The sequence below is a fragment of the Pseudomonas sp. P4_B3 genome (genome assembly GCF_056402295.1).
In genome coordinates this window covers 57,672-114,418 of sequence record NZ_JBFUHR010000017.1, presented here as the reverse complement: position 1 = coordinate 114,418, position 56,747 = coordinate 57,672, and the positions used below count along the sequence as shown (strand labels likewise).

Annotated in this window: 51 protein-coding genes and 4 pseudogenes (2 of these 55 cut by a window edge); 30 read left to right on the top strand and 25 right to left on the bottom strand. The window is 56.4% G+C overall.

Features of this window, described 5'->3' with window-relative positions:
- Positions 1–93, top strand: partial view of a response regulator gene (locus AC1DWG_RS20195; protein WP_223458099.1) — the 3' portion only. Its footprint begins 285 nt before the window's first position; 93 of the gene's 378 nt are visible here — the last part of the coding sequence; the start codon falls outside the window, past its left edge; the stop codon is at positions 91–93.
- Between the two features lie 4 nt (positions 94–97).
- Here AC1DWG_RS20195 and AC1DWG_RS20190 read toward each other — a convergent pair whose 3' ends face one another.
- Positions 98–220: a hypothetical protein gene (locus AC1DWG_RS20190; protein WP_477756357.1), complete on the bottom strand. Its 123-nt coding sequence runs from the start codon at positions 218–220 to the stop codon at positions 98–100.
- A gap of 45 nt (positions 221–265) precedes the next feature.
- On the bottom strand, positions 266–1,321 hold the full coding sequence (locus AC1DWG_RS20185) for a tetratricopeptide repeat protein (RefSeq protein ID WP_477761954.1): 1,056 nt from the start codon (positions 1,319–1,321) through the stop codon (positions 266–268).
- Positions 1,322–1,506: 185 nt separating this feature from the next.
- On the opposite strand from AC1DWG_RS20185, the gene AC1DWG_RS20180 reads away from it, so the two are divergent.
- Genes AC1DWG_RS20180 through AC1DWG_RS20170 form a run of 3 tightly spaced genes read left to right on the top strand, consistent with a single transcriptional unit; the run spans position 1,507 to position 4,802 of the window.
- The gene (locus tag AC1DWG_RS20180) at positions 1,507–3,642 is read left to right on the top strand and encodes an FUSC family protein (protein WP_477788261.1); all 2,136 of its coding nucleotides are present in this window, start codon (positions 1,507–1,509) and stop codon (positions 3,640–3,642) included.
- Positions 3,632–3,832, top strand: coding sequence for a DUF1656 domain-containing protein (locus AC1DWG_RS20175; protein WP_108217534.1), 201 nt, complete (start codon positions 3,632–3,634; stop codon positions 3,830–3,832). Before AC1DWG_RS20180 ends, AC1DWG_RS20175 begins: the two co-directional genes overlap by 11 nt.
- Before the next feature lie 4 nt (positions 3,833–3,836).
- Positions 3,837–4,802, top strand: coding sequence for an HlyD family secretion protein (locus tag AC1DWG_RS20170; protein WP_477761952.1), 966 nt, complete (start codon positions 3,837–3,839; stop codon positions 4,800–4,802).
- Between the two features lie 201 nt (positions 4,803–5,003).
- Here AC1DWG_RS20170 and AC1DWG_RS20165 read toward each other — a convergent pair whose 3' ends face one another.
- From AC1DWG_RS20165 to mexE, 3 genes are read right to left on the bottom strand one after another with little or no spacing between them, the layout of a single operon-like run.
- Entirely contained in the window at positions 5,004–6,425 is a 1,422-nt protein-coding gene (locus AC1DWG_RS20165; protein WP_477761951.1) for an efflux transporter outer membrane subunit, read from the bottom strand.
- The gene (locus AC1DWG_RS20160) at positions 6,425–9,604 is read right to left on the bottom strand and encodes an efflux RND transporter permease subunit (protein WP_477761950.1); all 3,180 of its coding nucleotides are present in this window, start codon (positions 9,602–9,604) and stop codon (positions 6,425–6,427) included. The genes AC1DWG_RS20165 and AC1DWG_RS20160 overlap by 1 nt, the downstream gene beginning before the upstream one ends.
- Before the next feature lie 11 nt (positions 9,605–9,615).
- Positions 9,616–10,869, bottom strand: coding sequence for a multidrug efflux RND transporter periplasmic adaptor subunit MexE (gene mexE / locus AC1DWG_RS20155; RefSeq protein WP_477760215.1), 1,254 nt, complete (start codon positions 10,867–10,869; stop codon positions 9,616–9,618).
- 450 nt (positions 10,870–11,319) lie between these two features.
- Here mexE and AC1DWG_RS20150 point away from each other — a divergent pair, with 450 nt between their 5' ends.
- Positions 11,320–12,270, top strand: coding sequence for a S66 peptidase family protein (locus AC1DWG_RS20150; RefSeq protein WP_477788260.1), 951 nt, complete (start codon positions 11,320–11,322; stop codon positions 12,268–12,270).
- A 288-nt stretch (positions 12,271–12,558) separates the two neighbouring features.
- Here AC1DWG_RS20150 and AC1DWG_RS20145 read toward each other — a convergent pair whose 3' ends face one another.
- Together AC1DWG_RS20145 and AC1DWG_RS20140 are read right to left on the bottom strand one after the other, a co-directional pair.
- On the bottom strand, positions 12,559–12,819 hold the full coding sequence (locus AC1DWG_RS20145; RefSeq protein ID WP_030132074.1) for a DUF6429 family protein: 261 nt from the start codon (positions 12,817–12,819) through the stop codon (positions 12,559–12,561).
- A gap of 49 nt (positions 12,820–12,868) precedes the next feature.
- Positions 12,869–13,286: pseudogene (locus AC1DWG_RS20140) on the bottom strand (transposase domain-containing protein); the annotation flags it as partial.
- A gap of 389 nt (positions 13,287–13,675) precedes the next feature.
- On the opposite strand from AC1DWG_RS20140, the gene AC1DWG_RS20135 reads away from it, so the two are divergent.
- Positions 13,676–13,993 (top strand): helix-turn-helix transcriptional regulator, encoded by a 318-nt coding sequence (locus AC1DWG_RS20135; RefSeq protein WP_477788259.1) that lies wholly within the window; start codon positions 13,676–13,678, stop codon positions 13,991–13,993.
- Positions 13,986–15,245, top strand: a complete 1,260-nt coding sequence (locus AC1DWG_RS20130; RefSeq protein ID WP_477788258.1) for a type II toxin-antitoxin system HipA family toxin — start codon at positions 13,986–13,988, stop codon at positions 15,243–15,245. The genes AC1DWG_RS20135 and AC1DWG_RS20130 overlap by 8 nt, the downstream gene beginning before the upstream one ends.
- A 292-nt stretch (positions 15,246–15,537) precedes the next feature.
- On the opposite strand, the gene AC1DWG_RS20125 is transcribed toward AC1DWG_RS20130, so the two are convergent.
- The gene (locus AC1DWG_RS20125; RefSeq protein ID WP_477788273.1) at positions 15,538–15,840 is read right to left on the bottom strand and encodes a helix-turn-helix domain-containing protein; all 303 of its coding nucleotides are present in this window, start codon (positions 15,838–15,840) and stop codon (positions 15,538–15,540) included.
- A 28-nt stretch (positions 15,841–15,868) separates the two neighbouring features.
- On the opposite strand from AC1DWG_RS20125, the gene AC1DWG_RS20120 reads away from it, so the two are divergent.
- Both AC1DWG_RS20120 and AC1DWG_RS20115 read left to right on the top strand, forming a co-directional pair.
- Positions 15,869–16,009 carry a hypothetical protein gene (locus tag AC1DWG_RS20120; protein ID WP_477761948.1) on the top strand — a complete coding sequence of 47 codons (141 nt, stop codon included), beginning with the start codon at positions 15,869–15,871 and terminating at the stop codon, positions 16,007–16,009.
- A gap of 54 nt (positions 16,010–16,063) precedes the next feature.
- Positions 16,064–16,555, top strand: coding sequence for an SDR family NAD(P)-dependent oxidoreductase (locus AC1DWG_RS20115; protein WP_477788257.1), 492 nt, complete (start codon positions 16,064–16,066; stop codon positions 16,553–16,555).
- Between the two features lie 46 nt (positions 16,556–16,601).
- Here the strand turns inward: AC1DWG_RS20115 and AC1DWG_RS20110 are convergent, their stop codons facing one another.
- The 9 genes from AC1DWG_RS20110 to AC1DWG_RS20070 all read right to left on the bottom strand — a co-directional run bounded on the left by AC1DWG_RS20110 (position 16,602) and on the right by AC1DWG_RS20070 (position 26,648).
- The gene (locus AC1DWG_RS20110) at positions 16,602–17,309 is read right to left on the bottom strand and encodes a dimethylsulfonioproprionate lyase family protein (protein ID WP_477788256.1); all 708 of its coding nucleotides are present in this window, start codon (positions 17,307–17,309) and stop codon (positions 16,602–16,604) included.
- Between the two features lie 73 nt (positions 17,310–17,382).
- Positions 17,383–18,708 (bottom strand): NAD(P)/FAD-dependent oxidoreductase, encoded by a 1,326-nt coding sequence (locus tag AC1DWG_RS20105; RefSeq protein ID WP_477761945.1) that lies wholly within the window; start codon positions 18,706–18,708, stop codon positions 17,383–17,385.
- A gap of 14 nt (positions 18,709–18,722) precedes the next feature.
- Positions 18,723–19,616: a dihydrodipicolinate synthase family protein gene (locus AC1DWG_RS20100; protein ID WP_477756924.1), complete on the bottom strand. Its 894-nt coding sequence runs from the start codon at positions 19,614–19,616 to the stop codon at positions 18,723–18,725.
- A 96-nt stretch (positions 19,617–19,712) separates the two neighbouring features.
- Positions 19,713–20,864: an MFS transporter gene (locus AC1DWG_RS20095; RefSeq protein ID WP_477788255.1), complete on the bottom strand. Its 1,152-nt coding sequence runs from the start codon at positions 20,862–20,864 to the stop codon at positions 19,713–19,715.
- Positions 20,865–20,961: 97 nt separating this feature from the next.
- Positions 20,962–21,996 carry a GlxA family transcriptional regulator gene (locus AC1DWG_RS20090; RefSeq protein WP_477788254.1) on the bottom strand — a complete coding sequence of 345 codons (1,035 nt, stop codon included), beginning with the start codon at positions 21,994–21,996 and terminating at the stop codon, positions 20,962–20,964.
- Positions 21,997–22,044: 48 nt separating this feature from the next.
- Complete coding sequence (locus AC1DWG_RS20085; protein WP_477760212.1) at positions 22,045–23,394, bottom strand: MmgE/PrpD family protein; 1,350 nt, start codon at positions 23,392–23,394, stop codon at positions 22,045–22,047.
- Positions 23,395–23,480: 86 nt separating this feature from the next.
- Entirely contained in the window at positions 23,481–24,479 is a 999-nt protein-coding gene (gene proX / locus AC1DWG_RS20080) for a glycine betaine/L-proline ABC transporter substrate-binding protein ProX (RefSeq protein WP_477788272.1), read from the bottom strand.
- Between the two features lie 114 nt (positions 24,480–24,593).
- On the bottom strand, positions 24,594–25,562 hold the full coding sequence (gene proW, locus AC1DWG_RS20075) for a glycine betaine/L-proline ABC transporter permease ProW (protein WP_477761943.1): 969 nt from the start codon (positions 25,560–25,562) through the stop codon (positions 24,594–24,596).
- Between the two features lie 48 nt (positions 25,563–25,610).
- Positions 25,611–26,648, bottom strand: coding sequence for a quaternary amine ABC transporter ATP-binding protein (locus tag AC1DWG_RS20070; protein ID WP_477760210.1), 1,038 nt, complete (start codon positions 26,646–26,648; stop codon positions 25,611–25,613).
- A gap of 450 nt (positions 26,649–27,098) precedes the next feature.
- Here AC1DWG_RS20070 and AC1DWG_RS20065 point away from each other — a divergent pair, with 450 nt between their 5' ends.
- Positions 27,099–28,052 carry a LysR family transcriptional regulator gene (locus AC1DWG_RS20065; RefSeq protein ID WP_477761942.1) on the top strand — a complete coding sequence of 318 codons (954 nt, stop codon included), beginning with the start codon at positions 27,099–27,101 and terminating at the stop codon, positions 28,050–28,052.
- 114 nt (positions 28,053–28,166) lie between these two features.
- On the opposite strand, the gene AC1DWG_RS20060 is transcribed toward AC1DWG_RS20065, so the two are convergent.
- Positions 28,167–29,402 (bottom strand): aromatic ring-hydroxylating oxygenase subunit alpha, encoded by a 1,236-nt coding sequence (locus tag AC1DWG_RS20060; protein WP_477756084.1) that lies wholly within the window; start codon positions 29,400–29,402, stop codon positions 28,167–28,169.
- Between the two features lie 607 nt (positions 29,403–30,009).
- Between AC1DWG_RS20060 and AC1DWG_RS20055 the strand changes: the two are divergent.
- From AC1DWG_RS20055 to AC1DWG_RS20005, 11 genes and pseudogenes are all read left to right on the top strand, one after another.
- Positions 30,010–30,153: pseudogene (locus AC1DWG_RS20055) on the top strand (GntR family transcriptional regulator); the annotation flags it as partial.
- Entirely contained in the window at positions 30,150–31,061 is a 912-nt protein-coding gene (locus AC1DWG_RS20050) for a dihydrodipicolinate synthase family protein (protein ID WP_477761940.1), read from the top strand. The pseudogene AC1DWG_RS20055 and the gene AC1DWG_RS20050, both read left to right, overlap by 4 nt.
- Positions 31,054–32,571 carry an aldehyde dehydrogenase gene (locus AC1DWG_RS20045; protein WP_477788253.1) on the top strand — a complete coding sequence of 506 codons (1,518 nt, stop codon included), beginning with the start codon at positions 31,054–31,056 and terminating at the stop codon, positions 32,569–32,571. Before AC1DWG_RS20050 ends, AC1DWG_RS20045 begins: the two co-directional genes overlap by 8 nt.
- Positions 32,568–33,914 (top strand): NAD(P)/FAD-dependent oxidoreductase, encoded by a 1,347-nt coding sequence (locus AC1DWG_RS20040; protein ID WP_477761938.1) that lies wholly within the window; start codon positions 32,568–32,570, stop codon positions 33,912–33,914. The genes AC1DWG_RS20045 and AC1DWG_RS20040 overlap by 4 nt, the downstream gene beginning before the upstream one ends.
- A 67-nt stretch (positions 33,915–33,981) precedes the next feature.
- A complete protein-coding gene (locus tag AC1DWG_RS20035) occupies positions 33,982–34,833 on the top strand; it encodes a glycine betaine ABC transporter substrate-binding protein (RefSeq protein WP_477788252.1) in 852 nt (283 codons plus the stop codon).
- Positions 34,834–34,908: 75 nt separating this feature from the next.
- Positions 34,909–36,027 carry a quaternary amine ABC transporter ATP-binding protein gene (locus AC1DWG_RS20030; RefSeq protein WP_477788251.1) on the top strand — a complete coding sequence of 373 codons (1,119 nt, stop codon included), beginning with the start codon at positions 34,909–34,911 and terminating at the stop codon, positions 36,025–36,027.
- The gene (locus AC1DWG_RS20025) at positions 36,024–36,872 is read left to right on the top strand and encodes an ABC transporter permease (protein ID WP_477761936.1); all 849 of its coding nucleotides are present in this window, start codon (positions 36,024–36,026) and stop codon (positions 36,870–36,872) included. Before AC1DWG_RS20030 ends, AC1DWG_RS20025 begins: the two co-directional genes overlap by 4 nt.
- Positions 36,869–37,717, top strand: a complete 849-nt coding sequence (locus tag AC1DWG_RS20020; RefSeq protein WP_477761935.1) for an ABC transporter permease — start codon at positions 36,869–36,871, stop codon at positions 37,715–37,717. Before AC1DWG_RS20025 ends, AC1DWG_RS20020 begins: the two co-directional genes overlap by 4 nt.
- A 12-nt stretch (positions 37,718–37,729) precedes the next feature.
- Positions 37,730–38,728 (top strand): 4-hydroxyproline epimerase, encoded by a 999-nt coding sequence (locus AC1DWG_RS20015; protein ID WP_477761934.1) that lies wholly within the window; start codon positions 37,730–37,732, stop codon positions 38,726–38,728.
- Positions 38,729–38,832: 104 nt separating this feature from the next.
- On the top strand, positions 38,833–39,846 hold the full coding sequence (locus AC1DWG_RS20010; RefSeq protein WP_477755857.1) for a GlxA family transcriptional regulator: 1,014 nt from the start codon (positions 38,833–38,835) through the stop codon (positions 39,844–39,846).
- Positions 39,847–39,948: 102 nt separating this feature from the next.
- Positions 39,949–40,878 (top strand): DMT family transporter, encoded by a 930-nt coding sequence (locus AC1DWG_RS20005; protein WP_477761932.1) that lies wholly within the window; start codon positions 39,949–39,951, stop codon positions 40,876–40,878.
- 102 nt (positions 40,879–40,980) lie between these two features.
- On the opposite strand, the gene fdhA is transcribed toward AC1DWG_RS20005, so the two are convergent.
- Positions 40,981–42,180 (bottom strand): formaldehyde dehydrogenase, glutathione-independent, encoded by a 1,200-nt coding sequence (fdhA, locus tag AC1DWG_RS20000; RefSeq protein ID WP_477755859.1) that lies wholly within the window; start codon positions 42,178–42,180, stop codon positions 40,981–40,983.
- A gap of 466 nt (positions 42,181–42,646) precedes the next feature.
- Here fdhA and AC1DWG_RS19995 point away from each other — a divergent pair, with 466 nt between their 5' ends.
- On the top strand, positions 42,647–43,426 hold the full coding sequence (locus AC1DWG_RS19995) for an SDR family NAD(P)-dependent oxidoreductase (RefSeq protein WP_477788250.1): 780 nt from the start codon (positions 42,647–42,649) through the stop codon (positions 43,424–43,426).
- A 77-nt stretch (positions 43,427–43,503) separates the two neighbouring features.
- Here the strand turns inward: AC1DWG_RS19995 and AC1DWG_RS19990 are convergent, their stop codons facing one another.
- Both AC1DWG_RS19990 and AC1DWG_RS19985 read right to left on the bottom strand, forming a co-directional pair.
- Positions 43,504–44,259 (bottom strand): SDR family NAD(P)-dependent oxidoreductase, encoded by a 756-nt coding sequence (locus AC1DWG_RS19990; protein WP_477760202.1) that lies wholly within the window; start codon positions 44,257–44,259, stop codon positions 43,504–43,506.
- A 12-nt stretch (positions 44,260–44,271) separates the two neighbouring features.
- Entirely contained in the window at positions 44,272–45,039 is a 768-nt protein-coding gene (locus tag AC1DWG_RS19985) for an SDR family NAD(P)-dependent oxidoreductase (RefSeq protein WP_477788249.1), read from the bottom strand.
- Between the two features lie 357 nt (positions 45,040–45,396).
- Between AC1DWG_RS19985 and AC1DWG_RS19980 the strand changes: the two genes are divergently transcribed.
- Together AC1DWG_RS19980 and AC1DWG_RS19975 are read left to right on the top strand one after the other, a co-directional pair.
- Positions 45,397–46,104: a TetR/AcrR family transcriptional regulator gene (locus tag AC1DWG_RS19980; RefSeq protein ID WP_108217575.1), complete on the top strand. Its 708-nt coding sequence runs from the start codon at positions 45,397–45,399 to the stop codon at positions 46,102–46,104.
- A complete protein-coding gene (locus tag AC1DWG_RS19975; protein WP_477761927.1) occupies positions 46,094–46,879 on the top strand; it encodes a pyrroline-5-carboxylate reductase family protein in 786 nt (261 codons plus the stop codon). The genes AC1DWG_RS19980 and AC1DWG_RS19975 overlap by 11 nt, the downstream gene beginning before the upstream one ends.
- A 40-nt stretch (positions 46,880–46,919) precedes the next feature.
- Here AC1DWG_RS19975 and AC1DWG_RS19970 read toward each other — a convergent pair whose 3' ends face one another.
- Genes AC1DWG_RS19970 through AC1DWG_RS19960 form a run of 3 tightly spaced genes read right to left on the bottom strand, consistent with a single transcriptional unit; the run spans position 46,920 to position 50,584 of the window.
- Positions 46,920–47,303, bottom strand: coding sequence for a VOC family protein (locus tag AC1DWG_RS19970; protein WP_477788248.1), 384 nt, complete (start codon positions 47,301–47,303; stop codon positions 46,920–46,922).
- Between the two features lie 60 nt (positions 47,304–47,363).
- The gene (locus AC1DWG_RS19965) at positions 47,364–48,488 is read right to left on the bottom strand and encodes an S-(hydroxymethyl)glutathione dehydrogenase/class III alcohol dehydrogenase (RefSeq protein ID WP_477788247.1); all 1,125 of its coding nucleotides are present in this window, start codon (positions 48,486–48,488) and stop codon (positions 47,364–47,366) included.
- A 59-nt stretch (positions 48,489–48,547) separates the two neighbouring features.
- The gene (locus AC1DWG_RS19960) at positions 48,548–50,584 is read right to left on the bottom strand and encodes an oxidoreductase (RefSeq protein ID WP_477761925.1); all 2,037 of its coding nucleotides are present in this window, start codon (positions 50,582–50,584) and stop codon (positions 48,548–48,550) included.
- A gap of 288 nt (positions 50,585–50,872) precedes the next feature.
- Between AC1DWG_RS19960 and AC1DWG_RS19955 the strand changes: the two genes are divergently transcribed.
- The gene (locus AC1DWG_RS19955; RefSeq protein WP_477761924.1) at positions 50,873–51,772 is read left to right on the top strand and encodes a glycine betaine ABC transporter substrate-binding protein; all 900 of its coding nucleotides are present in this window, start codon (positions 50,873–50,875) and stop codon (positions 51,770–51,772) included.
- Between the two features lie 237 nt (positions 51,773–52,009).
- Positions 52,010–52,999 (top strand): isopenicillin N synthase family dioxygenase, encoded by a 990-nt coding sequence (locus AC1DWG_RS19950; RefSeq protein WP_477788246.1) that lies wholly within the window; start codon positions 52,010–52,012, stop codon positions 52,997–52,999.
- 108 nt (positions 53,000–53,107) lie between these two features.
- On the opposite strand, the pseudogene AC1DWG_RS19945 reads toward AC1DWG_RS19950, so the two are convergent.
- A pseudogene (locus tag AC1DWG_RS19945) lies at positions 53,108–53,245 on the bottom strand (MFS transporter); the annotation flags it as partial.
- A gap of 18 nt (positions 53,246–53,263) precedes the next feature.
- On the opposite strand from AC1DWG_RS19945, the pseudogene AC1DWG_RS19940 reads away from it, so the two are divergent.
- The 4 genes and pseudogenes from AC1DWG_RS19940 to AC1DWG_RS19925 form a co-directional block, all read left to right on the top strand.
- Positions 53,264–53,575, top strand: a pseudogene (locus AC1DWG_RS19940) (helix-turn-helix domain-containing protein); the annotation flags it as partial.
- Between the two features lie 730 nt (positions 53,576–54,305).
- Positions 54,306–54,818, top strand: a complete 513-nt coding sequence (gene fae / locus AC1DWG_RS19935; RefSeq protein ID WP_477788245.1) for a formaldehyde-activating enzyme — start codon at positions 54,306–54,308, stop codon at positions 54,816–54,818.
- Positions 54,819–54,828: 10 nt separating this feature from the next.
- The gene (locus AC1DWG_RS19930) at positions 54,829–55,863 is read left to right on the top strand and encodes an aldo/keto reductase (RefSeq protein ID WP_477788244.1); all 1,035 of its coding nucleotides are present in this window, start codon (positions 54,829–54,831) and stop codon (positions 55,861–55,863) included.
- Positions 55,860–56,747, top strand: the 5' portion of a protein-coding gene (locus tag AC1DWG_RS19925; protein WP_477788243.1) for an NAD-dependent succinate-semialdehyde dehydrogenase. Its footprint extends 546 nt past the window's final position; 888 of the gene's 1,434 nt are visible here — the first part of the coding sequence; it begins with the start codon at positions 55,860–55,862; its stop codon lies off the right edge, out of view. Before AC1DWG_RS19930 ends, AC1DWG_RS19925 begins: the two co-directional genes overlap by 4 nt.

Below are 56,747 nucleotides of genomic sequence, written 5' to 3'. Positions count from 1 at the left end.
ACCGACAGCCCGATCACCCGCACGGCGCCGATCCTGGACAAACCTTTCGATCTGGATAAATTGCAGGAACTGATGCAAGACATGCTTTCATAAGCATTCAGGCGCTGATCATCTCCCGCACCTTCGCCGTCAACAGATCAAAGGTAAAGGGCTTGGTGATCATCTGCATGCCCGGATCGAGAAACCCGCCGCGCACTGCCGCAACGGGCTGCCTTTTCACTTGACCCTGGGCCGGGACGACGGTTCAACGAAATTTCAGGCGGGGTCAAAGCCCTTGTTGCAACGCCGGATCATCGGGGTTCATCTGTTCGAGTTGGGCCAACAGGATCTGCACGTTTTGCAGTTGCCCGCTTTCCTTCCAGTAACTGATCAGCAGCACCCGTGCCTTGCGATCGTTCGGATGGCGCTGAACGATTTCCTGCAACTGTTTCTGCGCCGCGTCGAGCTCTTGCTCACTGTGCAATGTGGTGGCCAGGTCGTAGCGGTAATCCCGGTTATTGGGCTCGAGTTCAACGGCTTTGGACAGGCCGAGCAGGGCGAATTCGCTTTGCTCGTGATGCAGCAGCCAGAGCCCCAGGGCATGTTGCAGGTAGGCCGAATCGGGTTGTGCCTGGAGTTGCCTGGCCAACAACTGCCGGGCGGCGTCGTTTTGGCCCTGTTTATCCAGCACTTCGATTTGCAGCACCAGCGCCGGCAGGTTGTCCGGTGCCAGGCGCAGGGTGTTGTCCAGCGCCTGTTGCGCTTCCTTGAGCTCGGCGTTGTGCAGGTGCAGCCGGGCCAGTTGGTATTGGTTATCGGCGCTTTGCGGCTCGCTCTTGAGCACTTGCTCCCAGGCATCGATGGCTTGCTCCAGCGGCCCGAAATACAAGCCGAGTTCATCCGGAGACAAACCCAGCAGCGCGTTGATTGCGGCCAGCCGCACGCTTTGTTCGCTGTCATCGAGCAATGGCCCCAGCAGCAGACTGCGCTGGCCGCTCGGTACCAGGCCGCTGATACTCCTGATCGCAGCGATACGGACCTCGGGCGACTCGTTCTGCAGGTCGGCATCCGCCAGTTTCAGGGCCACCGAGCTTGGATAGTTGGGCAGCTCGGCATGCAACCAGACACGACGCTTGGGGGACAGGTCCGGACGGCCCAATTGCTGATAGAGCACCCGTGCGGCACCGGGTTGACCACCCCGGGTAGCCGCCAGTGCTTCGCTGTAGCCATGTTGTATGGCTTCGGGAACCACCGGGGCGGTATTGCGCAGAGAAACCCACGCTAGGCCGATGACGAGCAGGGCAAAGAGGCTGATAAACAGATAGCGGCGGGACTTGGGCATGCAGGAATCCGGAAGCTGGCGAGCTTTTGCAAAGGTCGCCAGCTTCGGTCAGGCCAGGCTTTGAGTCAAACCTTGACGACGCTCACTGGCGATTCAATGGGCCTGCAAGCGGTGTCGACAGCAAAACCTGTCGAGGCCCCGCAGCAGTGACTACGCTTGCTGGAGGTGTCTCGACGAGTGTTCCCATGCAAGCGTTGTTGCAGTACTTCAAGGCCATGCTCAACCCCGGCCCCGGGGTGTTGCTGTTTGCCCTGCGAACCATCGCGGCCGGTTTGTTGACACTGTATCTGGCGTTTTTGTTCGATCTGGACCAACCCAAGTGGTCGATCATGGCCGTGGTCATCATCAGCCAGCCACTGGGCGGCATGGTGCTGGCGCGCAGTTTTGGCCAAGTCATCGGTACCACCATGGGGGCGGTCGTGGCGGTGGCAATCATGGCGATATTTGCGCAGGCACCGTTGCCGTTCATCACCACCCTGGCCCTGTGGCTGGCGCTGTGCACCGCCGGTGGCACGCTGTTGCGCTACACCAGCTCCGGGGCATTCGTGCTCAGTGGCTACACTGCCGTGGTCATCGCATTGCTGGCGATTCCCGATCAGGACGGCACCTTTTTGCTGGCGGTGACCCGCCTCACCGAAACCTTGCTGGCGGTTGCCTGCGTGTGCGTGGTCAGCCTGCTTACCGCCAGGCCGGAAGCCGTGGCACGGGACTATTTCGCGAAGATCGATCAAATCACCCGGTTGCTGGCCACCCATGCCAGCGCCGTCATCCGCACCGAAGAGAGCGAAGCGGATTTCCAGCACCGACAAATGCAGCTGTTGGGGCAGATCAGCGGCCTGGAGGGTGTGCGCCGGCACATGTATTACGATGCCCCGCGCTTGCGCAGTGCCAACGGCCTGGTGCAACTGTTGGGCAATCAATTGGTGTTGTTGACCGCGCGGTTGACCGCCTTGCGCCACCAGCGGTTGTTGTTGACCGAGCGCTGGGAGGGCGAGTTGCCTGAAGAAATTCAACGGCTGCGCGCCGAAGAACTGGCCTTTCTCGATGAACTGGCGCGGCAGGGGCGTTCGCTGTCCAGTGAAAAGCGCCATCATTTCACGTCGCTGCAACAACGCTTTGATGAGCTGGCCTACAGGGCCGAACAATTGACTGAGCCGCTGCCGGCCACCTTGCGCTCGCTGGCCTGGTCGTTGCGCTGGGAGCAAGCACGCCTTCTGCAGCAACTTGAGCAGATTCTGGAGTTGAGTGATGCCATCCAGAGCGGGCGACCCGCCAGCAGCGTGTTTCGCGGGCGGGAAAACCCGCTGCACCTGGACTTCACCCTGGCGACCATGAATGCCGTCCGGGCCTTTTCCGCGCTGTTGATCGCCGGCCTGATCTGGATCGAAACCGGTTGGGACGGTGCGCGAGGCGCGATGGTGCTGGTGGGCATCCTGTGTTCGCTGATGTCGACGTTTCCCCGGCCGCTGCTGGCCGTTCAAAGCTATGCGCGGGGGTTCGGGCTGGCGCTGGTGGCCTCGGCACTGCTTCAGTTCATGTTTGTGCCGATGATCAGCAATTTCGAGATGCTTGCCTTGTTGCTGGCGCCCTTGCTCTACGCCGTTGCGGTGGGCCTGGCCAGTCCCGCCACTACAGGTACCGGCATTGGCCTGGGGCTCACGACTTTTCTGTTGCTCGGCCCGTTGAACGTGGGGATTGGCCAGAACACCGCGATCCAGTGGTTCGAGTTTGCCGGCGCTTATACCTGCGCGACCGTGCTGGCGTTGAGTGTGTATGCGTTGATCTTTCCGTTCATGCCGGATTTGCGCATGCGGCGGCTCCACAAAGAGAGCTGCGAGCAGGTGTACGCCTTGTTGAAAACCTCGGCGACCGATGAGCAGCAGTTTGCGTTCGAGAGCCGTATGGTCGATCGCCTGACCATGATGCTGGGGCTGCTGCCGGCGACCCGGGAGCCACAATCGCGTGAGCGGTTCCAGGTCAGCCTGGCCTGCATGGCACTGGGTATTGCCTTGAATCAGCTCAGGCAGCAGGGGCAGAACAACGCACTGCTGAGTCCGGATCTGCAAAGTCGCCTGTTCTCGACAGTGCGGGAAACGGGGAGGCTGGTCGCCGGTCGGCCCGGGGTCGAAGTGGCGCTGGTGCTGGATAGCCTCCACACCCTGGGCGACGAACTGGATGCCCTGCATACCGATGTTCATGAGCACTTGTGGTCGGTGTTCCGTATGCGCGTGTCGCTGTTGATCGTGGTGTCGTTCGTCGAGCGTTATCGCGGCTACTTTCAACCCACAGGCCTTGAAGGAGACCCTGTCCTTGCCCATTGATCTGGAAGTGGGTGGTGCCTACCTGCCCCCGATTGCTCAGGCGCTGCTGCTGGGCGTGCCGATTTTCCTGCTGCTGGACTGGACGTTGCGGCGTCTCGGTGTGCTGCAGTTTGTCTGGCACGAAGCGTTGTTCGAAGGCGCGCTATACGTCTGCGTCTGCGCCACATTGATCCTGGTGATGGGAGCCTGATGCCTTGAAGAACATCCTTTCCCGACTCACGACGCTGGCGGTGGTACTGCTGGCCGTTATCCTGGGTTGGTTCGCCTGGGAACATTACACCCGCGCCCCCTGGACCCGGGATGCCCGGGTGCGTGCCGATGTGGTGACCTTATCCGCCGACGTTTCGGGGCGAATCGTCGGCCTGACCGTGCAGGACAACCAGCATGTGAACAAAGGCCAGGCGTTGCTGGAGATCGATCCGGCGCGTTACATCCTGGCGGTGGAGCATGCCAAACGTGCCGTTGAGGTGGCGAAGGCCTCGCTCGGGCAGGCCCAGGCGACCATTACCGCCAGCGAAGCGTTGCTCAAACAACGTCAGAGCGAAGAGCAACGGCGGCGTACGCTCAAGGATCGTTCGGCGATTTCCGGCGAAGAGTGGGAAAAAGCCAACACCGACGTGTCGGTGGCCCAGGCTGACTTGCTGCGTAATCAGGCCAACCTGGTGTTGGCCCAGGCTAACGTGCAACTGGCCATCGCGGCCTTGACCCAGTCCGAGCTCGATTTGCAGCGTACCCACGTCGTCTCCCCGGTGACTGGATATGTCACCAATCTGCTGACCCGGGAGGGCGACTACGCCTCGGCCGGCGGTCCATTGCTGGCGTTGGTGGACAGCGATTCGTTCTATGTCAGCGGTTACTTTGAAGAAACCAAGTTGCCGCGGATCGGGGAGGGCGACCGGGTCAAGATCGAGTTGATGAGTGGCGAGACGTTCGGCGGCAAAGTGCAGAGCATCGCCTTTGCCATTGCCGACCGGGAAAACCTGCCCGGTGGCCGCCTGCTGGCGAATATCAACCCCAGTTACACCTGGATCAAGCTGGCGCAACGGGTGCCGGTGCGGATCGAGATCGATGCCGACTATGCCGGTAAAAACAACCTGAGGGCGGGGACTACTGCCACGGTCACCGTTCAGGAAAACCAAAAATCTGAGGATCACCGCTAACCCGGTAGGAGCTGGCTTGCCAGCGAAAGCATTGTGTCAGCCAACATGAAAAGTGACCGATACACCGCATTCGCTGGCAAGCCAGCTCCTACAGGGGGGATGGGTAAGTCCTGGGCAAAAAAAGCCCCGCGACCGAATGAGACGCAGGGCAAGGAAATTGGTTGGCTGCGGCCAACCAAAGGAGCGCATTAAAACATCGGGTCAGTTGCTGGCGACCGTCTCCGGCTGCCAGCCACCGCCAAGGGCCTTGTAGATCGCGACGATGCCGCGATACAGGTCGACTTCAGCCTGGGCCTGGGTGTCTTCGGCGGCCAGGCGTTCCCGTTGGGCGTCGAGCAGCACAAGGAAATCGGCCGAGCCTTCGCGGTAGCGGATCTCCGCCAGGTCGGCGGCCGAGCGGCTGGACTCGCTCTGGCGAATCAGCGAGATCAGGCGTTGCTGGCGTTTGCCGTAGTCGCTGAAGGCGTTTTCCGATTCTTCCAGGGCCAGCAACACGTGTTGCTCATAGGTCGCCAGGGCGCCTTCGGCATCGGCGTCGGCGCCGCGCAACCGGGCCTTCACACTGCCCAGGTCAAACGCCGCCCAGGTGATGCTCGGGCCGAGCGCCCAAGCGTTGGCTGCCGAGGAGCCGATCTGTGAACCGCGCCCGGCGGTAAAACCGAGGAAGCCGCTGAGGCTGACCCGCGGGAACAGGTCAGCCTTGGCCACGCCGATACGTGCCGTGGCCGACGCCAATTGGCGTTCGGCACTGCGAATGTCCGGACGGCGTTGCAGCAGCTCACCCGGATCACCGATCGGCAATGCCTTGGCGATCGCCGGCAGGTCTTTCGGGCTCATGTCCACGGTCAGCTTGTCCGGACGTTCACCCAGCAGGGTGGCGATACGGTTTTTCTGCCGAACCTGTTCGGCCTGCAGTTGCGGCACGCTGGCCTCGACTGACGCGAGTCGCGCATCGGCACGCTCCACGTCGAGCTGATCACCGACGCCGGCATCACGCAGGCTGACGGTGATCTTGCGCGACTCCTGCTGGTTCTGCAGGTTGGCCAGGGCTATTTTCTCCCGCAGTTGCGCCCCGCGCAGTTGGCCGTAGGAATCCACCAGTTCGGCAATCATGGTGACTTGCAGTTGGTACAGATCGGCCTCGAACGCCTGTTGTTCGGCGTTGGCCGACTCCAGGTTGCGCTGGATGCGGCCGAACAGATCGATCTCCCACGCCATATCCAGGCCCAGGTCGTAGCGTTCGCTGTTGACCCGGTCGGTGGTCTGGCCGGGAATCTGGCCTTTGCCCAAATCACTGCTGACGCGGCTGGTGATGGTCGGCATGGCATCGTTGCTGACGTCATCGCGGATCGCCCGTGCGGCTTTCCAGCGGGCGAAGGCGACGCGCAGATCGCGGTTGCCTTGCAGGGATTGCGTCACCAACTGGTTGAGGGTCGGGTCTTCGAACTGCTGCCACCAGATGCCTTCGAAACGCGAGCGGTCAAAGTTCTTCTGGCCGGCGGCGCCATCGGTGGCGGTCGTGATATTGGCCGCCTCGGTGGTTGGCGTCTTGTAGTCCGGGCCGACGGCACAGGCACTCAGGGCCAGTACCAGCAGGCTCGGCAGGAAGGCTTTCAAACTCATCAATGCGACTCCAGCTTCAGGGCGGCCTTGGCGGCTTTGCGCGCTTGGCCGCGCTCGACAAAGTTACGAATCAGTACGTAAAACACTGGCGTCAGCAACAGGCCGAAGAAGGTTACCCCAAGCATCCCGGAGAACACCGCTACACCCATGGCGTGACGCATTTCGGCACCGGCACCGCTGGAGAACACCAGCGGCACGACGCCCATGATGAACGCGAAGGAGGTCATCAGGATCGGCCGCAGACGCAGACGGCAAGCTTCCAGAACCGCCGCCAGCGGGTTTAGGCCTTCGAGCTGTTTGTCCTTGGCGAACTCGACGATCAGGATCGCGTTCTTGCAGGCCAGGCCCACCAGTACGATCAGGCCGATCTGGGTGAAGATGTTGTTGTCACCGCCGGAGGCGATCACCCCGGTGATGGCCGACAGCAGAGTCATCGGTACGATCAGGATCACCGCCAGTGGCAGGCTCCAGCTTTCGTACTGAGCCGCCAGTACCAGGAACGCCAGCAGCACACAGAGCGGGAACACGAACAGCGCGGTGTTGCCGGACAGGATCTGCTGGTAGGTCAGGTCGGTCCATTCGTAGGTCATGCCGTTCGGCAGTTCTTCCTTGAGCAGTTTCTCGATGGCTTTTTCGGCCTGGCCGGAGCTGTAGCCGGGGGCTGCCGCACCGTTGATTTCAGCGGTGATGAAGCCGTTGTAGTGCATCACGCGGTCGGGACCCGAGGTGTCGCTGACCTTGATGAAGGTCGCCAGCGGGATCATCTCGCCCTTGTTGTTGCGCACTTTCAGCTGGCCGATCTGGTCGGATTCGAGGCGGAACTGTTGTTCGGCCTGAACGTTGACCTGATAGGTGCGCCCGAAGCGGTTGAAGTCGTTGGCATACAGCGAACCCAGGTAAATCTGCAGGGTGTCGAAGATGTCGCTGACGGCCACGCCGTGGGTCTTGGCTTTTTCCCGGTCGATGGCAGCATCGACCTGTGGCACGTTCACCGTGTAGCTGGTGAACAGGCCGGCCAGTTCCGGCACGCTGTGGCTCTTGTTGATGATGTTCATGGTTTCCTTGTACAGCTCTTCGTAGCCCAGGTTGCCCCGGTCTTCGATTTGCAGGCGGAAACCACCGATAGTGCCCAGGCCTTGTACCGGCGGCGGCGGGAAGATCGCCATGTAGGCTTCCTGGATGTTCGCGTACTGGCCGTTCAAGGCACCGGCAATCGCACCGGCGGACATGCTCGGGTCTTTACGTTCGTCGAACGGTTTCAGGGTCACGAACACGATGCCGGCGTTCGGGCTGTTAGTGAAACCGTTGATCGACAAGCCAGGGAAGGCCACCGCGCTTTCCACGCCCGGCTGTTTCAGGGCGAGGTCGGACATGCGCTTGATCACGTCTTCGGTACGGTCCAGGCTCGAGGCATCCGGCAGTTGCGCGAACGCCACCAGGTATTGCTTGTCCTGGCCGGGGACGAAACCGGTCGGGGTGCTGGAGAAACCGAAGAAGGTCAGGACCATCAGGCCGGCGTACAGCAGCAGGGCGATACCGCTTGAGCGGATCACACGGGCAACGGTGCCGACATAACCATGGCTGGCTTTCTCGAAGAAGCGGTTGAACGGACGGAACAACCAGCCACCGAAAATCTTGTCCAGCACCTTGGAGAAACGGTCTTTCGGCGCGTCGTGACCCTTGAGCAATACCGCGGCCAGAGCAGGCGACAGGGTCAGGGAGTTGAAGGCCGAAATCACCGTGGAAATCGCAATGGTCAGGGCGAACTGCTTGTAGAACTGGCCAGTCAAACCGGAGATGAACGCCGCCGGAACAAACACCGCACACAGCACCAGCGCCGTGGCAATGATCGGGCCGGTCACTTCACGCATGGCGCGTTTGGTGGCTTCAACCGGAGTCAATCCGAGTTCGATGTTCCGTTCGACGTTCTCCACCACCACGATGGCGTCGTCCACCACGATGCCGATCGCCAATACCAGGCCGAACAGCGACAAGGCGTTGAGCGAGAAGCCGAACAGGTGCATCACGGCAAAGGTACCGATCAGCGATACCGGCACAGCGACCAATGGAATGATCGAAGCACGCCAGGTCTGCAGGAACAGGATCACCACCAGCACCACGAGGATCAGCGCTTCGAAGAGGGTGTGAACCACCGCCTCGATGGAGCCGCGCACGAAGATCGTCGGGTCATAGACGATGCTGAAGTCCATGCCTTCAGGGAAGCTCTTCTTCAGTTCGGCCATTTTGGCCCGGACTTCATTGGAGATTTCGATAGCGTTGGAACCAGGACGCTGGAAGATCGGGATCGCCACTGCCGGCTGGTTGTTCAGCAGCGAACGCAAGGCGTATTGGCTCGAACCCAGTTCGACGCGAGCGATGTCCTTCAGACGAGTGATTTCACCGTTGTCGCCAGAGCGAATGATGATGTTCTCGAACTCTTCCTCACTGACCAGACGGCCCTGTGTGTTGACCGACAGCTGGAATGCCGTGGCATTCGGTGCTGGCGGCGCACCCAGCGCACCGGCCGCCACTTGACGGTTCTGTTCGCGAATTGCCGTGACCACATCGGTCGCGGTCAGGTTGCGCGAAGCGGTCTTGTTCGGGTCCAGCCATACACGCAGCGAGTAATCGCCCATGCCGAACAACTGCACATCACCGACACCGCCCAGGCGCGCCAGCTCATCCTTGATGTTGAGCAGAGCGTAGTTGGACAGGTACAGCATGTCGTAGCGTTTGTCCGGCGAGGTCAAGTGCACCACCATCGTCAGGTCGGGCGACGCCTTGTCCACGGTGATACCGATGCGCGTCACTTCCTCGGGGAGTTTCGGCTCGGTGCGGGTCACGCGGTTCTGCACCTGCACCTGGGCGTTGTCCAGGTCGGTACCCAGGGCAAAGGTGATGGTCAGGGTGATCTTGCCGTCAGCGGTGGATTGCGAGGACATGTACAGCATGTTCTCGACGCCGGTGATGGCTTGTTCCAGCGGCGCGGCCACGGTTTCGCCGATGACTTTCGGGTTGGCACCCGGGAAGTTGGCGCGGACCACCACGGTCGGCGGCACCACTTCCGGGTATTCGCTGATCGGCAACTGGAACAGCGAGATCGCACCGGCGATCAGGATCAGCAGCGACAGCACCGCTGCGAAGATCGGCCGCGAAATGAAGAATTGGGAAAAATTCATCTTGGAATCCCTTAACCGCGTGGGGTCGTGGCAGCCAGTTTCACAACCGTACCCGGCGCAACCTTGGCAGGTGCGACTTGAGGCAGGTTACTGGCTTCCAGCGCTTGGCGTTGTTGTGCGAGAGCCGCGAGGGTTTGTTCGCTGGCCATCGGAATCACCTCAGGGGTGACCGGTGAGCCAGGGCGCACCCGTTGCAGGCCCTTGACGATGATGGTGTCGTCCTTGTTCAGACCGTTGCGCACGATGCGCAGACCTTCGATCTTCGGACCCAGTTCCACCGCGCGGTAGGCGGTCTTGTTGTCGGCATCCATCACCAGCACGAACTTCTTGCCCAGGTCGGTGCCGACCGCCTCATCGTTGATCAGCATGGCGCTGTACGTACCGCTGCCCACCAGTTTCAGGCGTGCATACAGGCCCGGGGTGTAGCTGCCATCGCTGTTGTCGAACACGGCGCGGCCACGGATGGTGCCGGTTTTCGGGTTGACCTGGTTGTCGACGAAGTTCATCACGCCCTGGTGTGGGTTGCCGTCCTCGTTGGACAGGCCCATATAAACCGGGGTGGTGGCGCCGCGCTTGCCCTGGCGAGCGAGCTCCGTGTACTTGAGGAACACACGCTCGTCCGCGTCGAAGTAGGCATACACCTTGTCGGTGGAGACCACGCTGGTCAGCGGGGTGGTGTCGGCGGTCACCAGGTTGCCGGCGGTGATTTCCGCACGGCTGACGCGGCCGCTGATCGGTGCGGTGACGCGGGTGAAGCTCAGGTTCAGCTTGGCCAGGTCCAGCTGTGCCTGAAGAGCGCCGACGGCGGCGCGGGCTTCCTGGGCGGCGCTGGTACGCGAATCGGCCAGTTCAGCGGAAATGGCGTTGCTGGTGCGCAGGCGTTCACCGCGCTGGGCTTCGTTTTCGCTACGGGTCGCATTGGCGCGCGATTGTGCAACCAGTGCTTCGAGGCGGCGGACCTCAGCCTGGAACGGACGCGGGTCGATCTGGAACAGCAGGTCGCCTTTCTTGACCAGGGCACCCTCTGTGAAGGCCACTTCATCGATCTGACCGGAGACCCGTGGACGAATCTCGACGGTTTCCGGCGCTTCGAGGCGGCCGGTGAATTCGTCCCACTCGTTGACCGGTTGTTCCAGCACCTTGGCCACGCTGACCTTGGCCGCTGGCATGCTGGCGGCGGTTTCCGGGGCCTTGCCGCAAGCGCTGATCACCACTACGGCCAACAAAGCCAAGGGGAAGCGCAAATGTTTGAGTGACTGTTCCATGGATGCATCCGCCAATGTGTTGAGATTGGCGAATGATGCGCGGCGGGTTTGTATCTCACGAATCGAATGGGGCGAAGGTAACTATCATTCGGAATGATATGAGACCCAAGCCAGCCCTCTAGCCTGCGCCTTGTGTCAGGGGGCGATCAACCCGGTTGATGGAAATTCTGTGTTTCCAGATTTGCAAAGGTATGAGGGAGGTCGATGTGCCGGTTTTGGACGCCCTATGGTGAGGTGCATTCAATGAGGTATCAGTCATTTTTCGATACAGCCAAAGCATACGAAATGTAATTCGTATAATGAAGCTGCTGTATTAAAGGTAGTTAATTGTTTGCTGAGGTGGAAAAAAATTGCGAAGTTTCCTGTAATGATTCATCAGGAAAGCGTAAGTGGGACTATTGAATGGCTCTGGTATGCTGAGTTTGTGTTCAGCCAATTAGAGGAAAAAACATGAGTAACATGAGATTGCCGAAGTCCCTGAAAAGTGGAAGCAGGATCGCTATAGTTTCGCCAGCGGGTTATTTGACCAATCCGGCCTTTTTGGATCACGTTACTACGATGATTAAAGAGCAGGGGTATGATTTTGTATATTCAAAAAACTGCTTTGAGAAGTATGACAATCATTATGCCTATGCAGGCACCCCGCAGCAAAGGTTGGCAGATTTACAATGGGCGTGCGATGACCCGAATATCGACGCTATCTGGGTGACTCGTGGGGGTTATGGAAGTGTACAGTTGCTGGATGGACTAAATTTTAGTGCCATTTGTAAAAATCCCAAATGGCTGATTGGTTATTCCGATATCACTTACCTGCACAGCGCTTTCAATCGCCACGGTATCGCTACGATCCATGGGCACAACGTCGTACGAACCCTGAGTAATGGCGTTCCTCCTCCGCCGTCTGCCTACGGCAAGATTTTTGATATTTTGAAGGACCACGCGCCAGAGTATAAGATTGTTTCACATGCACTGAATAAAATGGGCAAGGCCAAGGGGCGACTGGTGGGTGGAAACCAGACTATTGTTGGAGCCGTTTCTGGAACCCGCTACGACTTCGATTACAAGGGAGCAATATTGTTCTTGGAGGAGGTCGGAGAAAATGCTTATTATAGAATCGATCGGCAAATGCAAACGCTGGAAACGGCAGGTGTGTTGGCTAAAATAAAAGGCATCATTATAGGCTCCATGCGGGATATAGGCGGCGTGAAGTCGGATTTTGACGAGGCTGCTTATAGCTTGATTCATCAAATTACAGAAAAATATAAAGTGCCTAAAATATTTGCTTTTCCCGCAGGGCATATACCTGATCATTACCCGTTGATTATGGGGGCGGAGGTTGAGATGGAAGTGCGGGCAGACCAGAGTATCGTGAAATACTCCCTGTCTCATAAACGCTCTTGATTCGGGATATTCTTCGGGTGGTCAAATAAATGTTGAACACTCGAAGAAGCCCGCAGTCGCACTCATTTTCATGGACCATCAGGCGCACCTGTTGGTCTTAATGTAACGCCTCAACCGAAACTGGCAGGGGTAGTGAACCTGACGTAGGGCAGGAGTGCGCTTGTGCATTCAGTAGAAACTCCATACGGCCGGCAACACTGCAGCGCACTGACGTTCTACGTATCGGTCGCGACTGTTCATCGGTAAGTGATCCATAAACCCCACCTACCGTATGGCCGGGGTATGAAGTCAGGTATCCGAGTCGGATATATGCTCCACTTGAGTTCTTACCCCAAACAACCGGTCGGCTATCTGCCGACCTCGCTCCAGTCCTTCAGCCGTCAACCAAATCGATTTGTTTTTGTTCACCGGATTACTGATGAAACCCTGTTCATGCAATCGGTTCATGGTCTCGAAGTCGAACCCTTTCCAAGTATTGCCGTTATCGAAACTGAAAGCTGCCAACAGGGCAAGCACGGCTTCTTCAATCAGTTTATCGTCGTATTCCATGATCGTTGCTCCGCTCGTATTCATTAAGCTCCGTAAACCTCCACCAGCCTCAAGATGGATTATGCGATACCGGCGAGCAGTTCCAGGGCAGCAGTGCTTCGTAGTCCTCAACCGAAGACGCCATTGGCAGGAGCCCTATGCGTGACGCAGCCACGCATAGGGCTCCTGGCCGTTGGCTTTGGCGGCCTCGACCAGGCTGTAAAGTTGAGCGCTGGCCGTTGCACCTTTGGGCGTGTCGCTGAACAGCCAGTTCTTTCTTCCGATCACGAAGGGCCTGATGGCTCTTTCGGCAGGGTTGTTGTCGATCGGCAAGTAGCCTTGCTCGACGTATCGCTCAAGTTTGCTCCAGTTGCTCGCCAGGTAGCTGATGACTTTGCCCAGGGCGTTTTGAGCTGTCACCTGCGGCTGCGTCTTTTTATCCGGCTTTTCAGCTGGGCCAACGCCGGCAGGCTGTGCTCGTGACGACCTGCTTTATCCAACTCGACCAGTGCGGCCAGGCCATTAATGGATTTTAGAAAGCCGACGGGCTTTGGGTAGAGATAGACTTTTTCGACTTTAGCATCAGGTCGCATCATGGCGGGGCTGACTCCAGAGGGAATCGGGAGCACAGCATCGGGGATCGGCTGCGAGTCTTGTATGTGAGGTTTATGGCGCGCTTACGTTCATCGCTGAGGCAGGGAAAATGATACCTGCAGGACGAATCTTCAAAAGAACAGAATTAATTCCAATAGGCCGTGATTAATACAGGAAAAGCCAATATAAAACACAAAATAAGGGAATTACGCATCTTGAACTGGATTGCGGTTAATTCTATAATTTTGGGTATTAAATGGTGTGCAGCGACGGACGACACGTTATGTTGGATTTAAGCTTCAGCAAGCCGAGTGAAATCGTCAAGCGGCTCTGCAATCGTCTGCGCACGGAACGGCTGGCTTTGCAGATGACGCAAGCCGATGTGGCCGGTCGCGCCGGTATTGGGACCAATACCGTTTCCAACCTTGAAGCTGGGCGCAATGTCGGGTTCGAGAATGTGGTCCGCGTGGCCATGGTCCTTGGACGAACCAAGGAGCTCGAAGGACTGTTCTTGCCAAAGCTCGATAGCCTTGAAGACATTCGCCGATACGAAAACACTGTCAATCGTCATCGTACCAAGAGGAAGTCCGATAATGCTTGAACAGGTTGACGTCTACTACGAGGGTTGGGGTGAACGTTGGCTGTGGGGCACGCTTGTGTCTACGACCGCTATCACCGGTCGCCCACAGATTGTGTTTGAGTACAGCAATGAAGCGAAGAGCAGAGGCCTGGAGCTGTCGTCCTACACACTTCCATTGGACGGCCCCCAACTACGTCGAGGTTTTCCGTCCCATCAGTTGGGCCTGCCAGGGCCTATCTATGACTCGTTGCCTGACGGTTGGGGCCTGCTGCTGATGGACCGGTTGTTCAGGCGCCGCGGCCTCAACACAGCACGCATAGGACCTCTGGAGCGGCTGGCCTATGTTGGTAATATTGCCATGGGGGCAATGTCGTTCGAGCCCGTGGCTCCCGAAGGGCAGGAGCCGCAAGCGCATATCCCCCTTGAGCTGCTTGCGGCTGAGATTCAGGAAGTTCTCAATGGGGAAGGTGGGGAATTCCTGCAGACGTTACTGTTGGTAGGGGGCTCCCCTCAAGGCGCCAGGCCAAAGGCGTTGGTCTATCGCGATCCTCAAAGTGGAGCCTTCACCACCGCCGCCAAGCCGGGCTTTGAAGCCTGGCTCATCAAGTTCCCGGCAAAAGAAGAACATCCCGAGGTGTGTGCTATCGAAATGGTCTATGCCGAGTGCTTGCGCATGTGCGGCATCCAGACCCCGGACACCCGGCATTTCAGTCTGCCCAACGGGCTGGCAGCCTTCGCGAGTAAGCGCTTTGATCGTATGGACGGCAAGCGCGTGCCCATGCAAAGCCTTGCAGTCTTTACCGGGGCCGACTACAAGTCACCGGGGGCCTTGGACTATGTCAACTTCTTGCGTGCGACGCAGATGTGCACCAACGATGTGCGAGAGAAAGCTATCGCCTTCGAGCGCGCCGTCTTCAATGTTGCATTCAACAACCGAGACGACCACCCCAAAAACTTCGCCTACGTCATGTCGCCATCTGGTGCATGGCAGCTGGCGCCAGCCTACGACGTGACTTTCTGCGAGGGACCGGGCGGTTATCACCAGATGGACGTGATGGGCGAGGCCTTGGAGATTGATCGAGACGCGATGCTCAGACTTGCAGACGAAGCAGAGGTCTCAGTGGAGACTGCTGGCGGCATCATTGACAAAATTTGCAACGTCGCGAGCCAGTTTGCGACCATCGCCGAGAACCTGTACCCACGCGTGATCACCCAAGACACCCTGGATACCATTCAAGGCCGAATCGACGAGAACATCGACCAGCTGCGCTAACACCATTTGGAGGGCAGGAATCGGCCCTTCATCTCTGCATTCAGGGTTGAAAGCATCCATTGTTCGAGAATGGAGATTTAACCCTGATGATCTCTCGCCAAGGCAACTTAAAGACTATCCGGATCCCCGAAGAACATTTCACCAGGGCTCTACCTCGACTTTACAGGCCGAAGAGTCATGAACATGCCCCTGGTTTTGCCCCTGTCGCTCCCTACGATGGGCAATTGCTCACGGGGTTCAGCCTTACCCCGGATAGCGCCACGACCATCGGCAGGTCAACTTCAAACCCGAGTTAAGTTAGCGTCACCAATCTATCAGGCTGCGGATCATTGCGGCCGGAGGTCCGCCGCTCGCGCCGCCATTGTCCAGGTGACACGCCGGTCGCGGCTTTAAACGCGCGGCTGAGTGTGATGTCGCTGCCGTATCCCGTCTGCTGCGCCGCAGCTGCGATCGAGTGGCCGGCAGCGAGGATGAGCTTGGCACGATAAATACGCCACGTCGCGACGTAGGTCAGCGGCGGCACTCCGACGACCGACGTGAACAGCGCCGCGAAGGTGGAGCGCGACATCCCGGCGTCACGGGCGAGTTGCTCCAGCGTCCACGGGGGCGCCAGGGCTGCATGGATGCGGTGCAGCGTTTGCGCCAGCTGGCGATGGGGCAGCCCGGCAAGCAGTGGCCAAGTGTCGATGGTTGGCGTGCTGGCGGAGGGCGTGATGCCTGGCTACCTCGACATGTTCCTCACCTTCGCGCTGTTCCAGACGTAACCGCGCCGGTGCGACGCGCTTTATCACACCCTATCGATGCAAGGAGTACATGAAATGGGAAAACTACTTGGAAAAGTCGCTGTAATCATAGGCGGCGGCAGTGGCATCGGCCTCGCCTCAGCGAAGCTGTTCGCCGAGGAAGGCGCAAAAGTCGTCATCGTCGGCCGCACCGAATCCGCCTTCGATAAAGCCGCCACCGAAATTGGCGAAAGCGCCGTGGCCATCGTCGCGGATGTTTCCGATCTGGAAGCACTGGACGCCCTCTATGCTGAAGTCGGCACGCGCTTGGGCAGGATCGATGTGTTGTTCGCCAACGCGGGCGTCAGCAGTCTCTCGTCGTTCGAGGCGGTGACGCCGGAGGACTTTGACAGGCAGTTCAACGCCAATGTCCGCGGTCTGTTCTTCACCGTGCAAAAGGCGCTGCCGCTGCTCAGCGAGGGGGCGTCGGTAATCCTCAACGCCTCGGTGGCGCACAAAAAGGGCTCCCCGCTGCATTCGGTCTATGCCGCGACCAAGGCGGCTCGGCATTCAATATGTGTGACTTAGATCCGAGTTGACGGGTGGCTGCCGATGTAACTAAGCGAATGCTGGATTACGGCTGCTCTGATCGTCCGCCAGGGAACACCAGATCCGCTGAAATTTTGCGTTCACGAATGGGCTGTGACGATTCGTTTATCAGGCCCCATAGTGCTAGCAGCGGCTTGTGGGTAGACCTCATTGAATGGACAGCTGATGGGGGGTTGAACACCACACCGCCAGGCCCCGGATTCCACCATCCGACATCTTCCCGGTACCAATCACCTTCTGATAAAACGACGTAGAATTCTGCAGGGGGATGCGCATGGAAGGGGTAGCAAAGGTTGGGCGCCATCACAGCCAGTCCCACTGTCATCGTTGAACATTCGAACAGAGCGCCTTCTCCGAGAATCAATGCATGCCGATGTTTTTCTTCGAGGCCGGCATCATCCCTTTCAGTAGCGAGTCGCTTTATCCACCGGCTATTGCGTAATAGGGGCTCAAGCGCTGTTAGCAGAGTTTTGAAGTCACGCTGAATTTTGGGAGCGTCAGACAACGCCTGTGAGACCGTGGAGTGCAAGGACGAGGGCAGGGGGTTGCCCTTGAAGGGAGGCAGGCCGATGTTCAAGTGGGCATCAGCCAAGGAGCGAACACAGGTTTCAGTATCCCCGCCGTCGATCCCGCAAAGTGGGGAATGACGGGCAAGGATTCGCAGGAGTGCCTCCCGCATAATCACTCCATGCATCAGGAGTTCTTGCTCCGACATATTGCAGTTGAATTGCATAGCCCTTTACCTCTCGAATAGACAACGCGGGTCGCCGTGGGAAACGCCTTTGATTTACCAAGGCGAGGTCACCTTACTCACGGCCAGCGAGCAGCTCTTTCATATAAAGATTGGCGCTCGCCCCGATACTGAGGAAAGGTTCTGCTGGCAACTTCTTGGGCGGCGCGTAGTCGTTGAAGATGTCGAGAATCGGCGTGCTTTTTTCCATCGCGAAATCTGCTGCGGCGATCCCGGCAGCGGTGGATTTAGACGCCCCAAGGCCGTTGCAGCCGCAAGCGCTGATCACACCAGGCGCAACTTCTCCAAAGGCGGGTACTCCGTTCAGTGTCACCGCCATTTCCCCACCCCACCGGTACTGCATACGAACCTTTGGTAGCATCGGAAAACGACTGGCGAATTTTTTATCATGAGCCTTGCCAGCGCTGTTCACCGCGTTTTCGCTGACCTGCACCTTGGTGCTAAAGGTGTAGCGTGAACGAATCAGTATTCGATCACCGTCCCTGCCAGCGATTCGCCGCACGGTCGTGCCCATGGGCAGGGCAGGGGTGGCGGCCCACTGTCTTTGTCCAGAAAGCAGGTCGGGATCAAACGCCTCCGTCATGGATGCATAGGTGAAGATAGGCATGAGCGTCTTCTGAAAGAAGCCAAAGTCACGCGCGTATCCATTGTTGGCCAAGATTATTTTTTGGGCTGTCACGGAGCCGTCAGGTGTCTTGATCAGCCAGCTGCCGTTTTTAACTTCAAAGGATAAAGCCGGTGTCTGCTCGAATACCTGTACCGGTGCACGCAGGCTATCGGCGACGCCTCGGATGTATGCAGCCGGTTGCACAATGACCGTGCCAGGCATGAACAGGCCAGCCGTATAGGCAGGTGTACCTGTGATCTGCGAAATTTCCGTAGCACTGAGTATTTGATGACGCTCGCCTAAAGCTGTCAGTTGCTTCGCATAGGCCTTGATATGTTCTTCGCCGCGCGATCCCATGGCCACGCTGTATCGCCCGCATGGATTGAAGATCTCAGGTCCCCATTGCTGATCTTCAGCAACACCGGCAGCGAGATCGATCGCGCTTCGATACAGGAAAATATCCTGCCTGGAACGAGCCAGGGAATTTCCGCCGTAGTCATCTGAAGACACTTCGTGTGGCAGGTCGATGATGAAGCCAGAGTTGCGTCCTGCGGCACCTTCCCCAATGATCGTGGCCTCAAGCAGGGCGACAGTGGTCGTGGGGTCGATTTGCGAAATTCTGTGGGCAGCGGAAAGGCCCGCAAAGCCTGCGCCAATGATTGCAATATCGACTGTAATTGCCTTTTGAAGGGGAAGCGTCGGCGTTCGCCGGTCCAGCAGCTCAACCCAACCGGAGGCCGTGGTCAGTTTCGGTAATTTTGAAGCGACGAACATGGTGTTCCCCTTGCTCAGGACGCTGCGGCTTCGAGTTCTACCAGTTGCCCTAGCGCGTCGCGTAACACTCTGGTCCGCTCGGCAGACAGGGGAGTCAGGGGACGCCGGGGTTGGCCGGCGCCGTATCCGGTGATGTTGGCGCCGGCATAAACGGATTGAACGTAGTCGCCCTCCCAAATCAGCGACATCACGGGTTCAAGCAGCATCCAGATTTCCCGAGCCTCATCCCAACGATGTTGGGTGGCGGCTTTTACCAGCGCGACGCAGGTCTTGGGAGCCATGTTCGCACCGCCCCAGATGAGCCCTGCACAGCCAGCAAAGAGCGCATAGGGAACCAAAGGGTCAGCGCCATTCATGACAGGCAACCCGGTGCGGATCAGTGAGGCTTGTTTGCCGAGATCGCCGCTGCTGTCCTTGACGCCTGAAAAACCAGGGATCAGGCACAGTTTTCGGTGAAGATCCGGAGTGACTTCGACGCCGACCGCTTGAGGTACGTTGTAGCCGATGATCGGCAAGCCGGCCTTCGCTACGGCTGAGTAAAAATGGATCACACCCTCGTCGTCGGTAGGGCCTTCAAAAAAAGGCGGCAATACCATGACCCCATCAGCACCACATTCAGCGGCGTGTAACGTCCGCTCTACGACATCGTCTACCAGCAGGGCCGAGGTCTGGACGATAATCTTGGTGCGGCCGCGTATTACCTTCGATCCAAAGGCCACCAACTCCCTGGATTCCTCCTTGGAAAGATAGACATGCATGCCGGTGCCTGAACTCAGGACGAACCCATTTACTCCCGCACTGATGTAGCGCTCAAGAAGGGTTTCAAAGCGTGCGAAGTCGATCTTCCCGTCGGTGTCGAACGGGGTAGTCACCGCAAGGTTGACGCCTGGGAAAGCAAAATCACTCATCTTCTGAACCTCTCCGTGGGGGGGATAACGCTGAAGCAATTCTTATTGAGTCTCTCCAGGATGAAGTGGAGAGATATCGCGCCTGAAAAGATTCGGCTAATTGCGAAGTATTCGAGCTGTTGTGCTGACAAAAACCAGCAGAACAATCAGGCAGCCCAAAGCGAATGACAAGGTGCTTAGATGGGCGACTGCCCCAATAAATACGGGACCTATCAGAATGCCCGCGTAGCCCATCGAGATGACTGCGGGGATGGCAACCGCCTGTGGCATGCGTTGTTGCCGGCCTACAGCGGTAAAGATCACTGGGACAATGTTCGAGCAGCCAGCCCCGACCAGGGCATAGCCGACCAGGGACGCGGGCCAGCCATCGATTCCAAGCGACACGAGCATGCCTGCGGCTGCGCAGAGCCCGCCTAGCGCAACTACGCGCACGCCGCCTAGCTTGCTGACGATGGCGTCTCCCGTCAGGCGGCCCACCGTCATTGCAGCGGCGAAGGATGCGTAGCCCAAACCGGCGATGCTCGGCTCTAACCCTCGATTCGAGACAAGGAAGACCGCGCTCCAGTCAAGCATTGCACCTTCAGTGAGGAATACGATGAAACAGAGCGTCCCTAAAAACAGCACGATACCCCTGGGCACCGCGAACAATGGCCCGCCACGTTCAGTGCCATAAGGCAGCAAAGCAGGTGCAGCCTTGTAAAGTGCTCCCAAAACGGTGGCAACGATGCAGAGCGCAGCCATCAGCGGATCCAGGCCGAAGGTCAGTAAAGCGGTCATCGCCCCGGCGCCCAATATGCCTCCGACGCTGTAAAGGCCATGGAAGCCGGACTGAAGTGCCTGCCCGCTGTTTTTCTCGACGATGACGGACTGTATGTTCATGGCGCAATCAAGCATGCCCATGCTGGCGCCGAAGATAATGACAGCTATCACCAGGCCAGGTAGCCACACCACGGTGCTCAAAAGCGCAAGAACGGCACACAGTGCAATAGTTGCCCAGATGACGACCGGTCGGCACCCATAGTGCGCAGTGAGATATCCAGCAAACGGCATGGCTACAATAGATCCGCCGCCAAGGCCGAGAAGCAGCAACCCCAAGCCACCATCGTCCAAACCAACGCGTGCCTTTACCAATGGAACCAGAGGCGCCCAAGCGGACATGAGTAAGCCCGCGATGAGGAAGGCAATGCGTGTAGACATCCGCTCGCTGTAGTTAGCCGTCGGTATCAACACTGACGATGGAGCATTCATAATTCTCGGTAATCCTTATCGATGATGTTAACCATCATTTGCTCGGCTTAGACTTTGCGGATTTCTTTGGTTTTTTGCGTGCTTGCGTTTCGGAAAACTAACGCCTGCGCTCATACGTCGCTCTATAGCTACTTGGCGCTACGCCAAAAAAGTCACGAAAGCGCATATGGAAGTTGGCGAAACTGCAAAAGCCGGTCGCGATCGCGATATCGGTGATCGGCCGATTGCTCTGCAGAATAAGCTGACGCGCTCGAGTCAAGCGCAGTTCCAGGTAGTAACGTGTGGGGGTGGCGCCGACGAAGCGGCAGAAACGGCGCTCCAATTGTCGTCGGGAAATGTTCACGCATTCGGCCAGTTCGTCGATGGAAAGCGGCTCTTCGATGTTCTTTTGCATCAGTTCTAAAGCGAGCTTCAGGGTTTGTGGCAAGGTGGGGTCAGAGTCAACGATGACCGTCGATATCCCAGAGACTTCAGGGGTTTGATCGCAACTGAGTATTTCCTCGACAGCATGGGTCAGCGACACGCCTTGTTTAGCAGTGATGAGTTCCAGCATCATTCGTAACGAACTGCTGGCGCCGGCGCACGTTATGCGATTTCTATCGATGACGTGAGTTCGACAAGAGACCAGGACTTTGGGGAAGACATCCTCCATCATCGCTCGCCCGTCTGGATGGAAGGCACACTCGACACCGTCCATTAACTGAGCTTCCGCCAGGAAAAAGGCGCCGTTCCACAAACCGCCCATGGTCGCACCAAGAGAGGCGGCGTTACGTAGCTTGCGCCGTAATATCGGATCGCTGATCAACTTCACCCGTAAACCACCTGCGACGATGAGAACGTCGATACGATCTGGCAATTGGGATAACTCCAGGTCTGCTGAAATTGCAATTCCCAGATCGCTCATGACCAGACGACTTTTGATACCAACGGTCAACACTTCGAATGCCTGTGTCTCGCTAATCAAGTTTGCGGTCACCAGCGCATCGATAGCGCCGGTGAACGACATCATCGAGAAATTGTTCAAAAGCACGAAAGCTACACGAGTCACCGCCTGCGGCATTGATGGTTTCTCCGCCGTATAGGAGTACCCCATGTTCTTGTCTTTAAGCACGCTCTCGAATACGAATGGCATAAATCCTCTTTGACACCTTTACCAATAGCTACGAAACCGTTGCGCAATCTAGACAGCGGTTTTTGGAGCAGACAGCAACAAATCAAAGAATGACTGGCAGTCATCACTCTCAGGCAGTGCTTCAACACTGTTCTTGATCGCATTGCTGAGCGTGGATCCCAAGCTGTCATCAGCCAGCAAATGATATTTAGCCGTGAGTTCGGCACTCGACATAGGGTTGCCGGGGTCGCCCTTGGCCGTCGCGGTAGGGCTCGTAAGACGCGTGCCGTCTTTCAGGGTAACCGTGACGCGGGAGAGAATTTCCTCCGGGAACCTGGCGGACAGGTCGGGCGCCTCATGAAGGATTATCTTCTCGCTGATGTTCAAGATGTCCGGCGCATGAATGGAATCCCCAGTGACTTCGTCAGGGCCCAGCTTTCCGCGAACGATCAAGGCGGCAAGTGGGAACGCTAGCGCATACTGGGCCTCGTCCGCATTCTTCGGAAAATGCCCCTGCAAGCACACAGACTCATGGAATGTCTCGACATTTATGGTCTCGATCAACTCCGCAGTGATGACTGGATACGCTCGCATCAAATCGGTCATGGCCGTGAGTGCCGGTTGCGCCCAGCGACATACCGGCCACGGTTTGAAATATTGTTCATCGATCTCCCAGCGGGTTCCGATGTCCTGCCAGAAAGTGGAAATCTCCAAAGGTTCAACGGTAGCGGCTGGAGCGCCAGTGACACCGAGCTGTGCCATCAGTAATGCGTTCAGTCCGGCATACGCCCCGGCGCCGTGGGCATCACGCAACATCGTCGGAAAGCTCACCAGGCGCATCATCGGGCACCTCGGGCCAAAATATTCCGCGATACCCAGCGCGTGACGAAACGTCGTTTCATCCAGTTTCAGCAGGCGGGCTCCCGCACAAACGACCCCGATTCCGGAAAACGCGCCTGAGGCATGATATTCCGGGGCAGTGGCCATTAAGGCCTGGCCCGCACGCAAGGCCGTCTCGTAACCAATGCACAGTGCGCTGAGGAACTCCTCGCCGCTGATGTCTTTGCCTTGACTGCGATACGCGTCTACCAATGCAACAATGGCCGGGACAACAGTTGCACCCGCGTGCCCCTTGGATGTGAAGTGACCTTCATGTGCATCCAGGCTATCTACGCTGAAGCCGCCTGCATAAGCGGCCCCCAATGGATGTACGGCTCTGCCGTCGAACCAAAGGCGGCTGGACAGCTTATTGGCTGAGTAGTGGGTGTCAGCGTAAGTTTTGAGCATAACGCTGGTTTGATTGTCGCGGGCTCCGGCGGCCACACCAATGATGTCGAGCAGGCAAGTTTTAACCAGCTCGCGTGTATGCAGGGGCGCGTCCTTGTAACTGAAATTCTGGACGAATGAATACAATTGCATTTCATGATTCCTGAATGATGAACGCCGAAACGGATAAAAAAGTTGCCCGGCGAGGGGCAACCTTTACGCAGCTTTAGATGACCAGACTACTTCTTTGCGGTGGCGGTATTTGCAGCGGCGCGGGCGTCTGCTATCCAGCTATCGTACTTTGCGCGATGAGCGGCGATCCATTCCGAGGCATGGCGCGTAATGTCAGATGCACTTTTCTCACCATTGTGCATTTTGAGATTCTGCGCGCTTTCGTCGTCGGTGGTGATCTGCATTTCAGACAAAAACTTTTCCGCCGCCGGATTCTTCTCGGCGAACTCTTTGTTAACAACGGCTTTGACGACGTCTACCGGGAAACCCAGGTTTTTGCCATTGAATGTAGTATTGGTATCGTTCTTGCCACTCGGAAGATCGGTACGCGGCACGGTCAGCCACACAACATCTTTGCCTTCGACCAGTACACCGGAAATCCACTGAGGTACCCAGGTGTAATAGAGAATCGGCTTGCCTTGTTTATAACGAGCAATGGTGTCGGCCATCAGGGCAAAATAGGAGCCCTGGTTATTTGAAACGGTCTTGTTCAGGTCATAGGCTTTCATATGGTGTGCAATGATCAGTTCACAGCCCCAACCGGGGTTGCAACCCGTCAGGTCCGCTTTACCGTCACCATCGCCATCGAACAGCTTGGCAATCTCCGGTTTCTGCAAATCTGCGATAGACGTAATGTGGTGCTCATCAGCCGTTTTTTTATCAATCATGTAGCCCTGCAAAACACCCGGCATAATGTCGCCGGACTTCACCATCGTGTCATCGCCACCGGCTTTTTTGTAAAAAGCCTCATGCAGCGTCTCCCACATATGTACCGTGAAGTCAGCATCGCCACCAGAGATCGCAACAAACATGGTGGAGTACTCGGTCTCCTTGGGAGTCTGAACTTTGTACCCCAGCTCTTTAAGGCCCGCCATTGCAATCTCTCCGCGAAATCGCTCTTCGGCGATGGACGGGAAGATGGGGGTGATTGATATCCCTTGGCCGGGTTGTTGCGCTGTCGCAGCGGATGCGAAAACAGGTGATACCGTTAATGCTAGAAGCACCATAGAACGAATAAATTTTTGTTTCATTGCGCATTGTGTGAAATTCATTATCGTCTACCTTGCGTGGTTTAAGGAGCCAGCTTTTTATTGGGTTCAGGCGGCGCGCTGCTACGCGGGTTAACTTTTCTTTGGCCTGATATCTATTTCTTCTTTAACGACACTTTGTCTTTTCAGGCGATACAACACCCCTACAGGGCCTGTCTGGTACCAATGTTCGCCTCTGGTTGCTCTATTGCTGCGCTCGCCCATTGCCTGGGTCAGGCGGTCAAGGAAGATCGCCAGTAAAACCAAGCCCAGGCCACCCACGGTCGCCAGGCCCATATCGAGGCGCCCAATACCGCGAAGTACCATCAGACCCAGGCCACCCACCGAGATCATCGATGCGATCACAACCATCGAAAGTGACAACATCAATGCCTGATTCAACCCAGCCATGATCGTAGGGGCGGCCAACGGAAACTGGACTCGCATCAGCATTTGACGTGGGGTACATCCGAAGGCTCTGGCTGCCTCGACCTTATCCTCTGGCACTTGCCTGATTCCCAGGTTAGTAAGCCTGACGAGCGGCGCCACCGAGAAGATGATCGTGACCAACACCCCCGGTACGTTTCCGATACCAAACAGCATGACGACGGGAACCAGATAGACGAACGCTGGCAGCGTTTGCATCGCGTCCAATACCGGGCGAAGAAGCATTTCCAATCGGTTACTACGGGCGCACAGGACTCCCAGCGGTATGCCAATAATCGCGCAGAAGAACAGTGAAGTGAGCACCAGCGCGAGGGTTATCATCGCGTCATTCCACACGCCGATCACCCCTAAAAGGGAGAGGGTAACGAAGCAGAGGATGCCTATTTTTTTTCCTCCCACCTGCCAGCCGAATAGCGTTGCAGCAATGATGAAAATCGACGGAGGAATAGACAGCAATCCATATTGAATGCCGTTCAGAACTTGATCGATTGGCCATCTTATCGAACGAAATATCTCACGGAAATTTTGTACCAGAAAATTTAGGGCGACCTCTACCCATTGGCCCAAGGGGACGTTGATGGATTGAAACGGGTCTAGAAGACTGAATTCGTTCATGCTAATCACCTGAATGTCTGAGCCTGGCAAGCCAGCGAGTTGAGACTATTAGTGACGGCTCATTGTCTGGAGCAGTAGGCTCTTGGAAATCGTGCCTTTGAAAACACCCTGGCGATCCAGCACGGCAACCGGGTTAACGGCATTGGCGACGATGTGAAAGACGTCATGAAGTGGAGCGTCAGCCTGCAGCGTAGGTGTGGACTGGTCCTTGGCGTAAGGGTGCTCAGCACAGATCTTGGCAACATCGCCAGCCTTCAGAATCTTCGAGGCATCGAAACCTTTGAAGAACGCTTTGACGTAATCATTCACCGGGTTGCAAAGCAGCTCTTGTGGAGTACCGATCTGTATCACGCGGCCACCTTCCATGATCGCAATGCGATGGCCGATGCGAATTGCCTCTTCAATGTCATGCGAGATGAAGATGATGGTGCGCTGTTGTTCTGCTTGCAGGCGGATCAATTCGCCCTGCATTTCGCTGCGAATCAACGGGTCGAGAGCAGAGAAGGCTTCATCCATCAGCAGGATGGCAGGGTCATTGGCCAGCGCTCGGGCTAAACCCACGCGCTGCTGCATACCGCCAGACAGCTGGTGCGGATAGCTGTAGGCGTGTCCCTCGAGACCTACCTGTTTGAGTGCCTCAAGTGCACGCTTATGCCGCTCGCTCTCCTCGACACCAGAGATTTCCAGACCGAAAGCAACGTTGTCGATCACACTCATGTGTGGCATCAGCGCAAACGACTGAAACACCATACTCATGTCTTTGCGACGAACGCTAAGAAGGTCGGCGTCCGAAAGACCGGTGATTTCTTGTCCGTTAAGATGGATTGTTCCAGAGGTTGGCTCGATCAGTCGATTGAATAACCGCACCATCGTCGACTTTCCAGAACCGGAAAGACCCATGATGACGAAAATCTCTCCACGTTTTACGGAGAAACTGGCATTAAAAACGCCAACGACTTGACCGGTTTTGCTGAAAATTTCATTCTTGTCAGCACCGCGAGCCAGCATCTCCATCGCGAGCTTCGGCTGAGGGCCAAAGACTTTGTAAATGTTTTTTACCGAGAGTATCTCGTCACCAAGACTCATAACCCCTCCTGTTGCAATTACGGCGTAAGATCAAGAATTTAGGTATACGTGTCTTGATCAGTTAAGACGGTGCTTTTGGGGGCAGTCAAGCTGGGAGAAGAGTTGGGAATTAGTCATTGTGACCATCCTCTTTATTATGTGATGTTTATTATTTTTGTTTTATCGACGCTGAATTTGGCAGTGCCTTGAGTGACAAGTTATTACCTAATAGAGTCAGCGTCTAACAACATTTCTTCTGACCAATCAATAACGCTATGTTATCGATCCTGCGTTGATATCCGTTTTCGATGCCGCCAGTGTTTGTTGTTCAGCGAAGCGCCGTTTTCCCTGTTGTAGACCTTCTCTTTCAGCTACTCTCAAGCATGCACTCCCAGGTGGAACCCTCCCGCCGATCTCCTCCTTTAAGGCCCTCTCATGGGGCCCCGAACCGGACATTAAATACTTTAGGTTATGGTTAAGCACATCGATCCAGATATGACGTTGCTGAAAATGCCGTCTCTGAAAGCAGTCAAGTCATTCGTAGCGGCCGCCAAATACCAGAGTTTCACGCGAGCGGCAGAGGCACTGTGCGTTACTCAAGCGGCAATCAGTCGTCAGATTCGAGAGCTTGAGACGTACCTTGGGGTTGATCTGTTCAAGAGGGTCGGTCGAGCGGTCGAGCTGACTGAGGCCGGCTCCATTTTTTTCGATGCTGCGCAGCTTTCCTTCGTAAACATCTCCCAGGCAGCGGAACGCATTCGCACCAACAATGCAGGCAAGCGAACGCTGACGCTTTGCTGTTCCCCAGCGTTTTCGGCTCTTTGGTTAGCAGCCAAACTGCCGGGTTTTTTCACTCAGAACGCTGATATCGATCTGAATCTGGTGACCACTCAAAACTTTTTGTCGATGGAACCCGGTGTAACCCCCGACATCTTCATCACCAAGATGGCCAAGGTTCAGGATGGTTATCGTAGTTATCCGTTGTTTCATGACGTCATCTACCCGGTGTGCACACCTCGATATAAAGAGGAGCATCCTGAGCTGTCCAGCCTGGAAGGGTTGCGCGATGGGGTTCTGCTAAATCTCAGCCCCTATGGCCGATCCCAGGTAGCGGAGCACGTCGACTGGGGCGTTTGGCTGGCCTATCACGATGTCGATATTGAAAAGCGGCCTCACGATAGCCCTCACGTTTTCAATGCAAACGACTACAACCTGGTGATAAGTATGGTTTTGACCCACCAGGGTGTAGCCCTTGGATGGAATCATCTGGTTGCGAATCTAATCGAAAACGGATCACTGGTTCGTCCAGTCGATCAGGAAGTGGTTCTCCATGAAAGCCAGCATTATCTGACTTTCCGTGAAGACCGGGTGAACGACGAAGCGTGTTGCCGACTACGAGACTGGATTCTCGCCCAGTTTTCCTGAGCCGTTTAGAAGATAGGAGTGCTGGCTGGGCAGTGACTCGGTTTGCGCAGAGGGGAGAGGTTTGGGTGTGCCGGTGGTGATCATTCGTGGTGCTCACCACCGGCAGTTTTGCACTTAGCCGACAGACCTTAACGGGATCGTGTCATTGAGTTGCTCAAGCATCGTTTTGCAGTACCAGTCATCAAACTGACACACACCAATTTCGCTAGCCACCGATAACGGGCCCGGCTCGTAAGCAGGGGAGCTGACCCCTACCTGTGCGCCTTCCACCAAGGTGCGATCCTGGTCATTGGTTGCAAGCCAAACCTTGGTCAGGCGATCGATGTCGTAGTCGACACCTTCCTGCGCGTCCTTCTTGACGATCCATTTTGTAGTGACCAACGTCTCGCCCGGACCGATGGGCAGAACGCGGAAGCTCAGCGCGTGATCGCCCAGAAAGTGGTTCCAGGTCGATGGGTAGTTGAAATAAAGCAGCGCACCGATGTTGGCTTCACCGGTTGTGTCCAAGCGACCGCCAACCGCAGGCTTGCCATCCATTGTGTAGCTGACGGCCCCGGAAAACAGGGGGATGCGCGTCATGCGGAAGCGACCGTCTTCGTCCATGACCAATCGGCTTGGCAGGCCTGCCGCTTCGCAGCGGTCCCAATGCTCTTTGAGTTCGAGATCCTCATCACCGCCAGCGCCGCCCACTGATGGGTTGTCGACGAATGAGTGCATCAATTCCGGGTGAGTAAAGTCGCAGTGGTAACACTCGCGGTTGTTCTCGAAAACCAGTTTCCAGTTGCCTTTCTCGATGATGTTCGACTCAAACGCGACTTTGCAGTCGTCCAGGTTATGAGGCGCAACGAAAGGGGTGACGGACTTTCTGAATGAAGAAAAGTCAGGGGCGACGTCAGCGACGCACACATAGATGTAGGTTTCGACGACCTCACAATGCACGGGTTTCAAACCATGCTGAGACTTGTCGAAATCGTCCCCCATGTTCCCGGCGAAAAGCAGTCTGCCATCCAGCTCGAATGTCCATTTGTGGTAAGGGCACACCAGCTTGGCGACCTTGCCGCTTGCTTCCGGGCACACCTTGGAGCCGCGATGGCGGCAGGCGTTGTGGAATGCACGAATCTGCTTGTCTGCGCCGCGCACGATAGCGACAGGGTAATCGCCGATTTGCAGCGACAGGTACTGACCCGACTTCTCCAGCTCAAATGTGTGCCCTGCGAAGATCCAGCTTTTGTGCCAGATCTGTTCCAGATCCTGCCTGTAAACATCTGGGTCGCTATAGAGGGCACCTGGCAGCGCATGGTCAGGCTTGCGCTGCGCAACAAGATTTGAAACTGCCGATTTAGTGCTCACGGTCAACACACTCCAAAATACCAAAGGGGCGACACATTCAGCCAGCTCAGCGAGATGAGGCTAAACGGTCTTGAGTTCGCAGTACCGTCTGTGGATGCAAGACCATCAAACCGTGCTGCTTCTATCCGCGAACCGGAACGGTTTGCCACGTCCAGGAAGCGTCTTACGAAAAATGTGCCTTCTTGGATGGTGGTGCCATCCGTGCACTCATTTCGTTTCTGAGTCCTTACTAATGCAGACAATTCTTAAATGCCGATGTTTGCATCGATAGCAATATTTCTACAGTACCTTAGTCGAGCCCGGGCAAACGGATCCTAACTAATGGGACGAGTGTACAAGTGAGCTTCGCCGCCAATTCGTCGGTAGAATATCGCTGTTGTAAGACTACGACGGCAATGATGCATCAACAAGAAACATTTACTCTTATCAATGCATAAACAAATGTTATCGATTGACGTCGCGGCTCTGATGGGGGAATCTCAAGTCATTGAAAACAAAGAAAAAAGTATTTTTAATGACGAGTGAAGCATCCCTCTAGAAATGTATACGCCGGAAATACACTCTATTGACCGCCTTCTTGGCCCATGCCAGTCTGGATTCAACAGTTAACCAAAGCGCCGTCGTTTATCTCGTGTTTGAACACTGGGAACTGTCCCGTGAAAACATGGAGATGTTTATCGCGCCTCAAGGCATCAAGGCTGACGCGCTCGTTGACCTTCCACGTAACTCGCATTCGGAGAATTTATCTTGAAATTTGAAGGTATTTATACGCCAGCAGTAACTCCTTATAACTCTGATGGGGAGATTGACTGGAATGTGTACTCGGAAGTTTTGGAATCGCTGATTGAGGCGAAGGTGCACGGCATTATTATCGGCGGGTCGACCGGCGAGTATTATGCGCAGACTTCGGAAGAACGCACCGAGTTGGCGGCCTACGCCAAAGATGTGATCGGCACTCGGGTGCAACTGATCGTCAGTACCGGGGCGATTCGTACCGAAGATGCGGTTCAGTACGCCAAGGATGCCAAATCGATCAAAGCGGACGCCATTCTCGTTACGTCCCCGCCTTACGCGCTGCCAACCTCACAGGAAAACGCGATTCACGCGCTCACGATCGATCGCGCAGCGGACTTGCCGATCATGCTTTACAACTATCCGGGGCGCATGTGCGTTTCGATGGATGAAGAATATTTCACGCGTGTCAGTCAATCGAAAAACGTCGTCGCCATCAAGGAAAGTTCCGGCGACATGGGCCAGGTGCATATGCTGGCCCGGCAGTTTCCCAACATTGCCTTGTCCTGTGGATGGGACGACCAGGCCCTCGAGTTTTTTGCCTGGGGCGCCCGCAGTTGGGTGTGCGCAGGTTCCAACTTCCTGCCCAAGGAACACGTTGCGCTTTATGAAGCCTGCGTGATCGAAAAGAACTTCGACAAAGGCCGTCAAATCATGTCGGCAATGATGCCGCTGATGAATGCCCTGGACGGTGGCAAGTTCGTGCAGTCGATCAAGTACGGCTGCGAAGTTGCCGGATTGAAAGTCGGTAACGTGCGCCTGCCATTGCAGCCACTTGAAGCGGACGAAAAGCAGAGTTTCGCGTCGGTCATTACCGAACTTAAACGCAACGTAGCCAACATTACTTCGGGAGCCTGCCATGGGTGATCTTCTGAGCAAGGCCGAATATGCCGCTCTGGCTAAAGACATTTCACTGCCATCCAACGCGTTCATCAATGGCGCGTTCAAGCCCGCGATCTCTGGCAAAACCTTCGCCACGAACAACCCGGCAACGGGTGAGTTTTTGACAGACGTCGCTGCCTGTTCGTCCGAGGATGTCGACTTTGCGGTGATTAACGCCAAAGAGGCCTTCGAGGATGGACGCTGGAGATCGATTTCCCCCAGGGAGCGTAAAGCTGTTCTGTTGAAGTTTGCGAGCCTGCTTGAAAGCCATCAACACGAACTGGCCGTCCTCGAAAGCCTCGATAGCGGCAAGCCTGTTAGTGAGTGTCAGCTGGTCGATGTGCCGGACACCATCCACACCCTGCGTTGGCACGCGGAACTGATCGACAAGATTTATGACAACACCGCCCCGGTGGGCAGCGACGCGCTGACCATGGTCGTTCGGGAGCCGATCGGCGTGGTGGGCTGCGTGTTGCCCTGGAACTTCCCGCTGCTGATGCTGGCCTGGAAAATCGGCCCGGCGCTCGCCGCAGGATGCTCGGTCATCGTCAAACCTGCCGAACAAACGTCGCTGACCACGTTACGTGTCGCTCAGCTGGCGTTTGAAGCCGGTTTACCCGCCGGTGTCCTCAACATTGTCACCGGCACGGGCAAAGAGGTCGGCGAGCCGATTGGCTTGCATAACGACGTCGACATGGTGAGCTTCACCGGCTCCACTGCGACCGGCCGCCGTTTCCTGCATTACGCAGCCGATTCGAACCTGAAACGCATCGTGCTCGAATGCGGCGGGAAAAATCCGGCGGTAGTGATGGATGATGCCGAAGACTTGGATCGTGTGGCCGAGCATGTCGTCAACGGCGCGTTCTGGAACATGGGCGAAAACTGCTCCGCGACCTCGCGCCTGATCGTCCACGCGTCTGTTAAAGACGAGCTGCTGGAGCGCATGGGCGCCTACATCCGCGAATGGAAGATGGGTGACCCACTTGATCCGCAAAACCGCGTAGGGTCGCTGGTCAGCCCAGAGCATTTCGCAAAAGTGAAGTCGTACCTTGAGCACGCCACCGCCGCAAAGCTTGAAGTTGTTTACGGTGGTGCGACCAAAGACGGTGCCTTCGTAGAGCCAACCGTGATTGACGGTGTCGGTCGAGACAACCGGCTGTTCCAGGAAGAGATCTTCGGCCCGATTCTTTCGGTGACCACCTTCAATACGATCTCTGAAGCCATTGCCCTGGCCAATGACACGGTATACGGCCTGGCGGCCTCGGTTTATACCGGCAGTCTGCGTCGGGCGATCAAGTTGTCGCGAGAAATCCGCGCCGGCATTGTCACTGTGAACTGCTTTGGTGAGGGCGATGCGTCGACGCCTTTCGGCGGCTACAAGGAATCAGGGTTCGGTGGCCGGGACAAATCCATTTTTGCCCACGACCAGTACACCGAAATCAAAACCATCTGGATCGATGTGTCTGATCGGTCGGATGAAGAGACCGAAAAATGAGCACCCATACCATCAAGCGCCTGCCGGTAGACACCGGGGTTTCAGGTTGGGAGGCGATTTCCGCACGCACTGCGCCTGTCCGCATGCTTGATGGAAACGTGACGGCGGATTGGCTGATTATCGGCGCCGGTTTTGCCGGCCTGTCCGCTGCTCGCAGACTTTCACAGTTACACCCGGGTGACAGCATTGTTGTGGTCGATGCTCATGAAGTCGCCAAGGGGCCAGCAGGCAGAAACTCTGGCTTCATGATCGATGTGCCGCACAGTCTGTCGTCCGGGGAGTACTCCGTTGCCAGTGAGTCTGCAACGGCTCTGGAAATCACGCAAAATCGTTTCGCGATTGATTTTGCTGCGCAAGCCGCACGCGAGTACGGCATGTCTGCAGACACCTTCGATCCTTCAGGGAAGATCAACGCGGCCGCCACTGAGCGGGGCTTGAAGCTGAACGTCAATTACGCCAAATCCCTTGAGCGCATTGGCGAAAAGTTCGAGATGTTTGATGCAGCGCAAATGCGTGAAATCACTGGGTCAACCTATTACCAAGGTGGGATCTATACCCCCGGCGCAGTGTTGATTCAGCCTGCGCAATACATCAGAGACCTGGCAGCGGGGCTCGAAGGGGAAATCACTCTTTATGAGCGCTCTCCAATCATTGAGTTGTCCAGGCAAGGTACCAGCTGGACTGCTCGGTCTCATAACGGGGTGGTGCGCGCACCCAAGGTCATTCTGGCGGTCAACGGCCACATTGAAGACTTTGGCCATTTTCAAGGACGCCTGCTGCACGTCTTCACTTACGCCTCCATGACGGCAGCGTACAGTGATGATGAATTCAGGAAAGATGTACCAGGAAAAGCCAGGTGGGCCTTATTGCCGGCTGATCCAATGGGCGCGACTGTTCGTAAAATCTCTACAGACGGTCTCTCACGTATCGTCATCCGGACAAAATTCACCTATGACCCGAGTATCCAGGTCACCCCAGAGCGTGTAGCTGCGGTTGCCAAAGAACAGCGACATTCCCTGGATGCACGCTTTCCCGAATTGAAATCCACTGCGTTGGAGTTCAGTTGGGCCGGTCGTCTGTGTTTGAGTCGTAATAGCGCCGCTGCATTTGGCGAGATCGAAGAAAACCTGTATTCGGCTTGCTGCGAAAATGGGTTGGGAACGGTCAAGAGCACCCTGGCAGGTGTAATGGCGGCGGAGTTGGCTTCGGGTACACGTTCTGATTTTCTGGACAGTTTCAGTCACGCACCAGGACCCAGCAGGTTACCCCCCAAGATAATAACGAAGCTGGGCGTCAGTTCGGTTATTCGTTGGCATGAGTTTTGGGCCGGGCGAGAAGGTTAATAAGTTAAGTTGTCGGCTTTTCCTATAAAGGCCGTTTAACAAGTCACTAATAAGAACGGAATAATCCATGAGAAATATCTGGAAGGCATTCTGCGCGCTCGCGTTGGTGGGCATGATGAGTTTGCAGGCACACGCTGAAGAAAAAAACATAGTAATGGGGACCATGTCCTGGGAGGATTTGGTGCCCATTACCGGTATTACCAAGAAGGTACTTGAGAACGCTGGGTATACCGTAAAAGTCGTGGAGTTTTCCGAGTGGGGTATCGCCTACGCTGCACTCAGCAAAGGGGATATTCAGGTGTTGGCATCCCAGATTGATTACGCCGCCACCGATTATTGGAAAAAGAACAAGAACAAAATCGAGAAGCTGTCACCGGTCTCCTTTGGTCTTTATCAGGGCATGGCAGTACCCAGTTACGTAGACATCGACTCCATTGAACAGCTGAACGCAAACGCGGACAAACTGGGGAACAGAATCATTGGCATCGAGCCTGGTTCGGGTTTGATGAGTGACGCGAACAACGTGGTCAAAGCGTACGACATCAAGCTCAAGCTGGTCGAAGGCAGTACTTCGGCAATGACCGCGGCTTTAAAGTCGGCAGTCGATCGAAAAGAATGGGTGGCGGTAACCGTCTGGGATCCTTCCTGGATGACCAAGAAATTTGATCTCAAATTCTTGAAAGATCCAAAAGGGGTCTTCCCGCCATTGCAGGGTTATTACTGGATCGGGCACAAAGGCTTCGCTGAAGCCAATCCGCGTGCGCGCGAACTGATGGCCAGTGTTTATGTGCCCATCACGGACATCACCGCAATGAATGCTGAAGTCAAGGATGGCAAGACCATGGACGAGGCTATCAAGGGCTGGATAGATAGCCATACAGATCTTGTAAATCGTTGGGGAAATATCAAGAACTATTGAGTTTTGTTTGTTTGCCACTGCCGCCCTTTGATTAATTAGAGAAGCCAGCAAACAACTGGTTCGATGGATTGCGAAATGACGATGGCCACAATTAATACTGACGAAGTGCTGGTAGATTGCCAGTCGGTTTGGAAAATCTTCGGTAAAAATGCACCGGCAGCCATGGATGCTGTTGTCCAGCAGGGTCTTTCAAAGACCCAGATCCTGCAAAACTACGGCTGTGTGGTCGGGGTTTCCGATGTCAGTCTCCAGGTTCGCCGGGGGGAAATCTTTTGCATCATGGGTTTGTCCGGCAGTGGCAAATCCACCCTTATAAGGTTGCTGAACAAGCTGATCACCCCGAGCTCGGGGAAGGTGCTGGTCAAAGGCAAGGACGTTTCATCCTTGTCACCCGCACAGTTGCGAGAGGTGAGGGCGCGGCATATCGGTATGGTCTTTCAAAGCGTTGCCTTGCTGCCTAACCGTACGGTTCTTGAGAACACCGCGTTTGGCCTGGAAGTGCAGGGTGTTGGCAAGGCCGAGCGTTACAAAGTGGCCGAGCTGGCGCTGGCGAAGGTTGGATTGAGCGAGTGGACTTCACGCTATCCAAGCGAGCTGTCCGGGGGCATGCAGCAACGGGTCGGACTGGCGCGTGCACTCACAGCTGACCCAGAAGTGATTTTGATGGATGAGCCGTTCAGCGCGCTTGATCCGCTGATTCGCCGACAGTTGCAGGATGAGTTCCGCCAGCTGACCAAGGAGTTGGGCAAGTCCGCGGTGTTTATTACACACGACCTGGACGAGGCCATCCGCATCGGTGACCGCATTGCGATCATGAAAGATGGCGCCATCATTCAGGTTGGCACCGCCGAGGAAATCGTGCTCAACCCGGCTGACGACTACGTGGCGGAATTCGTCGCCGGCATTTCCCGATTGCATCTGGTCAAGGCTCACTCGGTCATGACGTCTTTCCAGGCCTACAAGGCAGCACATCCGACTTGCGACATTTCCAGGCTCACCAAAACCTCGCTTGACGCCGATATCGACGAACTCATCGGTTTGACGATGAAGTCCGTGCGCGACGCGCTTGCCGTCGTCGATAACGGAACAGTGGTGGGGATCATTACGCCCCGTGATCTGCTGCGTGGCGTTCAAGGTATTCCCAACGAGTCTGCGTCCGTAGCAACTGCCAATGCGATGGAGGCGTCCGCATGAGCACGCCGGATTTTTCCAGTCAGTTTGATACCTCCATTGATGCAGGACTGGAATGGCTTTCGGATAATGGCGAGTTCGTGTTCGATGCCGTCAATGCGGTGCTGAAGGGCATTTACGAAGGCGTGCTGTGGTGTATCGCCTATCCACCGCACTACGCCGTAGCGATTGTCATGGCGTTGATTGGCTGGCGTGTGGCTGGCGTTCGCTTTGCGACTCTCGCAGGTTTGGCCTTGTTGTTTTGCGACGTCATCGGCTTGTGGCCAGAGACAGTCAGCACGCTTGCCCTGGTGCTCACAGCGACTGTCCTGGCACTGGTTGTCGCCATTCCGCTGGGGGTCATTGCCGGTCTGGCGCCGGCCTTTGATCGTGTGGTTGATCCTTGTCTGGATTTGATCCAAACGATGCCGCCCTACATCTACCTGCTACCGGCCATTGCACTACTCGGCTACGGCCCTGCCACGGCGCTGTTGGCGACTTTTATCGTTGCGCTTCCCCCTGCGCTACGACTGACCTCCCTGGGTATTCGCATGACACCCAAGGAGTTCATCGAGTTGGGAGATGCCAGCGGCGTGACTGGAATGCAGATGTTTTTCAAGATCCGCTTACCATTCGCCATGCCCAGCATCATGGCCGGTGTCAACCAAAGCCTGATGATGGCGTTCGGTATGGTCGTCATCGCCGGCATTGTGGGTTCGGGCGGTTTGGGCGAGGCGATTTACGGTTCCATCCGTACGTTGGATATCGCCAAGTCGATCAATGCGGCCATCGCTATCGTTATCCTGACCATGATCCTGGATCGTCTGGCGCAGAGTGCTGCACAGGCGCGGGTGAGGGCTTCCCAATGACAACGCACATTCAATTTTCTCCAGGCGATTACCTGGCTCCTGCCGTTGATTGGCTGAACACGAATTTACATGGCTTGTTCAAAGGGATCAGTCAGGTCGTTGAGGGGGTACTCGGCGCAGTGGAGGGAACGCTGCTTGCTCCCCATCCGTATTTATTCATCGGAATTGTCGTTGTCGCGGCCTTCTTTTTTGCCAATAAGCGAGTCGCTGTTTTCGCTGCGGTGATGTTGGCTTTCTGTTTGTTCGCTGGCCTTTGGGTCGCGTCCATCCAGACGATCGCGCTCGTTAGCGTGTCGGTCCTGATCTCCGTTGCCATCGCTTTTCCGCTAGGTGTTCTGGCGGCCCGGGTGAAGCGTGTCGATGAAGCAATGCTGCCGATTCTGAACATCATGCAGACGGTGCCGCCTTGGGTTTACCTGATCCCCGCCGTGATGCTGTTCAGCTTGGGGCGCGTGCCCGCGATCATCGCAACGATTGTTTATGGCATCCCGCCGATGCTCAGATTGACAACCCTGGCCTTCAAGCAGCTGCCCAAGGATCTCCTTGAGTTGGGCCAGGCGTCCGGTGCTTCACCTAAAGACATTCTGTTCAAAATTGAACTGCCGACAGCCGCACCCACGCTGTTGGTAGGCCTGAACCAATGCATCCTCATGTCCTTGGCGATGGTGGTGCTGGCTGGTCTGGTGGGGGCGGGCGGTCTGGGGGCTGAAGTAACCCGAGGCCTCTCCAGAATGGAGATGGGCTTGGGCCTTCGAGCAGGACTGGCCATTGTCGCTATTGCTCTGCTGTTGGATCGACTGTCACGCGGTGCGTTGCAGCGTCATTCCCCCAACAAATTTCTTTGAAAGGGCTTCAGCATGAGACGTAGTTTTTTTTGCATTGACTCACATGCCTGCGGAAATCCGGTTCGGGTCGTAGCGGGCGGAGCGCCGCTGATGCCGTCGGTTTCAATGGCGCAGCGGCGCGATATTTTTGTGCGTGATCATGACTGGGTGCGCACCGCGTTGATGTTCGAGCCCCGGGGGCACGACATCATGTCCGGCGTCATCATCTATCCATCGGTACGTGACGACTGCGACTTCGGTGCGTTGTTTATCGAAGTCAGCGGCTGCCTGCCGATGTGTGGAGCGGGCACCATCGGATTATCGACCGTGGTCATTGAAGAGGGCTTGGTGACACCTCGTGAGCCGGGAAAACTGGCGATTGAAACACCGGCGGGACGGGTCGATGTCGAATACACCATGGGCGGCGAATTTGTTGAGTCGATTCGCTTGTTCAACGTAGCCAGCTACCTGCACAGYGCCGATGTGGTGGTGGAAGTACCGGGTATCGGTACGTTTACGGTGGACATCGCCTACGGCGGGAATTTCTATGCGGTGGTCGAACCACAGGAGTGCTGGACTGGATTCGAAGGGCAGACGACGGCTGACATCGTGGGGTTGAGCCAGAAGCTGCGTGCAGCGCTCTCGGTCATTTGTGACCCTGTGCATCCTGAGAACAGCAGAATCAGTGGTGTTCACCACATTATCTGGTGTGACAAACCACACAGTAGAACCGTGCATGGCCGCTGTGCAGTATTCTACGGTGATAAAGCTATTGATCGTTCTCCCGGTGGTACCGGTACCTCGGCCCGGATGGCTCAGCTCTTCGCAAAGGGGCGGCTGAATGTCGGCGACATTTACCGACTTGAAAGTCTGATTGGTACGATCTACGAAGGAAAGGTTGAGGCGTCGGTAAAAGTCGGAACCTTCGACGCAATGAAGCCAAGTGTCAGCGGCTGGGCTGAGGTGATAGGTCACAACACCATTTTCGTCGATGATAAAGACCCTCTGGCTCACGGGTTCCAGCTCGCATAAAACAGTTTGGTCACGGCGTCAGCGGTTGATTCTTCGCAGACGCAGATTCAACCTTGGTTTGCACAAAGACTGCATTTGCTAGTGTAAAAAAAGCGAGGCGTAAAGTGATCGAACGACGAGATTTCAGCGGGTGTATGAAAGGTAAAAACCTGCGCTATCTGGAAGAGACTCGGAGCGAGCCGACGGCTCATGCCCGGGCAGGATTTTTACTGCTCGAACACTTCTCGTTGCCTGCATTTACGCAAGCGCTCGATACGATTGTCACTGCCAACCTTTTGCGGCCTACGTTGTTCTCTTCACGAACCTTCGGGGTGCAGGACGGAGAGGTCACCAGCGACCTTGGCCTAGTCATTCGACCTGATGCGCGTTTGGACGTCGCAGCACTCAAAGACCTTAATTTGCTGGTCATCTGCGGCGGCTATCGCACCGAACTCAAAGTCAATCACGAGCTGATCAGCATTCTCAAAACGGCATCGGAACTGGGTATCACCCTGGCCGGGCTGTGGAATGGGGCGTGGTTTTTGGGCGTGTCAGGTTTGCTTGAAGGGTATCGTTGTGCGATTCATCCCGAGCACCGACCTGCGCTCGCAGAAATTTCCAAAGTCACGCATGTCACCAGTGAAGCATTTGTCATGGATCGAGACCGGCTCACGGCTTCGAGTCCGGCGGGTGCTTATCATATGGCTCTCGAATGGATCAAAGGGCTGCATGGCAAGGCGCTTGTCGAGGGCATCGAAGACATTCTGTCTTTCGAAGAGTCGCGGTATCGGCGTATCAAACCGACACAGAACATCTCGTTGAGCGCCCCCCTCAAAGAGGTGGTCAAACTGATGGACGCCAACCTGGAAGAACCGTTGCAAATGGACCAACTGGCGGTATATGCCGGACGTTCCCGTCGACAAATAGAGCGCTTGTTCAAAGAGCAACTGGGTACCACGCCGCAACGGTATTACCTGGAATTGCGCATTACCGAAGCACGGCGCTTGCTTCAGCACACAGAGCTGTCTCAGGTTGATGTGCTGGTCGCATGCGGCTTTGTTTCACCGAGCCATTTCAGCAAATGCTACAGCTCGTATTTTGGTTACCGGCCTTCGAGAGAAACGCGGTTGGTGAAGTAAAGAACGCGTGATCAATCCTCAGTGACTGGTGGTCTTTAACCGCGACTGCGGGCTGCTGTAACGCTCCAAACCGGAGTTGCTGAAATTTTAAGGAGGAGGGGCATGACCGAGGTGCGATTGAAGAGCGATCAAACAAAAAACACGGCGTACTTAACGACGCCCACCGTTGCCGCTAGTCCTGGGGTCGCAAGGCCTCAACTCGGGATTTTCCTATGCCTGCTTTCAATGCTTATCTTTGCGAGCCAGGACGGAATAACCAAGGTGCTTGTCAAAGACTTCCCGGTTGCCCAACTGGTCATGGTGCGTTATTGGGTGTTTGTCGTTTTTGCCTTCGGATATGCCGCCTACCAAGGTAGGGTCAAGGAGTCTTTATGCAGTAAACACCCTTGGCTCCAAATCATTCGAGCCCTGTTAGCCGTTGGTGAAATAGTACTGTTTGCAGTCGGGTTACGATATTTAGGTTTGGCTGAAATGCACGCTCTCTATGCGGTATTCCCTCTGATGACTTTGGCATTGGCGGGGGGCCTGCTAGGAGAGTTTGTCGGGCTACGACGTTGGATCGCTGCTGCCATAGGGTTCACCGGCACACTGATCATCCTGCGACCAGGCGCGGGCGTCTTTGAACTCGCGGCCGTGATTCCCTTGCTGTCTGCTTTAGGGTTCGCATTCTTCAATGTGCTGACGCGCCGGATTAGCCAGCACGATTCCTTTGCGACGAACATGCTTTTTATGGCAAGTGTGGGTGCCCTGACGATCACATTTGTGGGGCTGCCCGCCTGGGTTTCTCCGACTCCGGTCCAGGGCTTCTTGATGGGGATCCTGTCATTGACGGGAGTAGTCGCTCAGATTCTCCTCATTCAAGCACTGAAGTACGCGACCGCTTCTACCCTGCAGCCTTTCAACTATGCGCTTCTGGTGTTCGCCACTTTGGTTGGTGTAATCGTTTTTGCCGAGCGCCCTGATACCTGGGTGGTTGTCGGCGCAGCGTTGGTGATTATCGGGGGGCTGTATGCGATTAAAGCAAAGGTGTGAACGTACCTGAATGTATGAAGTAATCAATGTGTGGTTGGTTTCCTGGATGAGCAAGGCCATAAAAAAGGGCAGCTCAAAGCTGCCCTTTTCCCAACCTGCTCCTTAGGCGGCGCTAAACAGCTTGTGCGGATCCATGACGAATTTTTTCGGCACCCCGGCATCGAACTCGTGGTAACCGCGCGGCGCGTCGTCCAGGCTGATTACCTGCACGCCGACGACCTCGGCAATGTTGATCCGGTCCCACATGATCGCCTGCATCAGCTGACGGTTGTACTTCATCGTCGGGGTCTGGCCGGTGTGGAAGCTGTGGGACTTGGCCCAGCCGAGGCCGAAACGGATGTTCAGGCTGCCATGCTTGGCGGCTTTGTTGACCGCGCCCGGGTCTTCGGTGACATACAGACCGGGGATACCGATATTGCCGGCGACCCGCACCACGCCCATCAGCGCGTTGAGCACATCGGCCGGGGCCTCGTGCTGCGCGCCGTCATGGCCGTGGCCACGGGCTTCGAAGCCGACCGCATCGACCGCACAATCGACTTCCGGCTCACCGAGCAGGTTAGCGATTTGCTCGTACAGCGGAGTGTCCTGGGTCAGGTCGGCGATCTCGAAGCCTTGGGCCTTGGCATGCGCCAGACGCAGCGGATTGACGTCGCCGACGATCACCACCGCCGCACCAAGCAGACGGGCAGAGGCGGCGGCAGCCAGTCCGACCGGACCGGCACCGGCGATATACACCGTGCTGCCAGGGCCGACACCGGCGGTGACCGCGCCGTGGTAGCCGGTCGGCAGGATATCGGAGAGGCAGGTCAGGTCGCGGATTTTCTCCATGGCCTTGTCGCGGTCGGGCAGCTTCAGCAAGTTGAAGTCGGCATACGGCACCAGCACGTATTCGGCCTGGCCGCCAACCCAGTCGCCCATATCCACATAGCCATAGGCACCGCCGGGGCGCGCCGGGTTGACCGTCAGGCAGACGCCGGTGTGCTGTTCCTTGCAACTGCGACAACGGCCGCAGGCAACGTTGAACGGCACCGAGACCAGGTCACCGATCTGCACGTTTTCCACGTCACGGCCCCTCTCGATCACCTCGCCGGTGATCTCATGGCCAAGCACCAGCCCGACCTGGGCCGTGGTCCGGCCACGCACCATATGCTGGTCGGAGCCGCAGATATTGGTCGAAACCACGCGCAGGATTACGCCGTGGTCGATGCGCTTGCCGCGCGGGTCTTCCATTTTCGGATAGGGGATGGTCTGCACCTCGACCTTGCCTGCGCCGAGATACACGACACCACGATTACCAGACATGCTTTCACCTCGCTTTTGTTGTTGTGAGAACACGGCCCTTGTACTGCGAAGGGGCGCGCGGCCTTACAGTGCGGCGGTAAATGTCTTGCGTTTGCGCGTGAATGCAGATCGGTTGGAAGTTACCTTCCAACCACGCGTGATTAGCAGTCATCGTATCGATCCTACGCCTGGTATCAGCACTCTGCGAGGGCATTCAGCACCCAATCACCGCCTGTTTCCAGCCATGCTCCGAACAATCGCCTATCGTCGGTTCCGATGCTTGCTGGAGGTATGCATCCCTCCGTGCCTAATGCGTCTATGATTCAGCCTGGATCTTCTATGAGGATGCAGTACTTACCAACAGGATCAGCGCCTGTATCCCCGGATATCCACCTGCAGCGCCAGGTGTGAGTTGTATGTTGAGTATCTCTTTCCCCTCAGTTTCCATGGATTCAGGGGCTAACCCCGGACGATAGGAGCAAGCGCGATGATTGCGGACTGGACTGGTCAGGTAGCGCTTGTCAGCGGAGCCGGTAGTGAGCGAGGAATTGGCATTGCGATTGCGAAGCGACTGGGCAGCCTGGGCGTTAAGTTGATAATCACAGGCAGCAGCGCTCGCATTCATGATCGGGTTGAGGAGTTACGTGCCGCAGGATTTGAAGCGCAAGGGCGTGCGGCGGACTTGAGTGAAGAGAATCAAGTCCTTGAACTTGCCACTTGGGCAGAATCGGTATGGGGACGAATCGATATTCTTGTGAACAATGCCGGTATGGCCGCCCAGGGTCATCCGGAGCCTTTTGCCGATCTGGCGGACATGAGTGTCGATAGCTGGAATTTTTCAATTGCTCGGAATCTGACAACCGCCTTTCTGTTGACCCGTGGAATTTTGCCGGGGATGCGCAACAGACACTACGGCCGAATCGTCAATGTCAGCTCCACGACTGGCACTCGGGCAGGTCATCCAGGAGAGGCGGCTTATGCTGCGGCCAAAGCTGGGATGGTAGGTATGAACATGAGCCTGGCCCTTGAGGTCGCGCGCTATGGAATCACGGTGAACTCGGTCGCGCCGGGTTGGATCGCCACAGGGTCAAGCACTCCAGAGGAAGAGAATGCAGCGAAGTATGTTCCGGTTGGCAGGGCTGGTCGCCCGGAAGAAGTGGCTGCTGCCGTTACGTTCCTGGCCTCACCTGAGTCCAGTTACATAACCGGCGAGTTGCTGGTGATCGACGGTGGCAACTGCTTGATAGAGAACAAAGCGCCCAAGTAATCAATGTGTGCCCGCCGCGAAATTTTGCAGCGGAGGAGAGTAAGTGACTCCCTCCGTCGCAAGTCAGGCTGATTCAATCAAAACGGCAGTGGCAGTTTCGCTGTGCGCCCCCCATCTACCACCAGCACCTGCCCGGTAATGAAGGCCGATGACTCCGAGGCGAGGAAAACGACCGTCCCGCCGACATCCGCCGGCAACCCGGTACGTCCGACCGGGTGAAGGCGCAGGAGTGCCTGGCCCGCCGCACGCGGATCAGCTTGAGCGGCGAGGTACGCATCACTCAACTCGGAATTGATCCACCCTGGCGCAATGGCATTGCAGCGGATGCCGTCCCGGCCGAGATCGACTGCCAAGGCTCGGGTCAGCCCATGGATACCGGCCTTGGAGGCACAGTACGCGGCATGTTCAGGGTTGGCGCCTATCCCTTCGATCGACCCGATGTTGATGATGCTGCCACCGCCTCGCTGACGCATCTGGGGCACCAACGCCTTGCACAAGAACGCTGGCGCCCGCAGATTGACAGCCATCATGCGATCCCAGTCCTGTTCGGTCATATCATCAATGGATTTCTCGAACATGAACCCTGCATTATTCACCAGGACATCGACTCCGCCGAGCTGCTCCCGGGCTATTTGCGCGATCAAACCGGGGGACTCCATCGAAGCGAGATCAGCCTCGACGAAATAGACTTGAGGGTGATTTTGCAAGTCGGCATCCAGTGCCTGGCGCTGAGCGATCAACACAGAAGCTCCCGCCTCAAGCAATTGTTCGGTGATGCCTCGGCCAATCCCTCTGCCGCCCCCGGTCACCACTACATTTTTACCTTTGAGCATCGCTACCTCTCCTTAGCCGGATACCGGCTTGGCGCCTGTGACTTCGACCGTTTCACCGGCGATGTACCTGGCCTCGTCGGACGCCAGAAATGCGATGACATCCGCAATGTCTTCAGGCTCGGCGATACGGCCTAATGGCACGCTCTTGTTCAACTCTTGCACGGCCTTGTCCGGATCCAGGCCGCGACGCTCAAAGCCGCTGCGTATCATCGGGGTATTGATTTCGTGCGGGCACACGGCGTTGACACGAATGCCCAAAGGGGCGCAATCGCGGCCCAGATTCTTGGTTAAAGCCGCGACGGCCCCTTTGCTTGTGCAATACGCCACGTGGGCGGGGCCGGGATAAATGCCCCAGACAGATGATGTATTGACGATCGCGGCGCCGGGGCGATTTTTCATGTGCGGTATCGCGGCACGGCAGATGAAGAACACCGCATTCAGGTTTACGCCCATGGCGTCGAACCACATGTCGTCAGTGGTTTCCTCAATCGTGCCGCGGGGAATGATGCCCGCATTGTTCAGTACGATATCGATCCCCGAAAAAGTGTCGATGGCAGATTGGACAATCGCTTCGCAATATTCTTTTCGGCGCAGGTCGCCAGCCACGTAGTGCACTTCGGCGCCTAAGTCACGGACTTTGGCGGAAATTGATTTGCAACCGGTTTCGTCAAGATCAGACAAAACAAGCTTTGCACCTTCTCGGGCGAACAATAACGCTAACGCCTGTCCGACACCGCCGGCAGCGCCGGTAATGACCACCACTTTATTATTGAATTTCATCGGGCAACCTACCTGGTAAGTTTTTGGCGCAGCCATTATTTAATTTCAATGGATCGCAGCGTCCAGCAACTTTTTTACTGGGCCAAAGATAACCAGGCGTTATCAGAAATTACCGACTCGAGAATAGAATCGCGCCCAAGACAGCCCAACAGAAGTTTGTTTTCTTTGTGCACCGTGCTTCATGTCTCTGGATGGGAATCTCCAATGATCCCAATGTGGCTAGCGCGCATTCCTGTGAAACGTGTGGAAAAGCAGGCATGCCTCAGACTGCGAAGTCAATAAAATGTACTCAGGTGTACATTCAGGGAGGCATCGGGGTACATTCGCGTTACGCATTTTTTGAAGAAGGTAAGCGCGATGTCCCAGTTAGGGAAGGCACGTGGTAAGGCCCAGGATGCAGGTTGGCGCGGCTCCCCGGAGGGTTGGCTTGAAGCTGCCTACGAAGCCCTGAAGGAGTCGGGCATCGATGCCGTTCGGGTCATGCCGCTGGCCAAGCGCCTGGGCTTGTCGCGAACCAGCTTCTACTGGTTTTTTGAGGATCGTGAACAGTTGCTCGCCGCCTTGCTTTCACGCTGGCGGGAGACCAATACGGGGGGCTTGATCCGCCAAAGTGAAAGCTATGCGGAAAGTATCTCCGAGGCGATCCTGAATGTGTTCGAGTGCTGGCTCAACCCGCAACTGTTCGACTCGCAATTCGAGTTCGCAGTGCGCAGCTGGGCGCTTCAGTCAGCTGAAGTTGCTCAAGAGGTCGCTACCGTAGACGAGCAGCGCATGAATGCCCTGGCGAGCATGTTCAAGCGCTTCGGCTATGACAGCCAGGGCGCTGATGCGCGAGCCAGAACGATTTATTTGACCCAGATCGGCTACATCACCATGAACACGACTGAGTTGATCACTGTGCGTTTCCAACGCATTCCTCATTACGTGAGCATCTTCACCGGGAAAGTACCCAAACAGCGCGAGCTGGATCGTTTTTACGGGAAATTCGGCTACGCCGAAAAAGAGCCCGGGGTTTTCGTGCCCTTGACCGATACCTTCGAGGAGACGTCTGCAGATGCTCAATGAGACGCTGGGCATTATTGGAGGAACGGGGTGGTTGGGCGCAGCGATCGCCAAGGCAGTGCTGGCAAAGGCATTGGTGCCGACGGGCAATCTGGTCATCTCGAACCGTTCGGGTAGCCATCCGTTGGCGCAACAAGGCGCTTGTCTGGTCACTGATAACCAGGACCTGGTGGATCGCTGCGACGTAGTCATCATCGCGGTTCGCCCCGAGCATTTCGCCAGCCTGAACATCAACGCGACGGGCAAAACAGTCATTTCTCTGATGGCCGGGATTACAGCGCAGGCGATTGCTGCGCAGACCTCGGCTTCGGCGGTCGTGCGGGCGATGCCCAATGCGGCGGTAGAGATCGGGCAGTCTTTTACACCTTGGTATTGCTTCGCAGAGGTAGAGGCCGCGACGAAGGATCTCGTGCAGCATCTTTTCGAATGTGTGGGCACCGCTGCTGAGGTTCAGCAAGAGGATTTCATCGATTACCTCTCGGCACTCTCGGGTACCGGCCCGGCCTTTCCTGCGTTATTGATGACGGCGCTGGCCAATCAGGCGATGGTTGCCGGCATACCCACTGATATTGCGCAGCTCGCCGCTAAAAATGTCGTTGTAAACAGCAGCCAGCTGTTGGCCAGCCACGATGCTCAACAGATGATCGATGCCTTGGTTGCCTACCGCGGAGTGACGGCTGCGGCTTTGCAAACGATGACGCTGGGTCATTTCGAAGAGCAAATTGGCAGGGCGTTGCAAGCCGGTGCTGCCGTTGCCCGCAGAGGGCTTGAAGCCTGATAAACCGAAGCCCCTTCACAGAGGCTCCGGTAAGTGTCGTTTACTCTGCCTTGAAGCAGTAAACGGCCAGCTTGTTACCGTCCAGATCCCGAGCGTAGGCAGCATAAGCATTTTCAGCCCAGCCACGTGAGCCTGGCAGGCCTTCGCAAACGCCACCGTTTGCCAATGCAGCTGTATGGAAGGCATGGATTGCAGCGCGGTTCGGTGCTTCGAAACTGACGGTGACACCGTTGCCGACGGTGGCCGGATTTCCGTTAGCCGGTTTGAGTACGAAGAACGAAGGCTTATCGATGCCCCAGATAGATCCGGCCTCGTCGAGATCGGCAACGCGGTTCAGGCCAATCTCCTTCAAAACTACATCATAGAATGCGCGTGCTTTTTGCAGATCTTTGGTGCCGACGGTTACATGAGTAAAAACAGACATCTTTGTTTCCTTTCTGTTGGTGGTGATTGGACTGTCGACGAATCGGAGGCCCGTCGGATATCAGAAATGAATGACGGTGCGAACGCTTTGCCCGGTGTGCATCAACTCAAATGCCTCGTTGATCTCATCCAGGGGCATGTTGTGGGTGATGAAGGTTTCCAGTGGGATTTCCCCGCGGCCGGCCTTCTCCACATAACTGGGAAGCTCCGTGCGGCCTTTTACGCCGCCGAAAGCGCTGCCACGCCATACGCGACCAGTGACGAGCTGGAAGGGGCGCGTGCTGATTTCCTGGCCTGCGCCGGCAACACCGATGATGATCGACTCGCCCCAACCCTTGTGACAGCACTCCAGTGCCGCTCGCATCAACTGCACATTGCCGACGCACTCGAACGAGTAATCGACGCCGCCGTCAGTGAGTTCGACGATGACGTCCTGGATAGGCTTGCCATAGTCCTTGGGATTGATGAAGTCCGTCGCGCCCAATGACAAGGCAACATCGCGCTTGGCTGGATTGATATCGATGGCGATGATGCGACCGGCGTTGGCCATTTTTGCGCCGATGATCGCGGCGAGACCGATACCGCCCAGCCCAAAAATCGCGACGCTAGCGCCAGCCTCCACCTTGGCGGTGTTGAGTACGGCGCCAATGCCTGTAGTCACCCCGCAGCCGAGCAGGCAAACCTGATCCAGCGGAGCCTCCTTTGGAATCTTCGCCAGGGAAATTTCAGGCAGCACGGTGTATTCGGAAAAAGTCGAGCAACCCATGTAGTGGAACAGTGGCTTGCCTTCATAGGAAAAACGAGAAGTGCCGTCGGGCATCAGGCCTTTGCCCTGGGTCGCCCTGACGGCCTGGCAGAGGTTGGTCTTCCCAGAGAGGCAGAATTTGCATTGCCGGCATTCCGCGGTATAGAGCGGAATCACGTGGTCGCCGACTTGCAGCGAGGTCACGCCTTTGCCGATGGACTCGACCACACCTCCGCCTTCATGCCCCAGCACCGTGGGGAAAATACCTTCGGGATCGCTGCCCGAAAGGGTGAAGGCGTCGGTGTGACAAACGCCGGTCGCAATGATGCGAACCCGGACTTCACCGGCCTTGGGTGGCGCAACATCGATGGTGACCAACCGCAACGGTTCATTGGGCGCGAATGCGACCGCAGCCCTTGATTTCAAGGTCTGTGCTGACATGGAAGAGCCTCGTGTCGAATATGAAAAATTGCCCCTGATCCAGGATCAGGGGCATGACTTCAGATGTCCTTGACCAGCCGCAGCGCATCGTAGATGGCCGCGTGGGTATTGCGCGCCGACACCGCGTCGCCGATCCGGAATAGCTGGAAACGGCCGTCAGGGTTGGTCACGATGTTCTGGGTTTTCCCGGCGATCAGGTTGTGCTGTTCGACCGCGCCGTTGTTGCTCGAATGCGGGCGCAGCTCGAAGTACAGATCGTCCAGGGGCAGGGTGCCGTGGTTGATCACCACCTGATCGACTACGCGCTGTTTGTGCACCTGACCGTAATCGCTGCCGAAATGGGCAACCAGTTGGCCGTCGCGCTTCTCTACGGAATCGACCCGATACGTGACGGTAAAGGTGACGTTCAGGTCCTGCAGGCTGCGCATGTAAGGCACCAGGTTCATCGCCATCACCTCCGGCGAAAACGACCGGTCAGGCGTGACGATCTCCAGTTTTGCACCGCTGTTGGCGATGACCTCCGCTGCTTGTAGCGCCGCATGGTCGCCCGCGTCGTCAAAGATCAGCACGTTCTGGCCGGGCTTGACGTCGCCGGAAATGATGTCCCAGGTCGACACCACCAAATCGTTGCCCTGTTTGAGCACCTCGGTATGGGGCAAGCCACCCGTGGCAACGATCACCACATCCGGCTCTTCAGCCAGCACCGTCTCGGCCTCGGCCCAGGTGTTGAAGTGGAACTTCACACCGAGGCGTTCGCATTGCACCATGCGCCAGTCGATGATGCCGATCATCTCGCGGCGACGCTCGCTCAGAGCAGTCAATCGAATCTGCCCGCCGGGCTGGTCGGCGACTTCGAACACCGTGACGTCGTGGCCACGTTCACCGGCGACCCGCGCTGCCTCCAGACCCGCGGGGCCGGTCCCGATCACCACCACGTTGCGCTTGGTCGGCGCCTTGGGAATTTCGTGGGGCATGGTGGTTTCACGCCCGGTGGCGGCGTTGTGGATGCAATACGCGGCACCGCCCTGATAAATACGGTCCAGGCAATAGTTGGCCCCTACGCAGGGGCGAATTTCTTCTTCGCGCTTTTCGATGATCTTGCGCACGATGTGCGGATCGGTCATGTGCGCGCGGGTCATGCCGATCATGTCTACCTTGCCGGAGGCAATGGCGTGTCGGGCGGTTGCGACGTCGGGAATCTTGGCTGCGTGGAACGTCGGGAAACCCGTCGCCGCACGGATCTCGCCGGCGAAATCCAGGTGCGGAGAGTTGCGCATGCCCTGGATCGGAATCACATCGGTCAGGCCGGCATCGGTATCAATGTGCCCGCGAACGACGTTGAGGAAGTCGACCAGGCCGCTGTCCTTGAGCATGTGAGAAATCTGCATGCCGTCCTTCGCACCGAAGCCACCGGGCAGGTCTTCATCGCCGGTGTAGCGGACCCCGAGCAGGAAGTCTTCGCCGCAGCGTTGGCGGATACCGCGCAGGACGTCAAAGGTGAAGCGCAGCCGGTTTTCCAGCGAGCCGCCGTACGGGCCGTCGAGGTCGTTGGTCAATGGCGACCAGAACTGATCCATGAGGTGACCGTAAGCCTGCAACTCCAGACCATCGAGGCCCGCTGCCTTCATGCGTTCGGCGGCATCCACGTAGTCCTTGATGATTCGATCGATGTCCCAGTCTTCCATCTTTTTCGGAAAGGCCCGGTGGGACGCTTCACGGCGATGAGAAGGCGATACGACCGGCAGCCAGTCAGCCTTGTCCCAGCGCGTGCGCCTTCCCAGGTGGGTCAACTGAATCATCACCGCCGCGCCGTGTTCGTGGCATTCGTCGGTCAGATCCTTCATCCATTTGACCACCTCATCCTTATACGCCAGCACGTTGTTGAACACCGGCGGGCTGTCGCGGGAAACAGCGGCGGAGCCTGCGGTCATGGTCAGCGCCACGCCGGCCTTCGCGCGTTCAACGTGATAAGCGCGGTACAGATCCTTCGGCATGCCGTCGACAGGATACGCGGGCTCATGGGAGGTGGTCATGATCCGGTTTTTGAGAGTCAGGTGCTTGATCTTATAGGGCTGCAGCAGGGGATCGCTGGACATGGTGTTGCGCTCCGGGAATAGAACATCGGGCTTGGTTTGACATAACGGTATGTCGAATGTTCATGTGTGTCAATGATTGAGACACAGGTGTACATTTTTCTTGCGCGGTGGAAAAACCAGGATTAACATCCATTCGAAACAGGGGTGATCGGGCCGGTCATCCCAGGCACCGATCCATGAATGCGAGGGGACTATGAAAGTGCTCGTAGCGGTCTCGAAAAAGCATTGAGAGTGAGCTGATCATTCCATTACATAACGATGTGAGAAATACAGGACGCGGAGATGCACATGATTACGTTATCCAGTAAAACTTGTATCGGCTGGCTTGCAGGCTTGGTTATGGCATCCGGCAGCCTGATTGCCCAAGCCGAGGAGCCCGCGCCTATCCGTATCGGCTGGGTGAATTGGTCGGATACGGAAATCGCTGTAAAGCTGGCAGACACGGCACTGCGAGACCATCTGAAGCAACCGGTTAAATTGGTGTTGGCCGATATCGGTATTCAGTTCCAGGCGCTGGCTAACGGTAATATCGACCTGATTCCGATGGTTTGGCTGCCGAGCACTCACAAGTCCTTTTATGACAAATACCGCGACAATCTCGAAGACTTGGGTGTGCTGTATGAAGGTCGGATTGGCATGGCGGTGCCTACTTCCATTCCTGCCAGTGAAGTCGCCAGTGTCGAAGACCTTAACAAACCAGAGGTAAGGGAAAAGCTCGGCGGCAAGATCCTGACTTCCGAAGTGGGTAATGGTCAGTACAAACTTACGGAAAAGGCCATCAAAGAATATCGTCTCGATGGCTATAAGATGGTCGCTTCTTCAGAATCCGGAATGTTGAGCGAGTTGGACCGTAATCTGAAGCGTGACAAGTGGTCTTTGATCAACGCATGGAGTCCGCATTGGATGTTCTCCAAGTGGTCACTGCGTTATCTGGATGATCCGAAGCAAATTTTCGGTGGCGCTGAGCAAATCCACGCGGTTGCACGCAAAGGCTTTAGCGCGGAGCACCCCGATGTTGCTCGATTCTTCGCCAACTTCAAAATTCCTAAAGCTGACCTTGAAAAATTGATGGCTACTGCGCGTGATAGCTCGGCAGACCAGGTAGTTGCAGAATACTACGAAGCCAACAAGCCCCGCTTTGCAGCCATGTTTTACGGCACAACCGCTGCAACTACGGCGGGCCAGTAACGACTGCGCTTTCCTGTAACTATTTTGCAGTTTGGTGTCCTTGACGGTGAGTGAAGGGGGCCGGTTGCATCGAATGGGTGAAATATGTCGGTGACAACGCTAGGTATAAAACTGGATGGGGAAACGCGTGCCCTGTTGTCTTTTGAATCTGAATAGTGTTGCGCAGCGAGGTTGAAGAGGGCTTCGCCGTCTTTCTGAATCCGCTGCCTTAATGTAATTTTTAAAAGGAGAGCCTACGTGACAGCGTTATCTGATATTCGTTTAGCTAGCAAGCAAACAGCTTTTACTGAAATTCCAATCATAGATGTGTCGCCACTTGTCAACGGTAATAATCTACTGCAGGTGGCAAGCAAAATAGGTGATGCCTGCGAAAAAGTTGGTTTTTTCTATATTAAAAATCATGGCGTTGAGCAGCAGTTGATAGATGATATGTACGCGCTTTCCAAGGAGTTTTTTAAACTTCCATATGAGGAGAAAAACGAACTTAATGTCGTAAACTCCGGGCTGACGCTACGCGGCTATATACCGATGTATGCGGAAAACGTAGACCCTGCTAACACCCGCGACTTTAAAGAGTGCTTTGATTACGGAGCTCATTACGATGAGGTTTCTCCATTTTTTGGCCCTAATCAAATGCCTTCCGCACTGCCACAATTCGAGACGGTTGCCGACGCTTATCATTGCGCTGTATTGGCGCTCGCGAGAACGCTCATCGGCGGGATCGCGCTGAGTTTAGGTTTGCCGCAAGATTACTTTGAAAATCTTCAGCGTAAGCCCATCACTATTCAGCGAATTTTACGTTACCCGCCCCAGATTGGTAGGGTTTCCCAAGAGGAGATTGGTATTGGGGCTCACACGGACTACGGTTTCTTGACCGTCCTGTCCCAAGATGCAGTTGGCGGGTTGCAAGTCAGGAATCGTGCAGGGGAGTGGGTTACTGCGCCACCGGTTGAAGGCACGTTTATCGTCAATATTGGTGATTTAGTTCAAACCCTAACCAATGATCGCTACACATCGACAATGCATCGCGTCATAAATACTAGCGGCCTGGAACGTTATTCCATACCGTTCTTTATTGATTTGGATTTCGATGCGGTTGTTGAGCCTGTGTCAACCTGCGTGAGTGAGACTTTGCCTGCGAAGTATGAAGCGTACACGTGTGGCAAACACAAATTTAACCGATTTGTTGATAGCTATGCGCACCTGAAAGAAATCGAGAAGGCATGATCGTTCTTCTGGCTACGCAGATGCTAATTGGAAGTCAAAGTCGCCAGCCTGCGAACGAATGCCCCACCGGAACCACAAGAAACGCCTTGGCGTGTCTTGTGGTTTTTTTCAAGCGATGTCTACCGATGTAACAGGCTCCCGCGAGATTGCGCGTGCAGCCAGGAAGGCAAGAACAGCCGCCACTCCCAGCAACGCGGCGCTCAACTCGAAGGTCGCTCGATAGCCGCTCGAGTCAAACGCGATGCCGGTGCGCCGACGCGGGTCAAAGCCATCGATTGGCTGGAGTTGAATTACACCTCGGCCCTTCGCGTTGACGACCTTGCCGCCCGGGTGCAGATGAGCACGCCGACCTTCCACCACCATCTCCGCCAGCTCACCGCGATGAGCCCGTTGCAGTACCAGAAATGGCTACGGCTAAACGAGGCGAGGCGTTTAATGCTCAACGAGCATCAGGATGTATCCAGCGCGGCTTTCAGGGTCGGCTACGAAAGTCCGTCGCAGTTCAGCCGTGAATACAGTCGTCTGTTTGGAATACCGCCCAAACGAGATATTGCGGTGTTGCGAGGGGCAGGGTAGCGACATACAGCGGTCATTCAGAAATTGGCCGTTGGCAACCCTTTCAAAGACTTTCAGGGTCGCCAAAGAACATTTTGACTAGGCTCTAGCGAAGCGATTGAAGGCCGACTGAATTGAAATGTACCCCCAATTTTGCCCCCAGGCGCACACGATAAATGCGAAATCGTGATCCGGGATTTCTTACTAGCCTGCTTAGCCTTTTCTGCAGCCCACGCTCCTTTTCGTCCTCTCCTGACGCTACTGAGGAGTCTGAGACCAATCTTTTGCGTATAAAAAACTGCTGGCAGCTTAACCTCAGGTCGCTTAAGTCTTCTGGCGTGCCTGAGTAGTCAGGCTTGGGTTGCATCGGGATCGCTTAGCTGCCGGGAATCAGACTGCGCAGGTCGTAGCCATCATGAACAATCCATTCCAAGGCGGGGACGCGTTCTACCAAGCAGGACTGGTCGGCGAACAATTTGTCTTACAGTACCGCGCGGGATTTTATTGGGTATGAGGAGAACTCATATCCCCATGACTTTTAATGGTTACAGCCCCTCCAGCTCCCGATGTTAAAAAATCGCAAACACAGCTCATCAACAACAAAAAGAGCGTTTGCAATCATGACTAAGCCCCACTGCCTCGTCCTCGCTAGCCTAGTGCTGCGCTCTTCGTACTCCGACGTTTGCCACCCGATCTTCACGATCCGCGTGCGCTTCTGATCACCCAAAAAATCCAAAAAGAGTAACGACTCATGAAAGAACTCGACCTGTACATCGGTGAAGGTTTCGAAGGCCCTGGCGTGAATGCCGCGCACATCAACATCTTGATCGGGCCGCGCAACGGTCCGGCGGGACAGGCGTTTGCCAACAGCCTGGCGTCGCCGAGCCAGGGGCATTGCCCGTTTATGGTGATCGCCCAACCGAACATTCCGGTCAAGCCGATGACGCTCTACGTCAACAAGGCCGCGATCAGCAGCGACCTGCACGGCAACGCCACCTGGGGCGCGTCCCAGGCCGGGATTGCCAAGGCTGTGTTGGAGGCCCTGCTGGACGGCACCTTGCCGCCGGAAGCAGAAGACGAGTGGGCCATCGTCACCGCCAACTGGGTCAACCCGGCCTGTGATGACCTGGATTCGGTGTACCTGAATAACTACAACGCCTGCCGAACTGCGATCCGCGCCGCCCTGACCGGCAAGCCGGAAACCGCGCAACTGGCGGATGTGGTCAATCACATCAGCAACCCTTTCTACACGCCAAAAGCCTGAGGTCCGCGCCATGCAATACATTCGTTTGGGCAACTCCGGCCTGCAAGTCTCCCGCCTGTGCCTGGGCACCATGAACATGGGCACCCCGGACTGGAAACCGTGGATTTTCGATGAAAAACAAAGCGAGCCAATCGTCGCTCACGCCCTCGATAAGGGGGTGAATTTCATCGACCTGGCGGACTTCTATTCCGCCGGCGCCGGCGAGGAAGTAGTGGGGCGCATTGTCAAGCGCCTGGCTCGTCGCGAAGACCTGGTGATCACCACCAAGGTCGGCTACGGCACCCGCAACGGCATCAACGCCAGCGGTCATTCGCGCAAGCACATCATGGACAGCATCGACGCTTCGCTGAAACGTCTAAACATGGATTACGTCGATGTGTTCATGCTGCATTACTTCGACGTGAATACCCCGGTCGAAGAAACCATGAGCGCCATGAATGACATCGTGCGTTCCGGCAAGGCCCGTTACATCGGCGTGTCGACCATGCTCACCGGGCAACTGGCGAAGATCCTCATGGCCTGCGAGCGCAATGGTTGGGTCAAGCCGATCAACATGCAGCTGCAACTGAACTGCGCCTACCGCGAAGAAGAGCGCGAGATGATTCCGTTCTGCCGCGACCAAGGCCTCGGCGTCTCGGTGTTCAGCCCGCTGGCTCGCGGCTTGCTGACCGGCGACGTGCAATCGACCCGCAACCAGACCGACTTTTTCACCCAGCAGATGTACAGCGATGAAGCCTCATTCGAGATCGCTCATTCGGTGCAACGCGTGGCTCGGGCCCGTGGCGTTTCGAATGCCCAGATCGCCCAAGCTTGGGTTGCGAACCATCCGGGCGTTGATTGCATGCTGGTCGGCGCCGACACCACTGCGCAGTTCGACAGTGCCTTGGCGGCGTTGGAGACCAAGCTCGATGGCGAAGAACTGCAGGAACTGGAACGCAACTACACCCCGTGCGACGTGATCAACGATTACACCGCCGGCAAACGCATCCTGCGCTCGGCTCGCCCGGCTCTGGAACGCTTCACTCTGACCGAGGCTGTGGCATGAGCACGCTGATCCGTAACGGCAATTTCATCGACGGCCAATGGTCGAGCGGTGGTACGACCTATCCGGTGTTGAACCCGGCCAATGGCGAAGTGATTGCCGACGTGCAAAAAGCTGGCGCTGAAGAAACCAATCTCGCCATCGTCGCGGCCAATCGCGCCTTGCCGGCCTGGCGAAAACTGACTGCCAAAGAGCGCAGTCAGCGCCTCAAGCGCTGGGGCGAACTGATGCTGAGCAACCAGAAAGATCTGGCCACTTTGCTCAGTCGCGAGCAGGGCAAACCGCTTGCCGAAGCCATGGGCGAAGTAGTCTATGCCGCAAGCTTTCTGGAGTGGTTCGCCGAAGAGGCCAAGCGCGCATACGGCGACGTGATCCCGAGCCATAAGGCAGATGCGCGGATCATCGTGGTCAAGGAAGCTATCGGCGTGGTTGCTGCGATTACCCCTTGGAACTTCCCGCTGGCGATGGTCACCCGCAAGGTCGGTCCGGCGCTGGCGGCTGGTTGCACAATGATTCTCAAACCGTCGGAGGAGACGCCGTTGTCAGCCTTCGCCTTGGCGGTGCTGGCCGAGCAGGCGGGCATTCCGGCCGGCGTGTTCAACGTTATCTCAGGTGACGCCGTAGCGATTGGCGGGGCGCTGCAAGCTAGCGGCATCGTGCGCAAACTTTCGTTCACAGGCTCTACCCGTACCGGCAAGTTACTGATGCGCCAAGCGGCGGATACGCTGAAGAAAGTCTCGCTGGAGCTGGGCGGCAACGCACCGTTCATTGTGTTTGACGATGCTGATCTGGACGCCGCCGTCAAAGGCGCGATGGCCTCGAAATTCCGCAACACCGGGCAGACCTGCGTCTGCGTAAACCGGTTCTTTATCCAGGACGGCGTCTAC

Coding starts and splice junctions, on each gene's coding strand:
- AC1DWG_RS20185 (WP_477761954.1), bottom strand. CDS start 1,321: ATGCCCAAGTCCCGCCGCTATCTGTTTATCAGCCTCTTTGCCCTGCTC.
- AC1DWG_RS20180 (WP_477788261.1), top strand. CDS start 1,507: ATGCAAGCGTTGTTGCAGTACTTCAAGGCCATGCTCAACCCCGGCCCC.
- AC1DWG_RS20165 (WP_477761951.1), bottom strand. CDS start 6,425: ATGAGTTTGAAAGCCTTCCTGCCGAGCCTGCTGGTACTGGCCCTGAGT.
- AC1DWG_RS20160 (WP_477761950.1), bottom strand. CDS start 9,604: ATGAATTTTTCCCAATTCTTCATTTCGCGGCCGATCTTCGCAGCGGTG.
- mexE (WP_477760215.1), bottom strand. CDS start 10,869: ATGGAACAGTCACTCAAACATTTGCGCTTCCCCTTGGCTTTGTTGGCC.
- AC1DWG_RS20150 (WP_477788260.1), top strand. CDS start 11,320: ATGAGTAACATGAGATTGCCGAAGTCCCTGAAAAGTGGAAGCAGGATC.
- AC1DWG_RS20145 (WP_030132074.1), bottom strand. CDS start 12,819: ATGGAATACGACGATAAACTGATTGAAGAAGCCGTGCTTGCCCTGTTG.
- AC1DWG_RS20135 (WP_477788259.1), top strand. CDS start 13,676: ATGTTGGATTTAAGCTTCAGCAAGCCGAGTGAAATCGTCAAGCGGCTC.
- AC1DWG_RS20130 (WP_477788258.1), top strand. CDS start 13,986: ATGCTTGAACAGGTTGACGTCTACTACGAGGGTTGGGGTGAACGTTGG.
- AC1DWG_RS20120 (WP_477761948.1), top strand. CDS start 15,869: ATGCGGTGCAGCGTTTGCGCCAGCTGGCGATGGGGCAGCCCGGCAAGC.
- AC1DWG_RS20115 (WP_477788257.1), top strand. CDS start 16,064: ATGGGAAAACTACTTGGAAAAGTCGCTGTAATCATAGGCGGCGGCAGT.
- AC1DWG_RS20110 (WP_477788256.1), bottom strand. CDS start 17,309: ATGCAATTCAACTGCAATATGTCGGAGCAAGAACTCCTGATGCATGGA.
- AC1DWG_RS20105 (WP_477761945.1), bottom strand. CDS start 18,708: ATGTTCGTCGCTTCAAAATTACCGAAACTGACCACGGCCTCCGGTTGG.
- AC1DWG_RS20100 (WP_477756924.1), bottom strand. CDS start 19,616: ATGAGTGATTTTGCTTTCCCAGGCGTCAACCTTGCGGTGACTACCCCG.
- AC1DWG_RS20095 (WP_477788255.1), bottom strand. CDS start 20,864: ATGAATGCTCCATCGTCAGTGTTGATACCGACGGCTAACTACAGCGAG.
- AC1DWG_RS20090 (WP_477788254.1), bottom strand. CDS start 21,996: ATGCCATTCGTATTCGAGAGCGTGCTTAAAGACAAGAACATGGGGTAC.
- AC1DWG_RS20085 (WP_477760212.1), bottom strand. CDS start 23,394: ATGCAATTGTATTCATTCGTCCAGAATTTCAGTTACAAGGACGCGCCC.
- proX (WP_477788272.1), bottom strand. CDS start 24,479: ATGGTGCTTCTAGCATTAACGGTATCACCTGTTTTCGCATCCGCTGCG.
- proW (WP_477761943.1), bottom strand. CDS start 25,562: ATGAACGAATTCAGTCTTCTAGACCCGTTTCAATCCATCAACGTCCCC.
- AC1DWG_RS20070 (WP_477760210.1), bottom strand. CDS start 26,648: ATGAGTCTTGGTGACGAGATACTCTCGGTAAAAAACATTTACAAAGTC.
- AC1DWG_RS20065 (WP_477761942.1), top strand. CDS start 27,099: ATGGTTAAGCACATCGATCCAGATATGACGTTGCTGAAAATGCCGTCT.
- AC1DWG_RS20045 (WP_477788253.1), top strand. CDS start 31,054: ATGGGTGATCTTCTGAGCAAGGCCGAATATGCCGCTCTGGCTAAAGAC.
- AC1DWG_RS20040 (WP_477761938.1), top strand. CDS start 32,568: ATGAGCACCCATACCATCAAGCGCCTGCCGGTAGACACCGGGGTTTCA.
- AC1DWG_RS20035 (WP_477788252.1), top strand. CDS start 33,982: ATGAGAAATATCTGGAAGGCATTCTGCGCGCTCGCGTTGGTGGGCATG.
- AC1DWG_RS20030 (WP_477788251.1), top strand. CDS start 34,909: ATGACGATGGCCACAATTAATACTGACGAAGTGCTGGTAGATTGCCAG.
- AC1DWG_RS20025 (WP_477761936.1), top strand. CDS start 36,024: ATGAGCACGCCGGATTTTTCCAGTCAGTTTGATACCTCCATTGATGCA.
- AC1DWG_RS20020 (WP_477761935.1), top strand. CDS start 36,869: ATGACAACGCACATTCAATTTTCTCCAGGCGATTACCTGGCTCCTGCC.
- AC1DWG_RS20005 (WP_477761932.1), top strand. CDS start 39,949: ATGACCGAGGTGCGATTGAAGAGCGATCAAACAAAAAACACGGCGTAC.
- fdhA (WP_477755859.1), bottom strand. CDS start 42,180: ATGTCTGGTAATCGTGGTGTCGTGTATCTCGGCGCAGGCAAGGTCGAG.
- AC1DWG_RS19995 (WP_477788250.1), top strand. CDS start 42,647: ATGATTGCGGACTGGACTGGTCAGGTAGCGCTTGTCAGCGGAGCCGGT.
- AC1DWG_RS19990 (WP_477760202.1), bottom strand. CDS start 44,259: ATGCTCAAAGGTAAAAATGTAGTGGTGACCGGGGGCGGCAGAGGGATT.
- AC1DWG_RS19985 (WP_477788249.1), bottom strand. CDS start 45,039: ATGAAATTCAATAATAAAGTGGTGGTCATTACCGGCGCTGCCGGCGGT.
- AC1DWG_RS19980 (WP_108217575.1), top strand. CDS start 45,397: ATGTCCCAGTTAGGGAAGGCACGTGGTAAGGCCCAGGATGCAGGTTGG.
- AC1DWG_RS19975 (WP_477761927.1), top strand. CDS start 46,094: ATGCTCAATGAGACGCTGGGCATTATTGGAGGAACGGGGTGGTTGGGC.
- AC1DWG_RS19970 (WP_477788248.1), bottom strand. CDS start 47,303: ATGTCTGTTTTTACTCATGTAACCGTCGGCACCAAAGATCTGCAAAAA.
- AC1DWG_RS19965 (WP_477788247.1), bottom strand. CDS start 48,488: ATGTCAGCACAGACCTTGAAATCAAGGGCTGCGGTCGCATTCGCGCCC.
- AC1DWG_RS19960 (WP_477761925.1), bottom strand. CDS start 50,584: ATGTCCAGCGATCCCCTGCTGCAGCCCTATAAGATCAAGCACCTGACT.
- AC1DWG_RS19955 (WP_477761924.1), top strand. CDS start 50,873: ATGATTACGTTATCCAGTAAAACTTGTATCGGCTGGCTTGCAGGCTTG.
- fae (WP_477788245.1), top strand. CDS start 54,306: ATGAAAGAACTCGACCTGTACATCGGTGAAGGTTTCGAAGGCCCTGGC.
- AC1DWG_RS19930 (WP_477788244.1), top strand. CDS start 54,829: ATGCAATACATTCGTTTGGGCAACTCCGGCCTGCAAGTCTCCCGCCTG.